Here is a 52,575-nt window from a genome sequence, read left to right as displayed (position 1 = left end):
CGAACCGTCCGCTACGCGCTGAACCGACTCGAAGAGGTCGGCGTCGTCGACTCTCGGTTCTCCTTTGCCGACGCGCGAAAGCGAATCTACACCCTCAGCATCGAGTAAGCGTCTCGGCGGGTGAACGCGGCCGCCGAACGGCGGCCAAGTGGGGTAACGTTGATACCTCTGCCCACAGAGACGTTGCATATGAAAGTCGTCCTGATTGGGGTTGGTCAAGCCGGGGGGAAAGTCACGCAGTCCCTCGCCGAGTTCGACTACGACATGGGGTTCGACGCGGTCAAAGGCGCGTTAGCGGTCAATACGGCCAGGCCGGACCTCCAGAACCTCGACATCGACACGGTTCTCATCGGTCAAGACAGGGTGAAAGGCCACGGCGTCGGCGGTGACAACGAACTGGGCGCACAGGTGATGCAGGAGAACGCCACCGAGGTACTCGACAACTTAGACGGCCGTATCACGACCGAAGCGGAGGCCGTGATGGTCGTCGCGGGCCTCGGCGGCGGCACCGGGTCCGGCGGCGCGCCGATGCTCGCCCGCGAACTCAAACGCATCTACGACATCCCCGTCTACGTCCTCGGCATCCTCCCCGGAAAAGACGAGGGCGGCCTGTACCAGGCCAACGCGGGTCGCTCGCTCAAGACCGCCACTCGCGAAGCCGACTCCCTCCTCCTCGTCGACAACGACGCGTGGCGTGGCTCCGGCGACAGCGTCTCCGACGGCTACGACCGCATCAACGACGCTATCTCGCAGCGCATCGGCCTCTTGCTCGCCTCCGGCGAGGCCGTCGAAGGCGTCGGCGAGAGCGTCGTCGACTCCTCGGAAATCATCAACACGCTCCGCGGCGGCGGCATCTCCTCCATCGGCTACGCGAGCGCGGAGGCCAGCGAGGACGCCAACGAGAACGTCAACACCATCACGAGCGTCACCCGCAACGCCCTCCTCACCAGTATGAGCCTTCCCAACGCCACCACGGCGGAGTCTGCGCTCCTGGTCATCGCTGGCGACCCGGAACGCCTCTCCCGGAAGGGCGTCGAACGCGCCCGCCGCTGGGTCGAAGACGAGACGGGCAGTATGGAAGTCCGCGGCGGCGACTTCCCCCTCGGGTCCGAGAAAATCGCCTCACTGGTCCTTCTGTCGGGCGTCGAGCGCTCGGGCCGCGTCAACGAGTTCATGGAGCAAGCGAAGAAGGCGGCCAAATCGCAGGGCAACAGCGTCGACGTGGACGAGTTCACCAACAGCGAGTTGGACAACCTCTTATAAACACCACTACTTGTTACTTCGTCGGGGGTTACCGCAGCGCCTTCGGCGCGAGGAAACCCCCCGCAGTAACAAGTGGCTTTAGACGAGACTGCTACCGTCGAACTCGGTGCGGTCGTACTCCTCGTCCATCAGGTCGAGGATGGTGGGCGCGATGTCGTAGAGGTCGGCGTCGGCGATGCGGGCGTCGGCGTCGTCGACCAGCAGGGTCGCGTTGTCGAACGAGTGCATGCCGTTGCGCGGCCCCACGTCGAACACGTCCTCGCTCCCTTTGAACCCGGCTTTGAGGTCGAAGCCGTGGTTCGGGATGACGACGAGGTCCGGCGCGATGTCGTCGTGGTCGCCGCGGAACGCGTCTTCGCGGGTGACGACGCGGTCGGCGACCTTCTCGCCGTTCGGCCCTTCGAGGGCTTCGAGTTTCGACTTGAGGTCGGCGCGGACCGACTCGTACTCGTCTTCGGGGACGCCGCCGTTCGGTTCGCGGCCCTCCAGGTTGATGTAGAAGCGGCCGGGGATGAGCGAGTACGCCTTCGTGTCCTCGCTGATGTCGCCGAGTTCGGCGTGGTCGTCGTCCTCGAACTCCAGCCAGCCCTCCTGTTCGAGCCATTCGTTGAAGTGGACCTCGTGGTCCAGCGAGGTGAAGCCGTGGTCGGAGGCGACGACCATCGTCACGTCGTCGGCGAGTTGCTCGCGGAGGTTGCCGAGGTACTCGTCGACCTGCTTATAGAAGTCGAGGAACTCCTGCTGGTACTCCCCGTCCTGCTCGTAGTGTTTGAACAGGAAGTGATTGACCCGGTCGGTGGTCATGAACACGCCGAAAAAGAGGTCCCAGTCGTCCTCTTGCACGTAGTGTGAGAACGTCTCGTAGCGCTTTTCGAGCGTCTCGTGGGCGTCCTCCACGAAGTCGGACTTGTCCTCGTCGTGGCCGAGTTTGGCGTTGACGTCGATGCGGTAGTTCGTCTCCTCGAGTCGGGTGCGGAGTTCGTCGGGGTAGGCGGCCTTGTCGACGCCGGGCGAGAGGAACCCGGAGACCATGCGCTGGACGTTGCGCTGGGGCGGGAAGGTGACGGGGACGTTCAGCACCGTCGCGTCACGACCCGCGTCGGTGACGCGGTCCCAGAGGCGCGTCGCCTGCACGTCCCGACCCATCGGGACGTAGGTGTCGTAGGAGCCGACTTCGCGGTCCTGAAAACCGTAGACGCCGGTTTCGCCGGGGTTGACGCCCGTGGTCAGCGAGGGCCAGCAAGCGCTGGATTCGGGCGGCACGATGCTGTCGATTGGGGCACCGCTCCCCTCTCGCTTGAGGTCGGTGAGGTTGGGGAACACGTCAGGGTGCTCGTCGATGAGGCTGTACGGCACGCCGTCGATGCCGAAAAACGCCACGCGCGGCGCGTCGTCGCCTTTGAGGCGGTCGAATAATCCCATACGGCCCGTTAGAGTGGTCGGGGACAAGAAGCTTCTTTTCGAGTGGCTGTCAGGGAAAGCGGCAATCCGTTCGGCACCCGGTCGGTCACGACGAGCGGTCGGCGTTCTCGGGGACGACGGTGAGGTGTGCGATGACCGGTGGACTCGGCCGCTCTCCGTCGGGTCCGGTCGGTGGGTCGTCTATCGTCGCCTTCGGTTGGTCGGTCGCCATCGTGTGTAACACACGGGCGAGGCGAGTGAAAAGATTACCCATGCTCATAAAACATCGGCAAAGACCGCCGATATTATCGGCGAGCATACGTCGCCTGCCCGCGTGCCGACGGTTCACGGTCCGCGTAGACACGGAGCGGATACCGGTCGCTATCCAGTCGCGAACGGAAGAGTGAGAGAGAGCGCGGTTTAGTTGAACTGCTCGTCGTAGAGGTCCTGGGCGTGCTCGATGGCGTCCATCGCGGCCTGCTTGTCTTCCCACCCGAGCGTCTCGACTTCTTTGCCCGCTTCGAGGTTCTTGTACGTCTCGAAGAACTCGTCGATCTCGTCGAGTTGCTGCTGGGGGATGTCGTCTAAGTCCTCGATGTGGTCGAATCGCGGGTCCTCCGTCGGGACGGCGATGACCTTGTCGTCCTGTTCGCCGTCGTCGTCCATCTTCATCAGAGCGACGGGGCGAGCCTCGATGACGCAGCCGGGGAACGTCTGGTCCTCGACGAGGACGAGGACGTCGAAGGGGTCCTCGTCGTCGTAGTACGACTGCGGAATGAAGCCGTAGTCCGAGGGGTAGTGAACGTTGCTGTGGAGGACGCGGTCGAGGACGACGCCGGGGATGTCCTTGTCGTACTCGTACTTGTTGCGCTCGCCCTTGAGGCACTCGACGACGGCGTAAATCTCTTCGGGCGCGTTCGGTCCGGTTTCGAGGTCTTCCCAGAGGTTCGTCATCACTGACGACTGCGCCACCGCGGCAAAAATTACTTTCGTAATGACTCGCCGATACCGTCAGACAAAAAGTATTTATCGAATCATCGCTCAGTATTATCACGACAACACGTCGGGCACAGTCGCTTCGGTAAGATGCCCATATAACTGGTCACGCCGCTGTACATTCCAGGTAATGGTACAGTTATTATCGCCTGATATATCAAGCGCCGTCTATCGGTGATTGTGATATGAAGGCTAGATTTAACAAGTGTTAAATACCATGATGACATTTAGCTAACTATGTCAGAGGCACAATCCGTTACCGAAAGCCCAGGCATCGCGAAGGACCTCACGGCCTTCCAGCAGAACATCCTCGTCATCCTCGCAGAGGAACCCCGATACGGTCTCGCCATCAAGCGAGAACTCGAAGAATACTACAGCGACGAGGTGAACCACGGCCGACTGTACCCCAACCTCGACGATCTCGTCGAGATGGGCCTCGTCGAGAAGAGCGAACTCGACAAGCGGACCAACCAGTACTCGCTTACCGAAGACGGGAAGGAAGCGGTTCTCGACCAACTCGGCTGGGAATTCTCGAAGTTTGTCACCGGTGACAACCGCGCCGACGAACTGTACGACCTCGTCGAATCCCACGAGTAACCCTACTGGTCCGGTACTCGACCATCCGTTTTTTCGACGGCCAACTGAACAGAGTCTTCCAGTAGCGACCGCTGTTCGTCGGTCGGCCACGTGTTCCGCGGAAAGTACTCCTCACGGAACTCCGCGAGTTCGTCCGGCGTCGCCTCGGCGATAGGCTTCGCATAGTGATTCCCCATGAAATCCGCGAGGGCGTCAGCCGTCGCCCCGTGGACCTCGCCGTGTTCGTCTCGGACTTCGGCGACGATCCGTCGGTTGCGTTCCTCGACGGCGTCCCAGTCGTCGGCGTCGCCCGGGCCGGACAGGCGGACCTCGACGCCGCGGTCCGTGTCCTCGATTCGGTCGGGCCGGATGACGCCGTCTTCGACCCATTCTGCGGGGTGACAGACGAGCACGTCGCCCGTGTCCTCTTCGCGAATCCGACAGGTGTAGTGGTGCTTACCGAGGAGTTCGGCGCGGTCCTCGCGGTAGGCAGTTTCTTCGTCCTCGTCGGGCGCCTCGCGAGCGAGTCTGGTGAGCCGTTCGACTTCGTCGACCGCGTCGTCTGGGAGGTCAGTCATCGTCGAGTGCGTCGTTCGCGAGTTTGTCCGCGCGGTCGTTTATCTCTCGCGGAACGTGTTCGATGTGCCACTCGTCGAACTGCGTGAGGAGTTCGCGGACCCGCACGCGCTGTTCGCGCAGGTCGGGGTCGTTTGTGTTCCACTCGCCGCGGACCTGCTTGACGATGAGTTCCGAGTCGCCCCGGATGTGGGCCTCGTCGAAACCGTATTCGGTGGCGACTTCCAGTGCCGTCACGAGGGCGGCGTACTCCGCTTGATTGTTCGTCGCGCGGCCGATGGTCTTGTTCCCCTCGGTGACGATGCCGCCGTCGTCGACGAGGACGTAGCCGACGGCCGCCGGGCCGGGGTTCCCGCGAGAGGCCCCGTCGAAGTAGATGTGGACGCGCCCGCCGTCGTCGCCCCGCAACAGGGCTTCGAGGCGCGCGGTGTCCTCGCCCTGCACGACGACCTTCCCCTCGTAGGCGACGGCCGTCGCGCCGCCGTAGTCGGCGCGCCAGCGTTCGTGGTCGGTGTTGCCGCTCTCGACGGCGACGCCTGCGTCGACTAACTGCGCTCGGGCGACGGACTCGTCGCACTCGATAACCGGCATTGTTCGAGGGAGACTCGCCAGCCGCAAAAACGGTTGTGGTCCGGTAGTCCGTCAGTTCCCGGCGCGACTCGCGATGCGCTGTGCCCCAGTCTGTCGCCCTTCTGCGCCGCCGCGGATGCGGTCGACGCCCATGGCGACCCCGCCGACGGTGACGACGAGTCCGCCGAACAGCATCACCGAGAGGAACGGGTCAAACGGGTAGAGGAATATCGGCGACACCGTCAGAAGCAGTCCACAGAGCGTCCCGATAATGGCGGCGAGCGGAACCGCCTGCTTACCCGACGCCACGCGGTACGTGGAGTGGCCGATGGCGATAGCACCGATTTCGCCGACGAGGAGGTTCGTCAGCGCCTGCGGATGTGAAGTCGAGAGAACCGAAGGGAGGAAGACGATGACTATCGCTACCAGTGTCGCGGCCAACCCGGCCCACTTTGTTGTATTAACCATGATTTATTACACCCGTTGTTACTCAGTCCAGGTACGTAATAGTTGTTCTCGACAGGGACAGGTTCATGCCCGACAGGGGCCAACCCGACGGTGATGCGACTCGACGAGTTCATCGAGGGGTTCGAACGCGACGAGGCCGCCGAGAAGCGACGCCTCGCCGCCGAGAAGTCCTACGCCATCACGGACCACCTCGAAGACGTCGAGCGGCAGTTCCGCGAGACGGTGCAGGGCGACTCGCTGTTCGGGTCGACGGCCCCCGAAATCTTCGTCGGCCGGTCGGGCTATCCGAACGTCTCGACTGGCTTGCTCTCGCCCGTCGACCGGGACGCCGCCGCCGAGGGATTCGCCACGAGCAGCGAGTGGTACGACGCCGGACTGGGTATCGAGGACGTGCTTCAGCGGCGGACCGGGATGCTCAACTCCACGCGACAGACCGCCGTCGACAGCGTCAGCACCGGCCGGCGGGGAAACACCGGCAACGCCTACGACGTGTGGAACGGGTTCGTCGGCGTCCAGCGGGAAGTCGCCATCGCCGACCATCCCGTCGACGTGGAGGTCGGACTCGACGGGACGCCGGACCTGGACGTGCAGTTCGACGACGTTGGGACGCCGACGGGACCGCGCGCCCACGCCACCGGCGCGGACCTCGCGGAGAACCCTCACGTGCCGAGGCCCGTCGAGAAGACGCTCTCGGACGACGACTGGCAGGCCGAGGGCGCGATGACGTACCTCTACCGCCGCGGGTTCGACGTGTACGACATCAACACGATTCTGTCGGCGGGGGCGCTGGGACAGGCCAGCGAGCGGTCGCTCGTACCGACGCGGTGGTCCATCACCGCCGTCGACGACACCGTCGGCCAGTACCTCCGCGGCACGACGCGCAACAGCGACACCATCGACAAACCCGAAGTCTGGTACAACGAGTACATGGGCAACCGCTACTGGGTCCTGCTGTCGCCGGGTCGCTGGGAGTTCGAACTGGTCGAGATGAAAGCGCCGGAGAGCGTCTGGAACCCACGGCCGGACACCGGCTACTACATGTCCAGCGCCCACGAGGGGTACGAAGGCAGAACGGCCTACGTCGAGGAGACCGCTGGCGCGTACTATGCCGCCCGGTTGGGCGTCCTCGAACACCTCCAAGAGCGGGGGCGACAGGCGAAGTGTCTGGTCCTCCGCGAGATTACCGACGACTACTGGGCGCCGGTCGGCGTCTGGCAGGTCCGCGAGGGGGTCCGCAACGCCTTCGACGACGAACCGGGCGTCGGCCAGTCCTTCCGCGAGACGCTGTCTGCCGTCGTTGACCAACTGCCCGTCCCGATGGGCGCGCTCCGTCGGAAGTCCGAACTCGTCGCCGGACTCCAGTCACAGCTCTCGGATTTCTGAACCCGCCGACTGCGGCGGGGTTCGACCACTCGCCTATCCGTCAAATAGCCGCCGGACCGACAGACAGCAGTAGGCTCTCGCGTGTCGACCTTTGGACATCCGTTCGGCCGTCTAAGGCCCGCTGCGGGCCGAATCGACTGGCTTAACCGTGGGAATCCGTGAGGAGTCAGTGTGTCCCCCGAGCCAGCAGACACACGCACAGACGAACTGACCAGCGAGGCGTACCACATCACCGTCGACGGCGGCCGCGACTCGTTTTGCGCGCTGAGCATCGAACACGTCGACTCGGAGACGGCGTGGCTCATCTCCGATACGGTCTACTCGCTCGCGAACATGCGATAGTCACCAAAGCGGTTTGCCCCTCCGTCGCGTACGCCGGGGCATGTATCTGTTACTCCAAGGCCCCGGCGGCGGTATCGGCGTCGGCGGCTTCCTCGTCGTTCTCCTCCTCTTGGTCGCGATGGTGATTCCGGTGCTCGTCGTCCTCGGTATCGCGCTGTACGTCACCCGCGACGAGTGGGGCGACCGGAGTGACTTCGTCGGGACGGACGCCGACCCCGTCGTTCGGGAAGGCGAGGGAGAGAGGGAGAGGGAGAGGGAGACAGAGACAGAGACAGAACCGGATAGCGGGACGGAGACGGAAAAAACGCAGTCGGCCGAGGAATCGGCTTAGTCGTCGGTCGGGACCGGGCCGGTGCCGATGGCCTCGCGGACCGCCGCCTCGAACTCGTGGCGGTCGGCGAAGTACGGTTCGTCGACGTCTTCGAGGACGGCCGCCAGTTCCTGCGGGCCGTCCGGGGTCCGGATGACCGTCTCGCCCTCTCGGTCGACGATGGTGCTGTGTTCGATGCCCCACGTGAGACGTGCCGTGACACGGGCGAGCGGCGCGCCCGCCACGTCAGGTCCCTCGCCGAGTTCGACGGCTGGCGCCTCCTCTTCGCTCTCGTCGTCGCTCATATGCTGAGTGTCCCGGTCAGTCCGATTAGTGCTTTCGGAATGCGAGCGACCGTCGCGCGTGCCCGCGTCTTGCGCGTGTCTGACGGGTAGTTTTGAGGAACGGCCGCGTATCGGGCGCTATGACCAGTTTGACGGACGTTTACGAGGGGGAGGTCGGCCGCGTCGCGTCGCGCCGCCAGCAACTCGCCGGGTCCGCCCTGTTCCTCGGCGGGGTCGGGGGCCTCGTCGCCGCCATCGCGCTCGCGACGACGGACCTCGGCAGTTCGGTCGGGATGGGGGCGTACGCGGCGCGGGAACTCGCGGGCATCACCGCTGGCGTCGGCCTGCCCGCCGTCGTCCTCGGCGTCTTCGCCGTCCTGCCCGCCAGCCGACGGCTTCGGGCGACGGCGCTCCTCGGCGCGAGCGTTACGCTGCTGGGCGTGGCCGCGTTCCAGCACATCTATCCGTACGACTGGATGACCGGGGCTCCGCTGCTCGCACTCGGAACGAGCGTCGTCTACTTCGGGGGCGTGGTGACGACGTTCTGGTGTCTGTTCGCCTCGCTGGCGACGTTTCAGACCCGCAAAGCCCCTGGGGGCAACGCCCGCATGGAAGTCACCGAGGAAGGGACCATCAAACTCGTCGAGGAAGCGCGCTCGCTCCCGGGAATGGGCGGTATCGGCTTCTTCGGGACCGACCCCGACGGCGGGGTGGAGACGCAGACGAACCGCCGCGACGAGGGACGGGGGACGGTCAGCGACGGCGGCGACGGCAGTGAAGTGCTTCGCGAACCGTCGACGGGCAACGGACAGGCGGCGGGAGCGGAGACCGGAACCGCTCAGGGCCAGTCGAGTCAGACGACCCCAAGCGGCCCGACGGAGTACGACCTCGACCCAGCCATCGCGAACGCTGGACCGGAGGCCGCGCAGTCCACCGACGGCGGGACGACGACTGCACCCGGCGGCGACCCAGTCCCCGACCCAATCACCCAGACGGCGGTCCGGCAAGGCGAACCCGACAACTACTGCGGCAACTGTCGACACTTCCAGTACGTGATGGACGACGACGACATCGAGCCGTACTGCACCTTCCACGAGGAACTGCTGGACGACATGGACGCCTGTTCCGCGTGGGTCAGAAACGAGTAGACAGGGTGCGACTGGCGGATAGACGAACCCGGGCGTTTAAGACACACCAGCGGCTTACTGGGTGACAACAATGGAGTTTTGCGACGACTGCGGTTCGATGATGAAGACGGAGGGCGACTCGTGGGTCTGTAAGAGCTGTGGCTACGAGAAGCTTCGAAACGAGGAGGCCGAACAGGAGATGGCCGTCACGACGCAGGGCCAAGAGGAGTCCGAAGTGGTCGACACGTCCGAAGTCGACGCCGAGGACATGGGGCCGACGACGGGCGCGCGCTGTCCCGAATGTGGCAACGACCGCGCCTACTACGAGATGAAGCAGATTCGGGCCGCCGACGAGTCCGAGACGCGCTTTTTCACCTGCACCGAGTGCGAACACAAGTGGCGCGAGGACGACCACTGAGCGCATCGTGGCCGACGACGCGTCGTTCCCGGGCGTCCCCGCGGAACGCTTGAGCGAGGGCGGGTGGGACCTGACCGACGAGCGCGTCGAGACGGTGTTCCGACTGCCGACCGCCAGCGTCACCGGCGCGACCTGCGTGTACGACGACGTGCGGACCCGCGAGAAGGCCGTCGATGCCGCCGATATCGACCAACAGTGGCGCTTCTTCTTCGCGACGGCGCTGACGTTCAAGCCGCCGCTCGCGCCTGGCATCGGCCCGGCGATGATTCTCCCGACGGTGCGCTCTGAGGCTCTGAAGGCGTTCGCCGACGAACTCCGCGAACGCGGGTTCGAGGACGTAGAACGCGGCCGCCGGGAGCGAATCCGAACCGACAGCGGGGACCGGGCGCGCCTCCGGACGTACACCGCGTCGCTCCCGTTGGACGAAACCGACGAGACGCTCTCGATTACGGGATGGGTCGGCATCTGGCACGGGTCGGGGTTCCGAATCGCCGCCGGGGCCTACCCGAACCGCGCCGTGGGCGACATCCTCGGCCTGTCGGACCCGCCGGAACCACTGACCCGTCAGTCCCACGAATACCGCGAGGAACTGCTCGCGCTCATCCGCGCCGTCGAGTGACGGCCAGAACGACGCCGTCGGGGACGAGTTCGACCGGTCCGAGACCGAGACGCCGAGCGAGCGAACTCGGCGTGGCGTCGTCGCCGAGGCGCGCCACGGGAACACCGCGGACGCGGAGTTCCGCGGTCAGGCCGACCGACGCCAGCACCGCCGCGGCGTCCATCGGGTCGACCGGCAGGCGTCGCCAGAGCGAGAGCGCCGCCGGTAGCGACGGCACGTCGATGGCCACCACGTCGTCGTAGCCGACGACCGAGAGGGTCCGGCCGTCGACATCGACCCGGAGGTCGGCGTAGACGGCCAGTTCCGGCCGGTCGTCGAGTTCGTCCAGTAGCTCTGCGACCGTCTCTATCGGCGGCCGCGCCGTCCGGTCGGTGGTCGGAGTCACTCCTTCTCGCGAGTCTTGACGGTGAGGGTGCCGTCGATACGCCAGTGGGCGTACTCGGGGTCGTCACCCGTCTTGCTCGGGACGTCCACCGCCATGTCCTCGAACTCGTAGGTTATCTCGGCGTTTCGTCCGGTGAGTCGGTCGTACAGCCCGATTGCGAGTTCGGGCCACGTCGTCGTCTCGTCTGGAGCCTCGGCGTCGCTCATACGAGACGGTGTACGTGTCTGTGGGGCTTCAAACCACGGTCCCCACAGAGAGAGATGGGGGCACTAACCTGATTTATCAGGGCCGTCGCGCGAACGTGAGGTAGCCGGTGTGGCCGACGCCGCCCGTCGACGGCCGAGAGCCGCGGTCGTCGAAGTCCATCTCGCGCTGGATTGTGTCGAGCGTCTCGATGCCCGTCAGCCCCACCTCGCGGGCCGCCGCGACGGCCTCACGAGTGTTCTCGACGAACGGCGAGTACACGGCGAGCGACCCGCCCTGTCGGAGCAGCGTGGGCGTCCGTTCGACGACGGTCGGCGCGTCCGCGGTGTCCAGCGTGACCACGTCGAATCCCGAGAGCGTGTCGAGGTCGTCGGTCACGTCGCCGGTGCGTACCTCGACGCTGTCCGTGACGCCCGCGATAGCCATGTTCTCGCGGGCCACGTCGGCGAACTCGGGGTCGATTTCGTAGGTCACCACGTCCGCGCCCATCCGCCCCATGTACGCGCTGAGGATGCCCGTCCCGGTCCCCGCATCGAGGACGCGGTCACCGGCGGCGACGCCGGTCTTGCCGACGACGAGGCCCACGTCGCGGGGCATCATCGGCGCGCCGGTCCGTTCGAGGTGCGTGAACAGGTCCGGGCCGCGAAGGCGTCGAACCGTGAACGTCGTTCCGAGATGCGTCTCGACGACGTCACCGGGTGCAACGTCCTCTGGAACCTCGAGGATACCGAGGTCCGACTCGAAGCGCTCGCCCGGGTCCAGCAGGTACTCGCGGTCCTCGTGGACGAACAACAGCGCCACGTTACTCGAGTTCGTCGACGGCGTCCGCGAGGTCGCCGTCGTTGGCTTCGAGCGCCTCGCGGGCCGTCTCTTCGTCGACGCCGGTGCGCATCGAGACGAGTTCCACGTCGTCGGCGTCGACGACGCTGTCGTCGCCCGCGTCGGCGTCAGCCTCGTCGGCCTCGTCGGCGTCCGCCGTCGCGTCTCGCTCGCGCGATTCGGGTTCGCCGACGACCTGATACGTCTTCTGGCCCTGGGCCTCCATCAGTTGGACCTCGGCGTCGGTGAAGACGAGTTCCTCGTCGGGGGTCCGGATGATTACTTCCTCGGCATCGATGTCGTCCATGTTGATGCCCATCTGTTCCATCATCTGCTTCATCTTGCGAGGGTTCATGCCCCCGCCGCCTCCGCCAAACATACACCGGACTGCGCGTTCTGGATAAAAAAGGCTAGCGACCCACCCTCGAACGGACGGCAAGAACGAGACGAGATTCTCACTGGGCCGTCTTTCTGGGAAGGTCCCCGTACACCTCGCGGTTCATCAGGTCGGCGACGAACTGCCTGAGACGGTCCACTAACTCGTCCTCGTCGGCGTACCTGACGACGCGGGCGTCCCATCGCTGGCCGATGCTCCGAATCATCGCGCTGGCGACCGTCTCTTCGTGGGCGAACAGCACTCGCTGCCGGTCGGTGCCGTCCAGGTCTTCCAGCACCGACCCGACCTCCATCCCCACGCCCAGTTTATCCCCGAGTCCGGGGACGACGAACAGCGTCGCGTTGCTGGCGCGGGCGAACTGGATGCTCTGGCTGGCGGCGTCCATCTCCGAGAGCGGGATGTCCGGATCCACCGCGAGGAAGGCGTTGACCCCGGGGTCCTCCCGGAGGCGACCCTGCACGCGTCTGAGCGTCGCCATCATCTCGTCCAAGTCGTCCTCGTCGGCGCTCGCCGCCGGGAGCGACACGTCTGCGGGGTCGACGCCGTCGGGGACCATCGCGTCCACGTCGAAGGAGGTGTACGGCCCCATCAGGTAGACGAGGAAGTCGCCGTAGGCCACCTCGCCGAGCGCGGACTTGATACGGGCTCGCATACCGGGGGCACACGTGCATAGTACATAAAACACGGCATTACTCAACGGTGATTGACTCAACAATCGTTATGTCGGTCGAGCCACGAGTGTACGGTAGAGCGATGGGCATCAAGACACCGGAGGAGGGGACGGGGCCTGCCGACCCCGCGGACCTCCTGCCAGCGGAGAGCGTCCTCACGTTCGAGGAGTACATGGCGATGCAGCGAGCCGTCGGCAACGAGACGCGATTTCGCATCCTCTATCGGTTGAAACGTGACGGTTCGATGAGCGCCAAGGAACTTCGAGAAGCGCTGGACCTTCCCGGAAACACGCTGCATCACCACCTCGATACGCTGGTCGACGTGGGCCTCGTGGAGAACCGAAAGCGCAAGGCACCCGACAGCGAGGGACTGTACTCCTACTACCGGGCGACGGCCCTCGGCGAGAGCCTGCTGGACCACGGCGTCGAGGAACTGCTACGCCGCGAACAAGTGTTCGCGGACGCCTACCGGTAGTCACTCCTCCCAGTAGATGTCGATGCGGTCGGACATGACCGAGACGTAGTGGTTCGCGCCGGTTCTGACGGAGTAGCTCTCGATGTCGAGCGACAGCGTTCGACGGGGTCCGCCTTCGACTTCGACGACGAGTTCGTACCGCCCCGTCTCGCGGATTCCGGGGTCGTACTCTCTCGACGCTCCCGAATCGAGCGTGGCAGTCTCGTCGAGCAAGACGGTTTCAGCGTGGCTGAGTCGCAGGGAGACGGTCTTCTCTGACTCGGTTTCGTTGCTGAGGACGAACAGCACCGGGTCGTCGGGATTTGGGGTGACCATCGGCGTATCGGTGGCTGTCGAGGTGGGCGTGTCGGTGTCGGTGGCGGTGGCCGTATCGCCGGTGGTCGACCGGTCACCGGGTCCGGTCACGTCGCTGCATCCGGCGAGGGTGGGGAGGGCGAACGCGGCGGCCGAGAGGACCTGTCGGCGGCGCATATCCCGCGCTTGCGCCGACTGCGGTAAATGCTTTCTCTCGGACCGTCCGCCGGTCGACAGTCGACGGTCAGGCGTCGTCCGCGCCCTGCCGGACTTTCACGGCCATGCCCGTCTCGAAGTCGGTCATGCCGCCGCCGGGGAGTTCCGCCCGGCCGACGGCGAGCAAGTGCCCGTCCTCGTGGACGACCAGCGTCTCGTCGCCGGGCCGGAGTTCGGGGTCGGCAGACTGGACGAACTTCGCGAAGGCGTTGCGGCCCTCGCGGACGAACGGTTCGCTCTCGTCGCCGACGACGACGCGGTGGCGCGACCCGTCGAACGCCTCGGCCAAGCGGCGGCCCCCGGCGAGGCCGAGTCGATAGCGGCCGTCGGTCCCGTACGTCGCGATACGGCCGTCGTCGGCGTGGACCTGTCGCGGACGGCCGGAACTGGTGTGGGTTATCTCGACGGCTTCGGGCGCGGGAAAGAGTGCCGCGTCCGCGCCGCGGCCGAACTGGTAGACGGCGGCCCGACAGAGGCCGCGATACTCGCTGTCGCTCATTGGCGACCCTCGCCGCCGGGGCACTAACCCGTTTTCGGTCCACTCGCCGCTGAATTGTTCACTGTCGTCACTCGGCCACAGTTGTGTGAGATTGCCTAACGCACCCCCGTCGGGCGGTTTTGGGGAAATTTATACCGGATGACCCGTTAGAGGCAGATACGATGGCTACGGACAAACGAAAAGTGATGCTGGGCGCGCTCCTGCTGTTCGTCAGCACGGCGCTCATCCTCGGGACAGGACCGATAGACGTCGCGATTCCCGCCGCGGCCGCCGCCGTTGCGGCGCTCGGACTCGCGGCTGGCGCGTTGCTGGTCGGCACGTCCGAAGACGGGCGTCCGGTCTAAACCCGAACCCCTCGATTTCTGCGCGCGTCCGACCGTGAGCTACAGCAAGAATCGGTCGGCGTCCGCGCTCAGGTCGCGGAAGCCGTCGGTCGCCGCTTTCAGTTCCTCGGCCGACGACTCCTCGAAGCCCATCGCCTCGACGCGACAGCCTTCGTGTCGGAGGAAACGGCAGAGGCGAGCGAAGTCGCCGTCGCCCGTACAGAGGACGATGGCGTCGTTGTGGCTGGCGAGCGACACCGCATCGAGACTCATTCCCACGTCCCAGTCGGCCTTCTTCGACCCGTCCTGAAACGTCTTGATGTCCTTGATACGCGTCTCGAAACCGATGTCGACGAGTGCTTCGAAGAACGTCTCCTCGTCGGGCGAATCCGCACGGATGACGTACGCGATGGCGCGACTCAGATTCCGGCCGTCGACGGCCTCGTCCAGCAGTGCCGAATAGTCGATGTTGCGCGAGTAGAGACTCCGGGCCGTATGATAGAGGTTCTGCGCGTCGGCCAGTACGGCCACGCGCTGCCCCGGATGGGATACGGTCATAGCTGAGTTCTCGTTTCCGGGCGGATAGGTTTTCGGGGTTCGAGCGGAAGGCACAACTGATAAGTCCCTCACAGACGGTGTTCCCTGTATGCGACGGCGACTCGACGTGACGGGCCGACCGGCCGAGAGTGGCGTCGCCGCCGTCCCGAAACGCAAGCGCAAGCACAAGCGCACGCCGTAGTGCGTGGCTCGCGGCGGGCGTAGCACCCCCGTCCCGGGTCGTCTTCTACTCCGACTCACCGCAGAGAGTCATCCCGTACCGTCTCCAACCGGACCACATATCCCCACCCCACACGACACACCTCAGCAATGACAGACCTCGACTTCCACGGCGTCTACCCCGCGATGTGTACGCCGTTCAACGACGACGACGAACGCAGTATCGACTTCGAAACGCTCCGCCGCGACGCCCAGCGCCTCGAAGAAGCGGGCGTCGACGGCCTCGTCCCCGTCGGGTCGACGGGCGAGTCCGCGACGATGACCCACGACGAACACATCGACGTGGTCGAAGCCGTCATCGACGCCGTCGACGACGTGCCCGTCATCGCGGGCACGGGGTCGAACAACACCCGCGAGGCGCTCTCGCTGTCCCAGCGCGCGGCCGACGCCGGTGCGGACGCCCTGCTCCTCATCTCGCCGTACTACAACAAGCCCGAACAGCAGGGCCTCGTCGACCACTACACCGCCATCGCGGACGCCGTCGACTGCCCGCAAATCGTCTACAACGTCCCCTCGCGGACCGGGCGCAACATCGAACCGGACACCGCCGTCGAACTGGCGAGCCACGAGAACATCCGCGCGTTCAAGGCCGCCAGCGGCGACATGAACCAGATTTCCGAGATTATCGAGCGCACCCGCGACGAGGAGTTCGCGGTGCTGTCGGGCGACGACGGCATGACCCTGCCAATCCTCTCCGTCGGCGGTCACGGCTGTATCTCCGTCTCCGCGAACATCGAACCCGAACGGACCTGCGCGATGGTCGGCGCGGCGCTGGCCGAAGACTACGAGCGAGCGCGCGCCCTGCATCACGAACTCGGGCCACTGTTCCGCGCGCTGTTCGTCGAGACGAACCCCATCCCGGTCAAGGAAGCCATGCGCATCCGCGGATACAGCCCCGCATACGTCCGCTCGCCGCTGACACGGCTCTCGGAGGAACACACGGAGCATCTGCGTGACGTGCTGACGGTGCTGGAAAACGAGGACTTAGAGGACGAGTACGCGGAGGTCGAGCGATGACGCGGGTCGCCGTCAACGGCGTCACCGGACAGATGGGCGCGGCGGTGCTGTCGACGGCGACCGACCGCGACGTAGAGGTGGTAGTCGGGTTCGCCACGAGCGACGTGGAAACCGTCTCGGGCGTGCCGGTCGTCCACCCGGACGACGCCGCGGACGCGTTCGCGGAGTACGACGTGGACGCCGTCGTCGACTTCGCCGTTCCCGAGGGCGCGCTGACCGTCGTCGACGCCGCCGCCGAGGCGGGCGTCCCCGTCGTCGTCGGGACCACGGGCTTCGACGAAGACGGCGTGGCCCGCCTCCGTGAGGCCAGCGAACGGATTCCCGTGCTGAAGGCGACCAACTTCTCACAGGGGATTCAGGTCCTCCAGCGACTCGTCACCGAGGCCGTCGCCACGCTGGACGACTACGACCTCGAACTGATGGAGACCCACCACAACCGCAAGGTCGACGCGCCTTCGGGGACCGCGAACACCCTCCTCGAAACCGTCCAAGCGGTCCGGGACGTGGACCCCGTCTACGGCCGCGAGGGGCACGCGCCGCGCGAGGACGACGAAATCGGCGTCCTCGCCCGCCGAGCGGGAGACATCCGCGGCGAGCACGAACTCGTCGTCGCCGGGAACGACGAAGTGCTGTCGCTGTCTCACCGCGCGGAGGACCGCGGCGTCTTCGCGGCCGGGGCGCTCGACGCGGCGGTATGGCTCCTCGGACGGGACGCCGGGTGGTACGACTTCGGCGAGGTGGTCGACGCCTGAGACCGGGGCGCGCTCCGTCCGGACCCGAGCGCGCTTCGGGAGTGCTATACCGTCGGAGTCGGTACGCCCGGGTACGATGCTCGGACAAGACCTCGAAGAGAACATCGGCCACCTCTGGACGGCCTACGAACAGGGCTCGACGGTCGAGGACGTCGAACCCGCGCAACTTGACACACTCGACGACTTCCTCACCGCCTTGGAGAGCGGCGAGATTCGCGCCGCCGAGAAAGTCGACGGCGAGTGGCAGGTCAACGAGTGGGTCAAGCGCGGCATCCTGCTGAACTTCGCGTTCCGCGAGACGTACGCCCGCGAGTACGGCGACGTGCAGTACCACGACGTTCTGCCGCTCCGCGACACCGGTGACCTCGGGGAGCGCGGGACGCGGAACACGCCGGACGGCACGACCATCCGCCGCGGGGCGTACCTCGGCGAGGACTGTATCATGATGTCGCCGTCGTTCGTCAACATCGGTGCGCACGTCGGCGACGGGACGCTCATCGACTCCTGTGACACCGTCGGCTCCTGTGCCCAAATCGGCGAGAACGTGAAACTGGGCGCGAACACGCTCATCGGCGGCGTCCTCGAACCCGTCGAGAGCGCGCCGGTCATCGTCGAGGACGACGTGTCGCTGGGCGCTGGTTGTCGGGTGACCAGCGGGTTCATCGTCGGCGAGGGGAGCATCGTCGGCGAGAACACGCTCCTGACCCCCCGCATCCCCGTCTACGACCTCGTGGAGGACGAAGTGCTGTACGGCGAACTGCCGCCGGAACGCCGCGCCTTCCAGCGGTTCGTCGACTCCTCCGTCGGCGAGAACGACCTCATCCCCGGGGGCGCGTACAAGCCCGCTGTCGTCGCCACCGACGTGGAAGAGGAGACGCTCGAAGCCACCGAGCGCGAGGACGCGCTGCGGGACTGACACCGCCGCCCGACACCGCTTTTTCCCGTCGCTAAGCACGGATTACGGCGCTCCGCGGCGAGTGGACTATCTGTTGTATATTTGTTACCAATGCACGTACCCGCAGGTATGAGTCAATCACGCGTCACTGCGGCACTCCCCGGTTCGGTTCGGAACACGTGGACCGCCGGTCTCGCGGGTGGCCTCGTCGGCGGCGTCGGGATGGGCATCGTACTGCACGCCGGGGCGAACCTCATGTCGTTCGTCGGGGCGCTGTACGGGTGGCCGACGGTCGTCGGCGGGTGGGCCGTTCACCTGCTGAACAGCGTCCTCGCGGGCCTCCTGTTCGCGTTCCTCGTTTCGCGGCCGGTACTGCAACAGCAGACGACCACCGTGGCCGAGAGCGTCGCCGCGGGACTGGTGTACGCCGCCGCCGTCGGCCTCCTGTCGGCGGGTCTGCTGTTGCCCCTTTCGATGACTGCGCTCGGCGTCCAGTCGCTCCCAGAACCGTTGGTCCCGCTGCCGGGGATGCTCGGGAGTCTGCTCGTCGTCGTCTCCGTCGGCGTCGCACACGTCGTCTACGGCGTGTTGCTCGGCGCGACGTACGCCGTCGTGCAGGCGCGACCGCTGACGGCGACGGTGGCCGACATTATCGAGTGACCCTTCACGTCGCCGAGGTGTCACCGCCCGCCTCGTCCAGCGTCGTCTGTCTGCTACCGGGTACCTCCTCCCCGCTCCGGCCCCGGTAGGCGTCACGCAGGGCGAGCGCGAGCGCACCGAGTCCGAGCAGGAACGCGCCCAGTTCGAGCAAGCCGCCGAGGATGGGTATCGCGCCGAGGACGGCGAACCCGAGCAGTCCCACGGCGAGCGCGAGCCACCGGTTCTCTGTGTCGGCCAGCGAGAGCGCCCACGTGCCGACGGCGTACTGTCCGTAGACGACGGCGACCCACGCCGTGACGCCGAAGGCGACTGCGCCGACCAGCGACAGCGGGATGCCGACGATGGTGACGAGCAAGACGAGCAGGAGCAACGGAACGGCGATGAGCGTGAGGAGTCCGACGCCGCCGGACCGAAGCGGACTGTCGATGGCTCGGTCGACCACCCGCGTCGAGAAGGTGGGGAAGACGGCCAGTAGAACGACCCCCAGGAGGAGGTTCGCCAGCAGGCCGTACAGCGCGCCGACCCACGCCGGGAACGCGAACGCGTCGAAGTTCGGCCCGGCGTCGCCGCCGATGCTGTCGTCCTGCACGATGCCGCCGCCGACCGTCGCGTCCGGGTCGCGGGTGAACGTCGCGGCGTCGTAGCGGAACTCGCCGCCGACGTTAGCCGTCGGTCCCAGCACGATGGTCTCGGCCCCCGCGGCGACGTCGCCGTCTATCCGCCCGTCGATGGCGAGATAGCTCGACCCCGTTTCGAGCGACCCGCCGACGCGGGCCGTCTCGCCGATTTCGATGGTCCCGGCGGCGGCGCTCACGTCGCCCGCGACATTGCCGTCGATACGGACGGTTCCCGCGGCGACTTCGACGTTCCCGCCGACGGTCCCGCTCTCAGTGACGTGGACGGTTCCGGCGGCCCCCGAAACGTCGCCCGTGACGGTCCCGCGGACGAGTATCGTCCCGGCGACGCCCTCGACGCTGTCGTACGTCTCGTCCGGACCGACGACGACAGTGCTACCCGCTCCCTGAAACGACTGGGCGGCGGCAACGGACGACCCGACCGACAGTAAGAGGGCGAACGCGAGGGCGGCGGCGAGCGCTCGTCGCGCGCTTCGAGAGGACCTGGGGGTCATACGCCGATAGACGCCCGAGGCGCTAATAAGTATAAACTGGCAGTCACGTTGTGGCGGCGAGTAAGTCCCACTTGCAGACCCGTCTCGGTGGGTGGTTCGGCCGAAGCGGAACCCTTGTTAGCCGCCGTCGCCGTTGTTTCCCCAATGAGCCACGACTCGCCCCCGGTCCGCCGTCTCGCGGACTGGGACCACGACCTGCTGGGTCGACTCGCGGCCGACCACGGGACGCCGCTGTACGTGGTCGACTTGGACCGCGTCGCCGAGAACTACGAGCGGTTCGCGTCGGCGTTCCCCGACGCGCACGTGATGTACGCCGCGAAGGCCCACACCGGTCGCGCGGTGCTGTCGAAACTGCTGGAGACCGGCGCGGACATCGAGTGCGCCGCGTGGGGCGAACTCCAGCGAGCAATCGACGCGGGCGCGGACCCCGACACCCTCCAGTACACCGCCGTCAACCCGCCGGACCGTGACTTGGATTACGCCACCGACCTCGCCGCCGACCATCCCGGACTGACCATCACCGGCGGCGCGCGGGACACCTTCGACCGCCTCGAAGCGCGCGGCTACGACGGCCGCGTGGCCATCCGCGTCAACCCCGGCATCGGGACCGGCCATCACGAGAAAGTAGCGACGGGGAAAGACGCGAAGTTCGGGATTCCCTACGAGCAGGTCCCCGAGGTGGCCGCCGACGTGGCCGAGCGATTCGACCTCGTCGGCATCCACGCCCACGCCGGAAGCGGCGTCCTCCATGACGACTTGGACGACCACTGCCGCGCCATCGGAAAGGTCGCGGACATGGGCCGACAAATCGAGACGGACATCACGCCGCTGGAGTTCGTGGACTTCGGCGGCGGGTTCGGCGTCCCGTACCGCGAGGACGAGGAACCGCTCGACATGGGGGTCGTCGGCGAGAAGGTCCGCGACGCCGTCGGCGAACTGGACGCCCAGATAAAACTGGAACCGGGTCGCTACGTCGTCGCCGACTCCGAACTCATCCTCACCGAAGTGAACACCGTCAAGGAGACGCCCGCGGCCACCGTCGTCGGCGTCGACGCCTCGCTGGCGACGCTCATCCGCCCGGCCATGTTCGGGTCGTACCACCCGATTCGGAACGTCTCCGCGCCGGACCGCGAGGCAGACCCCGTCTCCGTCGGCGGCCCCTGCTGTACGAGCGCCGACGTGTTCTGTACGGACCGGCCGATTGCCCGGCCGGAGCGCGAGGACCTGCTGGCAATCGGGAACGCGGGCGCGTACGGCTACGAACTCGCCAACCAGTTCCACTCCCAGCCACGGCCCGCGGAAGTCGCCATCGAGGGCGGCGAGACGCGCGTCGTCCGCGAACGAGAGACCCTCGACGACGTGACCAGTCTGGAGCGATGACCGGCGGGTTCGACCTCGCGGCGTTCCACAAGCGCGCTGTCGAGACAGATTCGACCGAATCCGTCGACGAGATGCGCGACGTGCTGTTGGAGACGCTGGAGAGCGCTGGCGTCGCCCCGGCAGTGGACGAACTGGGCAACGTCGTCGCTACGGTCGGCGCACCCGACCACGCGGCCGCCGCGGCCGCAGACGGGGCCCACCTCCTGTTGAACACGCACATCGACACCGTGCCGCCGCACCTCCCCTACGAGCGCCGGACCGAGCGACCCGGAGACGAGCGAGTGGACGGGTCCGCAGACGCAGGAGAAGGGGACATCGTCTGCGGCCGCGGGGCCTGTGATGCAAAGGGACCGCTGGCCGCGTTGCTCGATGCGTTCCTCACCGTCGAACCCCACGACGGTGCGGTGACGCTGGCCGTCTCTATCGACGAGGAGACCACGCAGACCGGCGGCGCGCACCTCGCCGAGGTCATCGACGCCGACGGCTACATCGTCGGCGAACCGACGGGACTCGACGTGTGCACCGCCGCGAAGGGGCAGTTCGAGGGGACGGTCACCATCCGCGGCGAGAGTGCCCACGCCGCCGACCCGGAGAGCGGCCTGAACGCGATTCGCGCCGCGGCCCCGATTCTGCAGGCGATGGAGTCCTACGAGGAGACGAAGGGACCCGGCGACCACGAGACGCTGGGCCGACCCATCCTCACGCCGTCGATGGTGGAGGGCGGCGAGGCGACGAATCAGGTCCCCGCCGAGTGTACCATCACGTTCGACCGGCGGAGCGTCCCGCCGGAGACGAGCGACGAGTTCTGTGCGGATTTGGCGGACCACCTCCGAGAGTGGCTTCCCGCGTCGATGGGGCTGGACGTGTCGCTCATTCGGCCCGATACGCCCTTCCCCGAAGCGTTCGCGACGGACCCCGACGCCGAACTGGTGCGGACGCTACAGGACGCCTGCGGCGGCGCGGTCCGGCCGTTCGGCGCGGCCACGGAAGCCTCCTACTTCGCCCAACACGGCCCGACAGTCGTATTCGGCCCGGGCGTCCTCAGCGACGACGTGGGCGCGGTCGCGCACTCGAAACGCGAGTACGTCCGCCTCTCGGACGTGCGGACGGCCGCCCGCGCGGTGCGGGAGACGGTCCAGCGACTACTCCAGTAACGCCATCGCTTCCTCGTCGGTCACCTGCGAGAAGTCGCGGTAGAACTGCCCGACGGCGCTGAAGTTTACGGGTTCCTCGACGGTCACGACTCGCTCGGCCATCCGCTCCAGCGACCGGGCGGTGTCCGGCGAGGAGACGGGGACGGCGACGACGACGCTCGCGGCCCCGGCCTCCCTGACCCGTTCGACGCAGGCGCGCATCGTCGCGCCCGTCGCCAGGCCGTCGTCGACGACGAGGACGCGCTTGCCAGCGAGGGCTAGCGGCGGCCGGTCGCCCCGATACCGGTCGAACTTCTCCTGTGCGGCCCGCTGTTCGTGTTCGGTCTGGGTCTCCAGGTACTCCATCGTGAGGTCCAGCGAACCGATGAGCGAGTCGTTCCGCCACGTGGTCCCGTCGTCCGCGACGGCGGCGACGGCCAGTTCGGGATTGCCCGGCGCGCCGACTTTCCGCGCGACCACGACGTCGAGCGGTACGTCCAGTGCGTCCGCGACGGGGCGCGCGATTGGGAGGCCGCCCCGCGGAATGCCCAACACGATGTCGGCTTCGACGCCCTGCCGCCGGAGTTCGGCGGCGAGTCGCTCACCGGCGTCCGTGCGGTCCGTGAACATGTCAAAATCTACGACGGACGACGGCTTAATCCTGCGGGGTCAGTCCTGCGGGGTCAGTCCTGCGGGGCGGCCCCGGGTGCCCCTCCGTCGCCGGTCAGCGTCTCCTCGACTTGCCAGTACGTGAGCGCGAGGGCGAGTACCGCGAGGACAGCGCCGACGGAGAAGGGCGTGCTGAATCCGCCGAGGTTGTAGAGGACGCCCGAAGCGAGGGGGCCGACGGCGACGCCCAGGCCGAACGCCATCGTCAGCACCGAGAGCGTCGTCCCGGACCCGCGCGTCGCGGCGAGGTCACCCGCCAGCGCGAGCGACGGCGCGAACACGAGGGCGACGGCGATGCCCTGCACGAACCGGGCGGCCAGCATCAGCATGGGGTCGGTGACGATGCCCTGCGCGTAGACGGCGGGCGCGAGGACGACGAACCCGGCGACGACGAACGGGCGGCGGCCGATGCGGTCGCTCGCCCGGCCGATGGGGACCTGCAGGAGGATGTTGGCGATGACGACGGCCGCGAACTGGACGCTGAACATGAACGTCGACTCGTCGAGGCGCGCCCGAATCGGGCCTTCGAGCGTGGCGAACAGCGCGATGGTCGTCGCCATCATGAACGTGCCGACGCCGAGGACGAACACCGAGTCGAGGCCGTCGCCCTCGGGGTCGAAGACGGCGAGCGAGAGGTCCTTGCTCGCGGCCTCCGCGGACACCGGCGGGTCCTCGATGAGTAGCGCGACGAGGGCGAAACTGACGATGGCCCCGAGGACGGCGACGGCGAAGGCGGCAGTGAACCCCGAGAACGTCAGACCGCCGAGCACGTAGGAGACGACGCCCTCCGCGCCGAGGCCGCCGGTGATGACGACGCCCGCGACGATGGGACCGAACCCGAAGCCGATGAGACGGAACGTGTTGAACACGCCGAAGTTCCCGCCTCGTTCGCTGTCGCTCTCGGCGTAGTCGTTGACCAGCGCGATGGTCGCGGGGATGGTGAAGGCCGCGCCGAGGCCCTGAAACGCCCGGGCCGCGAGCACCGACCAGTACGAGGTGAGGAACGGGTAGGCGGCGCTCCCGATGGCGAACAGCACCAGTCCGGTGAGGACGAACGCGCGCCGCCGCCCGGTCCGGTCGGAGAACCGGCCCGTTATCGGCTGGCCGAAGGAGTTCAGCAGGCCGAACAGCGAGAGGACGAGGCCGATGAGCGTCTCCTCGCGCAGGACGAAGCCCAACACCTCCGTCCCGGCAATACCGGTGAGCGTCACCTGCCCGCTGGCGATGTACAGCGGCAGGACGATGATGAGAAAGGAGTTGCCCAGTGCGTCGGCCATCCGGGCGAACGCCAGCGTCAGAATACGGGAGTCAGTACCCAGAACCATCTGCTTGCTGTTCGGAACGCTCGACACCTGAGAGTTCCGCTTGCGGAGTGGTGACAACCACTAAAGATTCATACTTGGAGTCGGAAATCCGCCGTATGACCCCTGGCGAGCGATTGAGCGAGACCGTGGTCGAGGCGGTCGCGGCGGCGGAGGGCGTCGACCCGACGGACCTTTCAGAGACGCTGTATCCCGCCATCAACGCCGATGCGCTCGATGTACTCTTCGTCGAGTCGAGCGGGTCTGTCACGTTCGAGTACAACGGCTACGAGGTTACCGTCGCGAGCGACGGCGACGTTTCGGTCGAATCGCTCGACGCCGCGTAACCGCTGGTCGTCCCCTCAGGCCTCGTCGACGCTGTCGGCCAGCGCGGCGGCGATACCCGTGTACCCGGCGGGCGTCAGCGCGTCGAGTTCGGCGCGCACGTCCTCGCTCACGTCGAGGTCGGCGAACATCTCGCGGAAGTCCTCGATGGTGACCGACTGTCCGCGCGTCGCCTTCTTCACCTGTTCGTAGGCGTCGTCGACGCCCTCACGGCGGAGGATGGTCTGGACCGCCTCGCCGATTATCTCCGGCGTCGAATCGAGGTCGTCGCGCATCACCTGCTCGTTCGGGACGACCTTCGCGAGGCCGTTCTGGCACTTGCCGTAGCCGACGAGACAGTGGGCGAACGCCGCGCCCATGTTGCGCTTGATGGTCGAGTCCGAGAGGTCACGCTGGAGGCGGGAGTTGGTGACGTAGTCGCCGAGGAACACGAGGTCGGAGTTGGCCTTCGAGAGGTTCCCCTCGCTGTTCTCGAAGTCTATCGGATTGACCTTGTGGGGCATCGTCGAGGACCCCGTCTCGCCCGCGACCGTCTCCTGTCCGAGGTAGCGGTCCGAGACGTACAGCCACATGTCGAGGTCCATGTCCAGCAGGACGTTGTTCGCGCCGCGGACGGCGTCGAATAGGACTTCGAGGTCGTCACAGGGGTTGACCTGCGTCGTCAGCGGTTCGTGCTCCAGGCCGAGGGAGGCGACGAAGGACTCGGCGAAGGCGGGCCAGTCCACCTCGGGATAGGCGGCGTGGTGGGCGGCGTAGGTCCCGGACGCCCCGGCGAGTTTCCCCGAGAGGTCGTCGGCCGCGCGGTCGATGCGCGCGATAGCCTGCCCCAGACGGGAGGCGTAGACGGCCATCTCCTTGCCGAACGTCGTCGGCGTCGCCGGTTGCCCGTGAGTTCGGGCCAGCATCGGCACGTCACCGTAGTCGTGTGCCATCTCGACGAGCGTGTCCCGAATCTCGCGGAGTTCGGGGACGAGGACTTCCTCGGCGGCCGGTTTCACGAGCAGTCGGTGCGCGAGGTTGTTCACGTCCTCGCTGGTCAGGCCGAAGTGTATCCAGTTATCCGCGTCCAACCCATCGGGCGCACCCAGACGGATGAAGTACTCGATGGCCTTCACGTCGTGGTTCGTGGCGGCGTACTCCCCGTAACCGGTCGTCTCCAGTTGCTTGACCACATCGGCGTCCGCGTCGTCGAACTCCGCGTACAGCGCGCGCAGTTCGTCGCGCTGGTCGGCGTCAATTGCCAGCGGCGTGGCGTCCAAATCGGCCAGCGCCAGCAGGTACTCGACTTCGACTTCGACGCGGGCGCGCATCAGCGCCCGCTCGCTCGCGTACGGGACGAGCGGTTCGGTGTATCGAGCGTACCGCCCGTCGAGCGGTGATACGGCCGTCAGTGGCCCTCTCTCGGTCATGTCGGACAGTCCGCGAGAGGCCCGAAAAAGCGTGTCGTTACGCGTCTGTCGACTCGGTCTCACCGGACGGCGTGCTGTCGACGTGTCCGCTGGCCTCAGTCCGGTGGTACAACCGCTTGTAGCGGGCGAGTTTCCGGTAGAGGAAGTAGCCGACGACACCGTCGAAGAGGACGACGAAGCCCACGAAGGTCACGACGTTCCACGGGACGAGTTGCGGGAGGTAGGTGACCGAGGTGTTGTACACGGCGTGGATGAACGCCGCGAGGAGGAGCCCTTTCACGACGATGGGGCCTTTGTTCTCGGGGTTGAACTTCGCCAGCCCGAGGTAGTAGCCAGCGAACGAGGAGTAGAGAACGTGACCCGGCCCGACGAAGGCCCGACTCGTCGCCGTCTGGACGGCCGCTATGAGCGGCGTCCCGTCCTGCATCGACATCGCCCGAGTGTACCCTTGGGCGATGTACAGCGCGTTCTCGATGGTCGCGAAGCCGAGGCCAGCGACGGCGCCGTAGACGACGCCGTCGACGACGGACTCGATTCTGCTGAAGGCACCGACGCGGATACCCAACCACTTGACCGTCTCCTCGATGGGGCCGACGACGACGAAGAAGAACAGCGCCATCCCGACGACGGGAACGAGTTGAAACAGCGGTTGGAGGACGGTGTTGACGAGCGCAGCGAAACTCGCAAAGAGGATAGACAGCACGAACACGACGGCCATCGTCTCCACTGGTTCCCGTATCGTGGGGTCACCGTACCAGAGATAGCCGACGATAGCGAGCGCCGGGACGGCCGAGAGTGCCGCGAGGATGCCCAACGACGGCTGTCTGATGACGAGCAGGCCAGCGAACGCGAGTTGGGCGACGAACAGGACGACACCCAGACCGACGAGGAGCCACTTCCGGGAGGCGTGCAACAGTGCGTGTACACGTATCGAGAGCCTGTCCAACGTCGAGCGCGGGTCCCACTCCGCCACGTCGTAGAGGTCTGTCGACCCCGACAGGGACGAGGCAACGGGGTCTGAGTTTTCGTCTGACACGCTCGGCATGACTCACCGCACACACCTGATAGTTTTCCCTAACCAATATCACCGCTCGCGTTCGCGGGCCGTACCTCTCGCGTACCCTACCGGCCGCACCGCCGTCTCCGCGGTTCCTGTCGGCCACCGGGTCGGTATCGAGACCCATCACTACGTTCGGGCTCTCGTCCTCGCTACTCAGCGGTCACTTCGTTCCCCGTTCCACCTTCAGAGACTCCGTCGTTCGTGGGGGCCCGCTACCCCGACCAGCCGTAATCACCGCGCGCGTCACCGAAGCGGCCGTCCGGCGGGTCGTAGCGGTAGAGGTCCTGGCCGAGCGCTATCCACGCCAGTCCGTAGGGGAGCGCCAGCCACGCCGACACCTCGAACCCGAGGAAAGCGACGGTTCCGACGGCGAGGAGGACGCCCAGCCACGGCGGTTGGACCGGGGTTCTGACGAGAGCGACGGCGGTGAGGAGCGACCCTCCGACCAGTGCGAGGACGCCGAGGCCGACCACGATTTCGCCGTTGCCGGTGACGATGCGGAGCGCCTGCCCGGCGGCGAAGACGAGGCCGCCGAGGATTCCCAGCCAAGTTCCGCCCGTCCCCGGCCGCTTTATCCGCGCGCCGTAGAAGCTCTCGACGGCGTACAGTCCCGCGACGACGCCGAGCGCCGACAGGACGACGGCGAGCAAGACGGGGTCGCTCTCGGTTCCGGTTACGCCCAGCGCGACGGCCCATCCGACCCACAGGAGGCCGCCGACGGCGGCGACGGCCCCGGCACGCTGACACCGTAGCTTCGACATGCCGAGCACTGACAGGCCTGACTACAAAGGTACGTCGACACGACGCGACGCCGTTAGGCGGACGCCGGGACAGGGCCCGTTTCGCAACTACTTTGCACCGGCCCGACAGCCACTCAGATATGAAACTCGCCGGTATGGCCAGCAACCGAGGCCGGAATCTGATGAACATCGCGGACCGCGCGCCGGGTGGGGCGGAGTTCGCCGTCGTCCTGACGAACGACGCCGACGCGCCCGTCTTGGAGGCCGCCTCCGAGCGCGGGATTCCCACAGAGGTCGTCGAGCGCGCGGAAGACGAAGCCCGCGAGGCCCACGAGGAACGCGTCCTCGAAGCCCTCTCTGAGTACGACTTCGACATCGTGACGCTGGACGGCTACATGCGCGTCCTCAGCAAGACGTTCTTGGATGGTGCGCCGACGACGCTGAACGTCCACCCCTCGCTGCTGCCGAACTTCCCCGGCATGGACACCCACGAACAGGTACTCGACGCTGGCGTGAAGGTCACCGGCTGTACCGTTCACGTCGTGGACGAGACGATCGACGGCGGCCCCATCGTCACCCAAGAGCCGATTCCGGTGTTCGACGGCGACGACGAGGCCGACCTGAAAGAGCGCGTCCTCTACGAGGGCGAGTTCACCGCGTACCCGCGCGTCGTGAAGTGGTTCGCCGAGGACCGCGTCGAGGTCGACCACGAGGACAATACCGTCGACGTGGAGGGCGACGAGGGCGGGGACTTCCCGGCCCGCCGCCTCGTCTCGGACGACCGCGCGGCCGACCTGCGCTACGGGGAGAACCCCCATCAGGACGCCGCGCTGTACGCCGACACCACGGTGTCGGAGGCCAGCGTCGTCCACGCCGACCAACTCAACGAGGGCGCGAAGGCCCTGTCGTACAACAACTACAACGACGCCGACGGCGCGCTGAACCTCATCAAGGAGTTCGAGGAACCCGCCGCCGCCGTCATCAAGCACACGAACCCCGCCGGGTGTGCGACGGCCGACACGCTGGCCGACGCCTACGCCGACGCGCTCTCGACGGACCCACAGAGCGCCTTCGGCGGCATCGTCGCCCTCAACCGGGAGTGCGACGCCGCCACCGCCGAGCAGATCATCGACTCGTTCAAGGAGATCGTCGTCGCGCCGGGCTACACCGACGCCGCGCTGGACGTGCTCTTCGAGAAAGAGAACCTCCGCGTGCTGGAGGTCAACGACAACTTCGAGGTCACCGACACGCTGACGGAGAAACCCCTCGTGGGGGGTCGTCTCGTCCAAGAGCGAGACACCCAACACCTCACGGCCGACGACCTGGAAGTCGTCACCGACCGTGAACCCACCGACGAGCAAATCGAGTCGATGCTGTTCGCGTGGCACACCCTGAAACACGTCAAGTCCAACGGCATCCTCTTCGCGAAGGGAACGGAGACGGTCGGTATCGGCATGGGGCAGGTCTCCCGCGTCGACGCCGTCCGACTGGCCGCCATGAAGGCCGACGAGCACGCCGAGGGCAAGGACGCCGACGGGGCCGTGATGGCCTCGGACGCCTTCTTCCCGTTCCCGGACGGCATCGAAGCGGCCGCCGAGGCCGGTATCGAGGCGGTCATCCAGCCCGGCGGGTCGAAGAACGACGACAGCGTCATCGAGGCCGCCGACGAACACGACATGGCGATGGTCTTCACCGGCCAGCGCAGTTTCCGGCACGACTGAGCACAGCGAGTGTGCCCGGTGGTGGGTCCGGCACGACCCACGGGACGTCGTCCTCGGCCGTCGTCACTCGAAAGAGGCTTGAACCGAATTCCCGAAGACGCCCCCAATGGGAGACGACACCGACCGAGAGAGGGCGGTTCGAGACGCGGTGGACAGAGCCCAGAGCGGTGCCCCGGCCGGCGGACGTACAATCCGCGACCGGTTCTCCGCCGACGAAATTTTCCAGCGCATCATCGTCGCCGCGGACCACGAGATAGCGTCGAGTACCCGTGAACTGCTGGCGAGCGCGCTCGCGGCCGGGTTCGCCATCACCGTCACCTTCCTGTTGTACGCGTCGCTGACCGCGTCTACCGGTGGGGACCCGATTCTGAGTGCGCTGTTGTACCCGCTGGGATTCGTCTTCATCATCCTCGGGGACTACCAGTTGTACACCGAGAACACGCTCCCGCCCGTGGCGCTGACCCTCGAACGACTCGCCAGCCTCCCCTCGCTGTTTCGCATCTGGGGGCTGGTCCTCGCGGGTAACCTCGTCGGCGGGGCGCTCGGGGCACTCGCGCTCTCCTCGACGGGCGTTCTCTCACCCGAGGCCGCGATGGCCGCCGAAGGGTTCGCCCGGAAAGCCATCGCGACGCCGTGGTGGACCCTGTTCGCCAAAGCCGTCTTCGCGGGTCTCATCGTCGCCGGGGTCGTCTGGGTCGACTTTTCACTGCGCGACAGCATCTCCCGTCTCGTCTTGGTGTACATCGCGTTCCTCGCGATTCCCTACGGCAACCTGTATCACATCGTCGTCTCGGCGACGGAGATGCTGTATCTGGTGTTCAACGGCGAACTCGCGCTGGTCGTCGGTGTCACGGAGTTTGCCCTCCCGGTACTGCTGGGCAACTCCATCGGCGGCGTGGTCCTCGTCACCGTCGTCAACTACTTCCAGACGACCGAGCGGCGACTCGAAACCGCCCGCGACGGTCGAATCCGGCAGTTGACTATCCGTGAGTGGGTCCTCGGCAGGTTCTCCGAGTCCGGGCAGTCGTACATCCCGGTCAACGGCGACCACGACTGACCCGCCGACGACCAAACCCATTTGTCCGGACGACGACTACTCAGCCTGTGAACTGGTTCAGCGAGAAGCGCCACTGGGTCCTGTTCGTCGGCGTGGTCCTCACGACGCTCGGTGCCGTGGGCGTCGCTGTCGTCGGTGTCGTCGCGACGCTGTCGACGCTGGTGACCGGTGGCCCGATACTCGGAACCGTCGCCGCGGCCGTCCTCGGAACCGCGCTGCTCGCGGGCCTCGACGTCGTCTTTACTGTCGCCCTCCTCGTAACCCTGGCCAAGCGGGCGTCGCTCCCGACGAGCCAACGGGCCGCGAACGCCTTCCACCGCGCCGAGGGGCTACTGCCGCCGCTCGCCGCGTTAGGGCTGGGCGACCGGTTCGAACCGTCCGTCGAGGAACGCCGCGCGGAACTCACCGAACGGTACGTCGCGGGCGACCTCTCGGAGCGCGAACTCGAAGCGGAGCTCCAGGAACTGCTGGGAGAGGACGCAGACGGGACGGGGGCCGACGTTCTCGTAGAGGAGGCCGCCGACGCCACGAGCGAGCGAGAAGTCGAGACGGAGACGAACTGACTCAGTCGTCGGCCGGTGCGTGGCCCCCGGCGATTGCATCCGACCGTCCGCCGAGGCGGACCGCCTGTTCTCGCGCACCCCACCACTGAACGTCGAACGTGACGCTGTCGCCGCGGCGGGTGTGTTCCTCGATGGCGACGAACCCCGTCTCTGCGCCGAAGCGCTGGCCGATGCCGCGAACGAGGCCGCGTTCGAGTGCGACCGGATACGGTGTCGAGCACGTGAGCCGACCGGTGCGCTCGCCCGTGGGCGTGAATTCGTAGCCGCCGACATCGCCGCCGCGGTGGCGGTCGCGGTGGACGGCGTCGAGTGCGTCCAGCGCGTCGCCGACGCCGTCGACCGCCCGGGGCCACGCGGCCGTCCGCGCCGTCTGGACGCCGATTCGCTCGACGATGTTGTGCCCGGTCGTCGAGAGCAGGTCCTCGTAGACGCCGCAGTAGCGCCCCAGCGGGTACCACTCGTCCGCCTTCGGTTCGGGGAGGCCGTTGTGCTCGAACAGCGAGAGCGTTCGCGCCTCGAACCCGCCGCAAGTGCGTGTGACGCCGTCGAGAACGCTTTGGAGTGCTCGACCGGATACCTCGGCCGCCTCGGTGGTGGGGGTCGTCGACATACCGTGAGAGACACACGAGACACCCATTGCAACACCCCCTAACGAGTTTGGGTGTCTCGGTCGTCGACGCGGCGACACACGGCTTTACGGTTCAGCCGTGCGACACTCCACGTATGCGCAAGTTCACCTTCCTCCGCGTCGACGTGGACGCCGACGCCGTCGAACGGCTACTCGGCCCGGTTCCGGGAGTCAGCGTCACGGGCGGCGAGTCCGAGTCCGAGGACGAGGGCGAGGCCGAGACAACGGTGACCGAGACGCCCGCCGAAGAACCAACGCCGCCCGCGGAATCCCCGGCGGCGATATCCGAGGCGGACAGCGACGGCGGCGGGTCGGCGTTGCGGGAGTGGGGACTGCTCGGCCTCGGCGTCTCGTTCGTCCTGTTGGGCATCGCGACCGTCGGCATCTGGTGGTATCGTCGTCGCAACGGCGGCGACGGCGAACCGGCCGCTGAGACGCCGCCGCCGACCGCCGCACCCGGGCGAACCGAAGGCCTGGCGACGCGGCCGACACCGGCCGATGAGCGCGCGACGGGCGACGAGACGCCCGCCGTGCGAACGGCCGAACGCGGCGAGCGCGGCGAGGCGGACGAACGCGAGCGCGAAGACGGAACGGAGCGCGAACGCGACAGTCCAGACGAGGGCGCCAGCGCGGAGACGCCCGCTCCCGACGACGAATCGGCAGTCGAGGAGACGGTTCTCGGGACCGCCGAGCGCCGACCCCGTGGCCGAACGGAGGACCGGAGCGATGTCGAGTGGGTCACGCGCGACACCGGCGCGGGAGCGGCGGAAGCCGACGATGAAGAATCGGCGGCGGAGAGAGAAATCGAGGCGGCGGAACCGCGAGCGTCGACGAGTGGCCTCGACGTGGCCCCGTTGTTGGGCGTCGCGTTCGTCGCCGTGACGGGCGCGCTCGTCCGCTGGCTTCGCGGTAATCGGGCGTGACGAGCGGTAGGTCCGACAGGCTAAAGCGCGCGGCTCCGATTACTCCGGGCATGGAGTTCCACGAGGCCGCGAACTTCCTCTTCGAGTTGCGCCGGTTCGCGTCGCGACCCGGCACCGACGCCACGCGGAGTCTGTTGTCCGCTCTCGACGACCCACACGAGGACCTCCGCTGTATCCAGATTGCGGGCTCCAACGGGAAGGGCTCGACCGCTCGAATGGTCGAGCGGACCCTCCGGGAGTCCGGACTGGACGTCGGCCTCTACACCTCGCCGCACTTGGACGACGTGCGCGAGCGAATCCGCGTCAACGGCCGGAAGGTGGCCGAGCGCTCGCTCGTGGAGTTCGTCGAGACGGCCGAACCGTACCTCACCGAACGGGGCGCGAGCGGCGACTCGCCGACGTTCTTCGAGACGCTGACCGCCTTCGCCCTCTGGGAGTTCGAGCGGCAGGACGTGGACGTAGCCGTTCTCGAAGTCGGCATCGGCGGTCGGTACGACGCCACCAGCGTCGTGGACCCCGTCGCCAGCGCCGTCACCTCCGTCACGCTCGAACACACCGACATCCTCGGGGACACCGTCGAGGAAATCGCCACCGACAAGGCCCACGTCGCCCCCGACGACGCGCCGCTGGTGACCGGAACGACCGGCGACGCACTCGCCGCCGTCCGGGAAGTCGCGGGCGACGTGCAGACCGTCGGCGACGGAAGCGAGGGACCGGTAGACGTGGCAGTCGCCTACGGCGGCCGCGACGGGTTGGAGGGGGCGGTCAGCATCGACGGGCCGGACTGGGCCGTCGAGACACACCTCCCGCTACTGGGCGAGCATCAGGCCCACAACGCCGGTATCGCCGCCGCACTCGTCCACCAAGCCGCCGATGTCGCGCAGGTCGACGTCGAACGCGGCCTGCGGAACGCCCACTGGCCCGGCCGGTTCGAGGTCATGGGCGAGGACCCACTCGTCGTGCTGGACGGCGCGCACAACCCCGGCGGCCTCGAACGGACGATGGAGACGCTGGAGGCCTTCGACTACGACGACCTGCACGTCGTCGTGGGCGCGATGGCCGACAAGGACCACGAAGGCATCGCGTCGGCGCTCGAACCGGCGGACCACGCTATCGCCTGCCGACCCAACGTCGACCGTGCGGAGGCCACCTCGGTCGTCGCCGAAGCGCTCCGCACGGCGACCGACGCCGAGGTGCAGACGCGCTCGGACGTGGCCGGTGCGCTCGGGACGGCACTGGACGCCGCTGACGAGGGCGACGCCGTCATCGTGACCGGGTCGCTCTACGCGGTTCGCGAGGCCCGCACGCGGTGGTCCCGAGGGATGGTGCCGAAACGCGTCGACTCGGTTCCCGAAGCGACGGAGACCATCGAGGCCGCCCACGTCACCGACGCGGGCGCGTGGCGGATGCGCGGCAAGGCCGTCCATCGCGTCCTCAAGACCCGCGTTCAGCCCCGACAGGCCCAGTATCTGAAGGAGGAACTGCTGTCGCTCGGCGGGGAGTGCGCCATCTCCGGGCTGAACGACCAAGACGAGGAGAACCTCGACGTGGTGTTGATGGCGACGATGGCCCAGTACCGACGCCTCGCCGAGAAACTCGACGGCCAACCGTACGGCCTCTCGACGTTCGCCGACGAACTTCGCGACGCCCTCGACATCCAACAGGCCGACGACTCGCGGGGCTATCCGTGGGAGGACGGGACCGCAGTGATGGGTATCCTGAACGTCACGCCCGACTCCTTTCACGACGGCGGCGAGTACAACGCAATCGACGCGGCGGTGGACCGCGCCGAGCAGATGGTCGCCGACGGCGCGGACATCCTCGACATCGGCGGCGAGTCCACCCGTCCGGGGGCCGACCCCGTTCCCGTCGAGGACGAAATCGACCGCGTCGTCCCGGTCATCGAAGCGCTCGCCGAGATGGACGTGGCGCTCTCCGTCGACACCCGCAAGGCCGCCGTCGCCCGCGCCGCCCTCGATGCCGGCGCGGACATCCTCAACGACGTGTCGGGACTGGAAGACCCCGAGATGCGACTGGTCGCCGCCGAGTACGACGTGCCGGTGGTCGTGATGCACTCCATCGAGGTGCCCGTCGACCCCGACAGCGACATCCACTACGACGACGTGGTCGAAGACTGCATCGAGCAGTTGACCGAGCGCGTCCTCTTGGCCGAGAAAGCTGGACTCGACCGCGAGCAGATTCTGGTCGACCCCGGTATCGGCTTCGGGAAGTCCGCCGCCGAGAGCTTCGAACTGCTCGACCGACTGGCGGAGTTCCGCGCGCTCGGGTGTCCGATACTGGTGGGCCACTCCCACAAGTCGCTGTTCGGCCTCGTCGGCGCTGAACCCGGGGACTGTCTGGAGGCCACGATTGCGGGAACCACGCTCGCGGCCGAACGCGGTGCGGACGTGATTCGCATCCACGACGTGGCCGAGAACGCCACGGCCGTCGACGTGGTGACGGCCGCCGAGGACCCCGAGCGATTCGAGTAGTCACAGCTCTCGTTCGAGCACGTAGCCGAACTGCGCCAATCCGTTCTCCTCGTAGAAGGACAGCGCGCGCTCGTTGTCGAGGACGTTGGCGAGGGCGACGTACTCGCACTCGCGCTCACGCGCCCAGTCTTCGATCCACGACAGCAGGTCCGCTCCGTGCCCCTCGCCGCGGTGCGCCTCGTCGACGACGAGGTCGTGAACCCACGCGTGGCGGCGGTGGTGAAGCACTCGTTGGACCGACAGGCCCGCAACGGCGACCAGTGGATTCCCCGGGTCGCCGTCGTGGCGTCGGCCCTGCCCGACAGGTGCGTAGTAGCCGTAGAGTTCGTACTCGTCTTCCTCGCGCCATCCCCGAACGAACGACTCCTCGGCATCGGTCCACAGTTGTCTGAGAATCGGAACGGCGGCATCCCACGCGTCGTCCGTCGTCAGCGGCGCTACCGTCGGCATGGCGAAGCACAATCTCGGGTATCGAAAAACCCTTGCGGCGGGGTGAGACAGCGACACATTCCCTCGCAGTTCGCCCCTAACTGACGCTCACGACGAGATTGCAGTTCGCGCAGTGCCAGAGGGTGACCGTCCTGTCCGGGTCGAGTGCCACGCCGCCGTCCCCCTCGACGGTGACAAAGTGGACCCGCCGACCGACGCCGAAGTCGGTGCTGTCTTCGATTTCTGAACCGCAGTCGGGACAGATCAGCTCCGGCGGCATAACTTGAATTGTACCTTCATATATAAATTTACACCCCCTACCAGCGGCAGGTCGCGTCGGCGCTCGACCGACAGAACTCAGTCGTCGCCGACCGGGTCGACGGCTTCGGCCTCCGTCTCGTTCACGCGGATGCCCTTCGAGGCGAGGTGGCGCATCTGTCGGCGGACGAAGTCCTCCTCGGTGGTTCCGCGCGTGGCGAGGACGACCATCCGCGCGTCGCCCGCGGGCCGCATCGTCCGTCCGGCCCGCTGTGCCCCCTGCCGTCGGGACCCGCCCAGACCGGAGGCGACGATGGCGAGTTCGGCGTCTGGCAGGTCGATGCCCTCGTCGCCGACGCGTGAGACGACCAGCGTGTCCCGTTCACTCCGTCGGAACTCCCCGAACAGACGTTCGCGCTCGGCGTGAGGCGTCTCGCCGCTGATGAACGGCGCGTCGATGGCTTCGCTGATGGCCTTCCCTTGGTCCAGATACTCCACGAAGACGAGCGCCTTCGCGGCGGGGTGTTCGGCCAGCGTGTAGCGAATCTCGTCGAGTTTCCCCGTGTTGCTCGCGGCGGCCTGCCGCCGGTCGTGGCCGGACGTGGCGGCGTACTCGGTTTGCTCGTCGTCCTCGCCCCACGGGACGAGGCGAATCTCGACTTCGGGTTCGGCGACGTACCCCTCGTCGAACAGTTTCCCCCAGTCCGTGCCGATGGGCGGGCCGACGAGCGTGAATATCTCCTCCTCGTCGTCGCTCTCGCGGGTCGGCGTCGCCGTGAGTCCGAGTCGGTGTTTCGTCTGGAGGTCCGCGCTCCGGCGGTGGATGGGGCTGGGGACGTGGTGCACCTCGTCGTAGACGATGAGGCCCCACTTGCGCTGGTCGAACAGTTTCCGGTGGCGGTCCATCCCCGCCGTGCGGTAGGTGGCGATGGTGACCGGGCGAATCGACTTCTCGCCGCCGTGGTACTCGCCGATGTCCGCGTCGTCGAGCGAGGTGTGGCGGACCAACTCGTCGTGCCACTGGGTCGCGAGTTCGCGCGAGGGGACCAGAATCAGCGTCTCACCGCCGATAGCCGCCATCGTCCCCATCGCCGCCACCGTCTTCCCGGACCCCGGCGGGCCGACGAACACGCCGGACCCCTGCTCGGTGAACCGCTCGACCCAGTCGGCCTGATAGTCCCGCAGGCGGAGCAGGAGGTCCATCTCCAGGGCGTCGCCCGTCTCCAGTTCCCGGTCGTCACGGACCGGGTAGCCAGCCTCGTACAGCGTCCGCTTTATCTCGGCGGTCCGGTCCTCGTTGACCCACGACTCGGAGTCCGAGATGGGCGCGCGCAGGAACTCGTCGTCGAGTTTCTGCCGGGCGACGTTGCCCATCAGGTCGTCGTTCTCGGCCGCGAGGACGACGTAGCCGTCCTCGTGGGTGTACAGTCGGAACTTCCGGGCGCGCTCCCACTGACTCGTCACCCACTCTTCGAGGTGAGGCGAGCGCTCGCCGAGCACGTCCCGCATCGTCCCCAGCAAGTCGTCGAGCGATTCGTGCGGGGCCGCCCAGATGTCCTCTTCGCGAATCTCGTAGACGTACCCGCCCGAGCGATTCGAGTCCTGCAACCGGGCGAACTGCGAGAGTTGGGCGCGGGTGAACTGGTCGGGGTGTTCGACCACGATTTCCCGGCGGTCCGGAAAGAGGACGACGCGCTCTCGGTCGGTCACCTCGGCCACGTCGGTGGGGTACCAGATAGACTCCACGTCGGTCACGTCTTGGCGCTGAATCTCCCCGTCGGCGGCCAGCGCTTCGAGGGCGTCGCGGGCCGCGTCGGGCGTCAGGTCGGTCTTTCGGGAGAGTTCCGTCGCGGTCAGGTGCGGGCGGCCGACGGCGTCGATGGCGTCGTACACCGCGTCGAGTTCGATGGCTGGGTCGGCGTCCTCGTCCGTCGTTGCAGACGCCGCTGGCTCCTCGTCAGTCACTACCGGATGGTCGGGACCGACGGTCAAACGGGTTTCGTCTCCCGCTCAGAACCAGCCGCGTTCGTCCGCGAGGCGGTCGTACAGCGCCTCGTACTCCGCTCGCACGGCCGCGTGGTCGAACTCGGCAAACGACTCGTCGACGGTCAACCGTTCCATGCTGGCCGACTCGACGATTTTGTCGGCTATCTCCTGGGGGTTGGTCACCCGGAACGCCCGGTCGCGCTGTTCGACCAGTTCGTGGGCGCTGGACCCCGCCTGATACTCCACGATGCCGATACAGCCACAGGCCAGCGCCCACAGCAGGTCCGCCGCGAAGTACTCCCTGAACGCCGTCTGGACGAACACGTGCGCGCCCTTGTAGATGGAGACGCGCCGTTCGCGGTCACAGGCCCCGACGAACTCCACCCGGTCGTCGATGCGGAGGTCTGCGGCCTCCTGTTCGTAGGTGTCACGCTCGGGGCCGTCGCCGATTATCGTCGCCGACCAGCCTTTCTGCCGGAGTTCCGCGAGGCCGAGGAACAGCGACTCGACGTTGGCGCTCTCGTCCAGCGGATGGGCGTACACCACGTCCACCTCGTCGGCCGGGTCCGTCTCGCGGACGAGGTTCATGTCGATGCTCTCGGGGAGGATGGTCGTCCGGTCGTCCGGCGCGCCCGCCTCCCAGAGGCGGGTCTGGACGAGTTCCGAGGGCGTGACGAATCGGTCGGGCGCACGGAGTGCGCGGTCGGTGCGGCGGGTGTCCTCCAGGGGGTCGTCGCCGAACCACTCGGCGATGAGGGGTGCGCGTGCGAGTTTCGCGCCCGCGCTGGCCGCGAGGGTGACCGACGGGGGGTCCAACAAGGTGTGGACCACGTCGGGTCGGTAGTTGGCGAGGAGCGCAGGCAGGCGCGTACAGAACGAGGGGACCGTCGGCGAGACGGTGACCGCTCGGTAGGTGACCTCGGTCGGTGCGAAGCGCTTGTCGTATCCGCCCCACCACTGCGAACAGAACACCGACACCTCGTGGCCCGCCGCCGCGAGGTTCTCCGCGACCCGTTCGAGGCGTCTGCGGCCGTCGGTGTCCCGGTAGTGACTCGTCTCCATGGCGACGACCGCGACACGCATACCCAACACTGAACGGGGGGTAGGAAAAATCCTCCCGTTCGCCGCAAAACGTTTTGCCCGCGCCACGCCTTCGGAGAGGCGTGTACGACTACGACCTCGAACGCTATCTCAACGTCCGGAGCGCGTACGGCGCCTCGTTCTCGCCGGACGGGTCGCTCGCCTTCCTGATGGACACCACCGGCGTCGGGCAGGTCTGGACGCTCGACGGCCCCAGTAGGTGGCCCGACCAGCGGACCTTCTACGACGAACCCGTGAGCTTCGTCGACTACTCTCCCGCTCGACCGGAACTCGTCTTCGGGATGGACGAGGGCGGCAACGAGCGCGCGCAACTGTACCGCCTCGCCGCCGACGGGACGATTACCGAACTCACCGACAAGCCCGCCGCCAAGCACCGGTGGGGCGGGTGGCGGCCCGACGGCGAGGCGTTCGCCTTCGCCTCGAACCGCCGCGACCAGGCCGTCTTTGACGTGTACGTCCAGGACCGCGACGCCACCGGCGACGACGCCGAACTCGTCTACGAGGGCGACGGGTGGTTCACCGTCTCGGGGTGGTCCCCCGACGGAACCCACCTCGCCATCAGCGAGGCCCACTCCAGTTTCGACCAAGACGTGTACGCCCTCGATGTCGAGTCGGGCGAGGTGACTCACCTCACGCCCCACGAGGGCAACGTGCGCTACACCAGTGTCTCGTGGGGGCCGGAGGGCGACGCACTGTATCTGGTCACCGACGAGGGGCGAGATACGCTGGCGCTGGCCCGCCTTTCGCTCGACGGAGACATCGAGTACGTCCGCGAAGACGACGCGTGGAACATCGACGGCGTGTCGATTCACCAGCGGACCGGGCGACTGGCCTACTCGAAGAACGTCGAGGGGTACAACGAGATTACGGTCGGCGAGTTCGACGGTCCCACGACGATTTCAGAGTTCCCGACACCGGACCTTCCGGGCGGCATCGCGGGCGGCGTCGCGTGGGACCCCGAGGCCGAGCGCTTCGCCATCAGCGTCACCGGCCGCACGGTGAACACGAACGTCTTCGTCGTGGAGACGGCGAGCGGCGAGAGCGAACGCTGGACCTACGCCTCCACGGCGGGCATCCCGCAGGACTCCTTCGTCGAACCCGAGGTGGTCCGCTTCGAGAGCTTCGACGGACGGGAGATTCCCGCGCTGTTCTCCCTGCCGCCGGACGCGCCGCCGAAGAAGACGCCGGTCATCGTCGACATCCACGGCGGCCCCGAGAGCCAGCGGCGGCCCTCCTTCGCCGGACTGACCCAGTACTTCCTCTCGCGGGGCTACGCCGTCTTCGAACCGAACGTCCGCGGGTCGACTGGGTACGGAAAGGCCTACACGCACCTGGACGACGTCGAAAAGCGGATGGATTCGGTGAAGGACATCCGCGCGGGCGTCGACTGGTTGCACGACCACCCGAGCGTCGACCCCAACCGCGTCGTCGCCATGGGTGGCTCCTACGGCGGATTCATGGTGTTGGCGTCGCTCACGGAGTACCCCGACCTCTGGGCGGCGGGCGTCGACGTGGTCGGTATCGCGAACTTCGTCACGTTCTTAGAGAATACGGGGGACTGGCGGCGCGAACTGCGAGAGGCCGAGTACGGGTCGCTGGCCGACGACAGGGAGTTCCTTCGCTCTATCTCGCCTATCAACAATGTCGACCGCATCACCGCACCGCTGTTCGTCCTCCACGGCGCGAACGACCCCCGCGTCCCCGTCGGCGAGGCCGAGCAGATTGCCGACGAAGTCGCCGACCACGGCGTCCCCGTCGAGAAACTCGTCTTCGACGACGAGGGCCACGGCATCAGCAAGCGCGAGAACCGCATCGAGGCCTACACACAGGTGGTCGAGTTCCTCGACGAGCACGTCACCGCCGAGTAGTATATAAAAGCACGAAAATCCGGCGTTCGAGAACCGCGCGACTGCGGCGCTGTCGGATTTCCGATTCGGCCGCAGTATGGCGGTTTCTCCAAATTCAATCGGTGAGAACGATTGACCGTCTTTATACGCGTCCGGGACCACTGACGCTCCATGGATGTCTCCGACCGCTCGCGGGCCCGAGTCGAAGAGCGGCTGACACGCCTCGAGGAGGAGTTCGGGTCCCCAGCGGTCACCCAGACCACGTTCGAAGTGGACGGAGAGAGTTACCGGCGCGCCGTCGAACACTCGCGCGACGGGCAACTGGATGTCCACGCCATCGTCCGCGACGACGACGGCGCGGTCCTCCTCAGCGAGGACGACGAGGAGTGGATTATCCCGCGGGGGCAGACCCGCCCCGGCGAGTCGCTCGAAGCGGCCGCGAGGCGCATCGTCAAGGACCGAACGGGTCTCGACTGTTCGGTCGCCGAGGCCGTCAGAGCGAGCATCTCGGGCGTTCGAAACGGGGACGACGAGGATGACGCGGCGGTGTACCGACTCAGCGTGGTGTTTACAGCGGAACTGGCAGACTCGGAGACGACGACCACCGAGGCGACCGAAGCGGTCCGGTGGGACGCCGACCGCGACGCCGTCAGCGAACTCGTCTAGACGACGCCCGTGACCGTCGCGGCCTCGACGGCGGCTTCTTCGCTCATTCCGTCGCCCAGAATCGTATAGCGGTCGCGAATCTCGTGCGCCGTCGTCAGCGCCTCGATGACCGTCGTCTCGTCGATACCGAGGGCGGCCGCCGTCGTCGGCGCACCGATGGCTGCGAGGGCGTCGCGAACGTCACGCCAGCGCCCGTTCGGGCCGCTGTGGAGGTACTCGGTCATTATCGCACCGACGCCGACCTGATGGCCGTGGAGCGCCGGGTCGGGGGCGATACGGTCGAGTTGGTGGGAAAAGAGGTGTTCCGCGCCGCTGGCCGGGCGTGAGGAGTCGGCGATGGACATGGCGACGCCCGAGGAGACGAGCGCCTTCACCACGATCCACGACGACTCTTCGAGGTTGCGCTTGATGGAGTCCGCGCTCTCGACGAGCATCTCGGCGGTCATCTGCGAGAGCGCGCCCGCGTACTCCGAATAGGGGACGTTCTTCAGTCGGTGGGCCAGTTCCCAGTCCTGGACCGCCGTGTAGTTTGAGATGATGTCCGCACACCCCGCCGTCGTCAGTCGCCACGGGGCCTCGGCGAGCACTTCCGTATCGGCGACGACGGCGAGCGGCGGTTCCGCGGCGACGCTGTGACGGGTGTCGCCCTCGGGGACCGAACCGCGCCCGGAGACGATGCCGTCGTGACTCGCGGCCGTCGGCACCGAGACGAAGCCGATACCGATGTCGTCGGCCGCCATCTTCGTGATGTCGATGGCCTTCCCGCCGCCGACGCCGAGCATGAACCCCGCGTCCACGTCTTCGGCGTGGGAGATGACCCGCTGGACGGCGTCGAAACTCGCCTCCTCGATGACGATTTCCGCGGGGTCGTAGCCCGCCTCGGCGAACTGCGTGACGACGCGCTCACCGGCGACGGCGTGCGGCGTCGGACTGGAGACTACCAGTGGTCGGCCCGCGAGATGGAGTTCCTCGACGGCCTGCAACGTCTGGTCGAGGACGCCGTGCCCCACCACGACGTTCCGCGGCAGGCGAATCCACGTCGATTTGTCGAACATACCCCCATCTCGTCCCCCTGATGGGAAAATTGTTCGTGCTCGACCGTCGAACGGGTCGCTGTCCGAGTGCGACCGGTCCGCTTCGAACGAGGCGCGCGGAACGGCGGCCCCTCCACCAGGGGTGTGCGTAGTCGTCGCTCGCTCTCGTCGGTAATCTCGGATTACGTCGCGCCGCTGTGGTAGTTGCACACCCGGACGGCGAGCGTGGGTGTCGCTGTGCGTTTCCGACGGTAAGCGCGCTATCGGCGTGGTAATCACTGCCAAACTATGTGTCAATTAATAGTACACTATTGGTCGAGGCGGGCGGCTGGACACCCAGCACCGCCGAGACGGAGGACTCCATGGCAGAGACACACGTCGAATCGAGGACAGGAGCATCGTTATCGGGACCACTGACACCCGTCGACCTATCGCGGAGCGCGCCGTCTCCACCGAGACGCGCAGGGAGGGGACGATGATCGGAGCGGTACTGCAAGTACCCGTCTTGGGTATCGAGTATTCGACGCTCCTCATCCTCTTCATCGCGGCGTTCGCGGGCGGCGCGTTCGGGGCCGCACTCGGCGCGCTCCCGGCGTTCTGTTTCACCGGATTCATGGTCATCGCCGGGGAGGCCGCCGCATTCGCGCAGGCGGACCTGGCCGGGAACATCACCGGCCTCGTGGCGTTCGGTCCGGTGTTCGGTCCCCACATCTCCTTCGCCGGTGGCGCGGCCGCCGCGGCCTACGCCGCCCGCGAGAACGAGATGGGCGCGAACTTCGACTACCACAACGCGAAGGCGATTACCTACGCGCTGGGGACGAAACCGAGCCACCTCGTCGTCGGCGGCCTGTTCGGTATCGTGGGCATGCTCATCACCCAGTTCTCGGTCGCGTTATCACTCCCGTGGGACCCCATCGCGGTCAGCGTCACCCTCGGTGCCCTCTTACACCGGGTCGTGCTGGGGTACTCCATCATCGGCGTCGTCGCCGGCGACGGTATCTTCGACATGACTCCGTTCGAACGCGGCGAGAAACGCGCCGAGGGGTCCGTCCCGGGCGACGAGGACAAGACCGGGAAGGACCGATTGGCCGTCGAACCGTGGCTCCCCCACCAGTACAAGTGGTCGGGTGTCGCGCTCATCGGATTCATCGCGGGCGTCCTCGGCGGCTACATCTGGCTCCAAACGGGGAGTTACTTCCTCGGCTTCGGTATCTCCGCCGCGTCGCTCACCTTCCTCAACCTCGGCGTCGAGAAGATTCCGGTCACCCACCACATGTCGCTCCCGGCGTCGACGGCGGGCGCGGCCGTCGTCGCCAGCGACCCGAGCGCGGGCGGTGTGCTCGTCATCGTCGTGGCCGCCGTCTTCGGCGTCTACGGCGCGCTACTGGGCGAGGTGTGGCAGCGAATCTTCTACGCCCACGCCGACACCCACTGGGACCCGCCAGCGGCCGCCATCACGCTCGCGACGCTCACCATCGCGTTGCTGTACATCCTCGGCGTGTTCCCGGGGTCCGCGTGGGTTCCGGCCCTCGGTATCTGAGCGGCGGGGCACTCGTCCGCCGCATCTCCGACGGGGCGAGAAACCCCGTCACTCGGTCAGTCGGCCGATGACCGCTTCCTCGACTTCTCTGTCCGGGCCGTACTCGCGCCCGGTCCGCCCGTTTTCGCGATGTTCCGCGACGGTTCGCTGGAGGCCGACCCGCTGTGGCGTCGACGACCACCCGAGCGAACTGAGTTTCTCGGTCGTCAGCAGGTGTGGCGACCCGCGGTACATCGGGAAGTCCTGTGGCTCCAGTCCGTCCCGAGCGAGTTCGCGCGCCGACACGCCCACCGTCTCGACGCTCGTCTCGCACGTCTCGGTCAGGAGGTCTATCCACCCGCCGAGCATCGGCGCGTGTTCGTCACCGACGTTGTACGCCTCGCCAGCGATACCCTCCTCGGCGACGACGCGGAGCGCGCTCGCTACGTCCTCGACGTACGCCATCTGCCACAGACTCAGGCCGTCGCCGGGGACGAGGATGCGGTCTTCCACATCGACGCGGTCGACCCAGTAGGCGAACCGCTCGGTGTAGTCGTGCGGGCCGTAGACGACGGTCGGACGAACGCTCATCGCCCGGACCCCCTCCTCGGCGGCGTCGAACACCTCCCGGTCGCCCTCTGCTTTCCGCGGGCCGTACGTCGCGGCGCTGTCGGTGGTGGCCTGCTCGTCCGAACAGTCGGCCAGCGGCGTCTCGTCTTCCCGCTTCGGGACCCGTTCTTCGCCGTAGGCCGCACCGCTGGAGACGTAGACGTAGGCGTCCACCTCGGCGAACACGTCCGTCGCGACCCGAACGTCCTCGGGGAAGTACGCCACGCAGTCGACGACCACGTCCGGGTCGACGGCGTCGTAGGCCGCCACGAGGTCGTCGCGGTCCCGGCGGTTCCCCTCGACGCGCGTCACGTCCGGGTCGTCGGCGAAGGGGTTGGCGTGACTCCCGCGATTGAAGATGGTCACGTCGTAGTCGGCCTCGCGGAACTCCGAGACGGTGTGGCGGCCGATGAATCGCGTGCCGCCGATGATGAGAACGCGGTCCATAGCGACGTAAGGAGCGGCGGCGTCAAAACGAATTGGGTGGCCCCTGTCTCGGCGGCGGGTGACCGTGACGGCCGCCGACGCGCGTCGCAGGCGGACCGTTCCCGGAGTCCCGTTCCCTCGTTCTCGGCAAATCGTGCACGCATTTCGTACATCCGACGAGCGATATGAGCGAATTTGTTCATCCCGTTCAGAGGGAGAGGCGATACTCCCCGGACCATCGAAAATGCCCATACAGTGCGTTTTGGACAGTATTGGCCGCGTTTTGGTTGGGAGAACGAGTATGTTACGAGGTAATTCATCATGAGCGTGTCCGAACAATAATCCACATATTTTATTAACCATGCCCAAATTGTGTGCGTTTGTATGCAGGGAAAACCACAGCAAACCCGACGGCGGTTCATCAAAGGAGCAGGCGCACTCGGTACTGTTGCACTCGCAGGATGCGGCGGCAACTCCGATTCCAGTGGGCAGGACGGGACGGACGGGTCCGGTGAGACGACCGGGACCGGGACGGAGTCGATGGCCGACAGCATCGTGTTCTACAACGCTGGCAGTCTCAAGTACGACCCCGGAACGGAGGCCAACATCGAGCGCTTCGAGGAGGAAACGGGCATCTCCGTCGAGGTGAACGAAGTGCCGTGGAACAACCTCAAGACGAGCCTCACCACCATCTGGCGGAACGAGGACGCGACCGTCGACGCGTTCAACGGCCCGACCTGGTGGCTCGCCGACTTCGTCGCCTCCGACTGGCTCGAACCGCTCGAACTGAGCGACAGCCACATGTCGAACTTCCCGACGAACCTCCAGGACCTCGTCACGCTCGACGGGAAGACGTACATGGCCCCCGAGTTCGGCAAGTGGGGGACCTACCTCTACGACCAGACCCACTTCGATGAACAGGGCGTCAGTGAAGCCCCGCAGACGTGGGACGAAGTCATCTCGAAGGGCCAACAACTCAAAACGGAGAACACGACCCCGTTCGCGTTCACCTGGTCGAACAAGAGCGTCTTCACGTTCAAGCAGTTCCTCTATCAGGCGGGCGGACAACTGTTCGACGACAGCAACCGGCCCGTGTTCGTCGAAGAGGGCATGGACGTGATGAACTTCTTCACGGACCTGCGCGAGCAGGACCTGATTCCCGACGGCATCTCCAGCATGGGTGAGGGCGGTGCTGGCGACACGTTCATCGCGGGCCAACTCGCGTCCGTCGAGTCGTGGACGCCGCTCGGCGCTCGTGCGCTCGACGCCGACAACTGGGGCAGCGAACGTCTCGCCAGTGCGAAACCACCGAAGGGGCCGGACTCCCGGGCGACGTTCCAAGACACGAACGGCATCAGCGTCTCCGCGTTCTCCGAGAAGAAGCGGGCCGCAAAGAAGTTCGCCCAGTTCATGACGACCCCCGAGTCCTCGAAGACCAACATGAAGATAGAGGGGAACCCGGCCGTCATCCCCTCGGTGTACGACGCCGAGGAGATTCAGAGCCAGTACCCGTCGTGGCTCCTCGAAGACATGAAGTTCAACCTCGAAAACGCACGGAGCGAGACGTACCTCGCCCAACCGCAGGTCGACGACTACCTCGGCGAGCAGATTACTCCGGCACTGCTGGGCGATAAGGACCCGCAGGCAGCACTCGAAACGGCACAGAGCAACATCGAACGACTGTATCAGGACATCGGCCTGCTCTGAGACGACCCTAAGAATCGCCAGCTAACAGCACTGCGAACTACAACATGTCGACAGAAAAACAATCACTGCGACGAAAACTCGACCGCCTGTTCGTGCCCCTGACGGTCGGGCCGACGATGCTCTGGATAGCCGGTATCATCGTCTACCCGACCCTGAAGTTGCTCTGGAGCAGCGTCTTTTGGACGAACCCGATAACGAGTCAGAAGGAGTTCGTCGGCCTGCGGAACTTCGAGCGACTCATCTTCGCCGATGGCGGCGGAGGCGTCCTCGGACTGGCACCTGATTTCGTCTCGATAACGTGGCACACGATAGTGTACGTCGGCCTGAGCGTGAGCATCTCGTTCGCGCTGGGCCTCGGTATCGCGCTCCTTTTGAATAAGGACCTCAAGGGACGCGGCTGGTTCAGGACCGCCGTCATCGTCCCGTGGATTCTCCCGTACGTGATGAGCGGCCTGATGTGGCGCTGGATGTTCCAGTCGGAGTACGGCGCCATCAACGGCCTGCTGACCCAGTCGGGACTCCTGTCCGACAAAATCGCGTTCTTTTCGGACGGGACGCTGTCGATGATGGCGCTGGTCATCGCCGACATCTGGGTGTTCACGCCGTTCATCATCATCATCCTGCTCGCTGGCTTGCAGAACGTCCCCGAGCAGTTGTACGACGCCGCCGAAGTCGACGGCGCGGGACGGGTATCCCGATTCGTGAACGTCACCTACCCGTTCCTGAAGCCGTCCATCCTGGTCGCGCTGACCATCCGAATCATCTTCGACATCCGCGCGCTCGACCTCGTCTGGGTCATGACCCAAGGGGGCCCGGGGAAGTCGACGGAAGTCTGGGCCTCTTGGCTCTACCGCACCGCACAGGTATTCAACCGCCCCGGAGAGGGTGCAGCACTCGGCGTCGTCCTGCTCGCGGTCACGTTCCTCATCGTGGCAGTGCTGTACAGAGTCTTCGGTGAGTCACCCTACTAACAATGAGCACGAAACAATCCACCCTCGGTCAACTGATTGCGGCACTGGGACTGGACACCGAGAACGAGTGGTCCCACGTCGTCCGTGAACGCCTCGTCGCCTACGGCCTGTTGGGCCTGTACGTCTTCGTCATCTGGTTCCCCATCTACTTCATCTTCATCACGAGTATCAAACCGACCTCGGCGGTGCTGGACATCCCGATTTCGTTCTTCCCGACCCAGCCGACGGTCAGTAACTACGTCGAAATCTTCCAGAACAGACCGTTCGAACTGTACACGCTCAACAGCCTCATCGTCGCGAGCACCACCACCATCATCTGTGTCACGCTCGGGACGGTCACGGGATACTCGTTCTCCCGATACGACTTCATCGGCAACAAGGCGCTGTTGCTCTCTATCGTCGGCGCGCGGATGATTCCCCCGATCGCGCTCATCGTGCCGTTCTTCAGCATCATGTCGAACCCGCCGCTCATCGGCTGGTTGACCGGGAGCCTGTACGACACGAGAATCGCGCTCATCCTCACGTACACGTTCTTCAACCTCCCGTTCGCCGTCTGGATAATGAAGAACTACTTCGACGGCGTCCCCGAGTCGCTCGACGAACAGGCCCGCATCGACGGCTGTTCGCGCTGGGAGGGCTTCGTCAAGATAATCCTCCCGATGGCGAAACCGGGCATCGCCGCCACGGCGATTCTCGCGTTCATCTTCTCGTGGAACGAGTTCGTCTTCGCGCTCGTTCTCACGTCGTCGGAGCAAGCACAGACCCTGCCCATCGCCGTCTCGCTGTTCGTCGCCGACGACTTCGTCGACTGGGCGCACCTCGCGGCGGGTGGGATGATTGCGGCACTGCCCGGCATCCTGTTCGGGCTGTTCTTCCAGCAGTACATCGTGAGCGGACTGACCCAAGGAGCTGTCAAGGAGTAATCAACAATGGCACACGTAGAACTCAACGACCTCGTAAAGGAATTCGACGACGTCACCGCAGTCGACGGCATCTCGCTGGACATCCCCGACGAGAGCTTCACCGTCTTCGTCGGCCCCTCGGGGTGTGGGAAGACGACCACGCTCCGACTCATCGCGGGCCTCGAACGCGCGACAGACGGCGAGATTCGCATCGGCGACGAAGTCGTCAACGACCGGCGCGCGTACGAACGTGACATCGCGATGGTGTTCCAGAACTACGCGCTGTACCCGCACAAGACCGTTCGCGAAAACATGCGTTTCGGGCTGGAACAGCACAACACGCCCGAAGACGTCATCACCGAACGCGTCACGGACGCCGCCGAGTTACTGCAGATTCACGACCTGCTCGGCCGCCGACCCGCGGAGCTGTCGGGCGGCCAGCAACAGCGCGTCGCGCTCGGCCGCGCCATCGTCCGTGACCCCGCGGTGTTCCTGATGGACGAACCGCTCTCGAACCTCGACGCGAAACTCCGCGTGCAGATGCGCGCCGAACTCAACAAGCTCCACGAGGAACTCTCGACGACGACGGTGTACGTCACCCACGACCAAGTCGAGGCGATGACGCTGGCCGACCAAATCGCAGTCATGGATGAGGGGCAGATACAGCAGGTCGGTGCGCCTACGCACGTCTACTCGAACCCGCGCAACATGTTCGTCGCCGGGTTCCTCGGGTCCCCCAGCATGAACTTCATCGAGGGGACTCTCGAGCGCGACTCCGCGGGGAAACTGCAGTTGGACCTCGGAACGGACACCCACGACGTCCCCGACGAGTTCGACGACCAGTTAGAGCCGTATCTCGGCGACCAGATCGTTCTCGGCATCCGCCCGGAGAACATCTCGCTCAATCAGGACGGTATCGCCGCGAACGTCCACCCCGCCACCGTTCAGGTCGTCGAACCGCAGGGCGAAAAGACCGTCCTCGAACTCGACCTCGACACCGGACAGACCATCAAGGCCGCCGTCGACCCCGACACGACGGTCGAAATGGGCGACGGGGTCAACCTCCGGTTCGACCGGGATTCGCTCCAGTACTTCGACCCGGAATCCGGTGAGTCACTGACCTACGAATCGACCACCGAGCAGAAAGTGACCGCTTGACGATGGGACCGAACACCGCCCGTGGTCCATCGCACGTCGCTGTCGGCGCGTTCGTCATCGCAGGGATACTGGCGGCTATCGCCGTGTACAACTACGCGACCGGTGTCCACGGCGGTGCAATCGTCACCAGTATCGGGACTGTCGTCGCGGCGCTCCTCGGCGCCCTGATCGAATAGACTATGTTGTGCATTTTTAACCTCAGGAAACGTAAAATAAACCATCCAGTATTGACACACGAATGCAGTTCTGAGTGGTGCACGAACAGTGACACCCGCCCGGACCGGTCGCCCCGCACACGGGGGTCTGTAAGTGTCGAAAATGAAAATAACAGACAGAGATATACACCTCGTGGCCGTACGTCAGTGTACGATACCGGTCCGTTCGATATGAAAGACCCGTGACTATGTTGCCTGACGAACGACGGAAAGAGATTGTTCGAAAAGTAAACAGTGCCGACAGGGTCACGGTCGAAGAACTCACCGACGAGTTCGGCGTCTCGGGGGCGACGATTCGGCGGGACCTCGCGTCCCTGGCGGAGGATGGCCTCATCGAGCGTTTTCACGGTGGCGCCCTCCCGGCCTCGGACGACGGCACTGCGGACGCGGGCGACGGTGACACCCTCAAAAACCCCAACGGGAAGCGCGCCATCGCCGGGCGTGCGGTCGAAGAGTTGGGCGACGGCGACGCCGTCTTCTTCGATACGGGACAGACGACCATGCAAGTCGCGAAGGAGATTCCCGACGGCGTCTCACTGCTCGTCGCGACGAACTCGCCGGAGAATGCGTTCGAACTCCGGGAGTCGTGTGGCGAAGTGAAGGTCGTCGGCGATTCGCTCCGGCCGACGTCCGACGCCCTCGTCGGTCCGAGCGGCGAGTCTTACCTCCGCAAGACGAACTTCGACATCGTCTTTCTCGAAACCGACGCGATACAGGAAGACGGGAGCCTCTCGGTGTCGAACGAGGACGAGGCCCGTATCAAGTCCCTACTCGTCGACAGCGGCCACCGCGTCGTCCTCGTCGCGGACGGTAGCAAACTGGGCCGACAGAGTTTCAGGGAGTTCGCAACCGTCGACGACATCGACGTGTTCATCACCGACGTGGCGCTGAGCGACGAGATGGCGGCCGTCTTCGAACGGGCCAGCGTCCGCGTCGTCGACAGCCAGTTGGTCGTGAGTTAGGACGGTCCCGGCGCTCGGCGACGAGCGTCGAACCGGACCAGCAAAGTTCTATTCTCAGCGCAAAAAACGAGCGCAGACGCCGCCTCAGTCGTCCGACGAGGCGACGAAGTCCGTCTCAGTCGCTTCGGCGGCGGGTTCCGCGGCGGCGGGCGGTTCGTTGCGCACGTCGTCGCGTTCGCGGTCGGAGATGACCTCGGCGTACGCGTCGGGCATCACCTTGGTGAAGTTGTCGAGTTCGGCGTCCCAGTCCTCGAGCAGTTCGCTCGCGCGCTCGGAGTTCGTGTACGCCGCGTGGTTCTCGACGAGGCGGGTAATCATCTGTCGGTCCTTGCCTTCGAGGGTCTTCTCGATGGAGACCATCCCGGTGTTGGCCTGTTCCTCGAAGGTCCCGTCGGGGTCGTAGACGTAGGCGACGCCGCCGGACATCCCGGCCGCGAAGTTCTTGCCCGTGTCGCCGAGGACGACGATAGCGCCGCCGGTCATGTACTCACAGCCGTGGTCGCCGACGCCCTCGACGACGCCCTTGACGCCGGAGTTGCGGACGGCGAAGCGCTCGCCGGCCATCCCGTTGATGTAGGCCTCGCCTTGGGTCGCGCCGTACAGCGCGACGTTGCCGACGACGATGTTCTCGTCGGCCGCGTAGGGCGCTTCCTCGGGCGTGTTGATGAGGAGTTTGCCGCCGGAGAGGCCCTTGCCGACGTAGTCGTTCGCGGTGCCGGTCAGGTCCATCGTCACGCCGCCCGCGAGGAACGCCCCGAACGACTGGCCCGCGGTGCCGTCGAGGCTGACGCGGACGGTGTCGTCCGGCAGGCCGTCGCCGCCGTAGGCCCGCGAGATGCGGTTCGACAGCGTCGCACCGACCGTGCGGTTGACGTTGTCGATTGTCGCGTCGATGGCGACCGGTTCGCCGTTCTCGATGGCGGGTTCGGCCGCGTCGATGAGGTCCCAGTCGAGTTGCTCGTCGACCTCGTGGTTCTGTTCGCGCTGTTTGTAGCGCCCGTCGTTGTCGACGGGTTCGGCGATGACCGACGAGAGGTCGATTTTCTTCGCCTTCGGTTGGGTCACGTCGTCGCGCTGTTCGAGGACGCCGACCTGCCCAATCATCTCGTCGACCGTCTCGAAACCGAGTTCGGCCATGATTTCGCGCAGTTCCTGCGCGACGAACGTCATGTAGTTGATGACGTGCTGGGGTTCGCCGGGGAATCGGCTTCGCAGGTTCTCGTTCTGGGTGGCGACGCCGACCGGACAGGTGTTCTCGTGGCACTGCCGGGCCATCACGCACCCGGACGTGACCATCGACGCGGTCCCGAAGGTGTACCCCTCCGCGCCCAGTAGCGCGGCGACGGCCACGTCGCGGCCGGTCTTCATGCCGCCGTCGGTGGTGACCTTGATGCGCGAGCGAAGCCCCGTCGCGCGGAGCATCTGGTTGGCCTCGGCGACGCCGAGTTCCCACGGGAGGCCCGCGTTCTTGATGGACGTTTTCGGCGACGCACCGGTCCCGCCGTCGTGGCCGGAGAT

Annotated in this window: 61 protein-coding genes (2 of these 61 running past the window's edge); 32 read left to right on the top strand and 29 right to left on the bottom strand. The window is 66.4% G+C overall.

The window, feature by feature from the left end; translation table 11 throughout:
• Both NJQ44_RS06305 and NJQ44_RS06300 read left to right on the top strand, forming a co-directional pair.
• Window positions 1–108, top strand: partial view of a MarR family transcriptional regulator gene (locus NJQ44_RS06305; protein ID WP_254273833.1) — the 3' portion only. The gene continues 159 nt to the left of window position 1, outside the view; 108 of the gene's 267 nt are visible here — the last part of the coding sequence; its start codon lies off the left edge, out of view; the stop codon is at window positions 106–108.
• Between the two features lie 81 nt (window positions 109–189).
• The gene (locus NJQ44_RS06300; RefSeq protein WP_254273832.1) at window positions 190–1,263 is read left to right on the top strand and encodes a tubulin/FtsZ family protein; all 1,074 of its coding nucleotides are present in this window, start codon (window positions 190–192) and stop codon (window positions 1,261–1,263) included.
• A gap of 78 nt (window positions 1,264–1,341) precedes the next feature.
• On the opposite strand, the gene NJQ44_RS06295 is transcribed toward NJQ44_RS06300, so the two are convergent.
• From NJQ44_RS06295 to NJQ44_RS06290, 3 genes are all read right to left on the bottom strand, one after another.
• Window positions 1,342–2,685 (bottom strand): alkaline phosphatase family protein, encoded by a 1,344-nt coding sequence (locus NJQ44_RS06295; RefSeq protein ID WP_254273831.1) that lies wholly within the window; start codon window positions 2,683–2,685, stop codon window positions 1,342–1,344.
• An 85-nt stretch (window positions 2,686–2,770) separates the two neighbouring features.
• Complete coding sequence (locus tag NJQ44_RS19455; protein WP_256557208.1) at window positions 2,771–2,896, bottom strand: hypothetical protein; 126 nt, start codon at window positions 2,894–2,896, stop codon at window positions 2,771–2,773.
• Between the two features lie 188 nt (window positions 2,897–3,084).
• Window positions 3,085–3,618 (bottom strand): inorganic diphosphatase, encoded by a 534-nt coding sequence (locus NJQ44_RS06290; protein ID WP_254273830.1) that lies wholly within the window; start codon window positions 3,616–3,618, stop codon window positions 3,085–3,087.
• Between the two features lie 279 nt (window positions 3,619–3,897).
• On the opposite strand from NJQ44_RS06290, the gene NJQ44_RS06285 reads away from it, so the two are divergent.
• Window positions 3,898–4,257: a PadR family transcriptional regulator gene (locus tag NJQ44_RS06285; RefSeq protein ID WP_254273829.1), complete on the top strand. Its 360-nt coding sequence runs from the start codon at window positions 3,898–3,900 to the stop codon at window positions 4,255–4,257.
• Window positions 4,258–4,259: 2 nt separating this feature from the next.
• Here NJQ44_RS06285 and NJQ44_RS06280 read toward each other — a convergent pair whose 3' ends face one another.
• The 3 genes from NJQ44_RS06280 to NJQ44_RS06270 are packed head-to-tail and all read right to left on the bottom strand — an operon-like array spanning window position 4,260 to window position 5,850.
• Entirely contained in the window at window positions 4,260–4,814 is a 555-nt protein-coding gene (locus NJQ44_RS06280) for a DUF7108 family protein (protein WP_254273828.1), read from the bottom strand.
• Window positions 4,807–5,403, bottom strand: coding sequence for a ribonuclease HI (rnhA, locus tag NJQ44_RS06275; protein ID WP_254273827.1), 597 nt, complete (start codon window positions 5,401–5,403; stop codon window positions 4,807–4,809). Before rnhA ends, NJQ44_RS06280 begins: the two co-directional genes overlap by 8 nt.
• Before the next feature lie 51 nt (window positions 5,404–5,454).
• Window positions 5,455–5,850 (bottom strand): hypothetical protein, encoded by a 396-nt coding sequence (locus tag NJQ44_RS06270; protein WP_254273826.1) that lies wholly within the window; start codon window positions 5,848–5,850, stop codon window positions 5,455–5,457.
• A gap of 93 nt (window positions 5,851–5,943) precedes the next feature.
• Between NJQ44_RS06270 and nreA the strand changes: the two genes are divergently transcribed.
• The 3 genes from nreA to NJQ44_RS06255 all read left to right on the top strand — a co-directional run bounded on the left by nreA (window position 5,944) and on the right by NJQ44_RS06255 (window position 7,906).
• Window positions 5,944–7,233 (top strand): DNA repair protein NreA, encoded by a 1,290-nt coding sequence (nreA, locus tag NJQ44_RS06265; RefSeq protein ID WP_254273825.1) that lies wholly within the window; start codon window positions 5,944–5,946, stop codon window positions 7,231–7,233.
• Between the two features lie 171 nt (window positions 7,234–7,404).
• Entirely contained in the window at window positions 7,405–7,575 is a 171-nt protein-coding gene (locus NJQ44_RS06260) for a hypothetical protein (protein WP_254273824.1), read from the top strand.
• Window positions 7,576–7,615: 40 nt separating this feature from the next.
• Window positions 7,616–7,906: a hypothetical protein gene (locus NJQ44_RS06255; protein ID WP_254273823.1), complete on the top strand. Its 291-nt coding sequence runs from the start codon at window positions 7,616–7,618 to the stop codon at window positions 7,904–7,906.
• On the opposite strand, the gene NJQ44_RS06250 is transcribed toward NJQ44_RS06255, so the two are convergent.
• On the bottom strand, window positions 7,903–8,190 hold the full coding sequence (locus NJQ44_RS06250) for a DUF5789 family protein (RefSeq protein ID WP_254273822.1): 288 nt from the start codon (window positions 8,188–8,190) through the stop codon (window positions 7,903–7,905). The genes NJQ44_RS06255 and NJQ44_RS06250 overlap by 4 nt on opposite strands.
• Before the next feature lie 119 nt (window positions 8,191–8,309).
• On the opposite strand from NJQ44_RS06250, the gene NJQ44_RS06245 reads away from it, so the two are divergent.
• The 3 genes from NJQ44_RS06245 (at window position 8,310) to NJQ44_RS06235 (ending at window position 10,333) form a co-directional block, all read left to right on the top strand.
• Entirely contained in the window at window positions 8,310–9,317 is a 1,008-nt protein-coding gene (locus NJQ44_RS06245) for a cell division protein CdpA domain-containing protein (RefSeq protein ID WP_254273821.1), read from the top strand.
• Window positions 9,318–9,387: 70 nt separating this feature from the next.
• A complete protein-coding gene (locus NJQ44_RS06240) occupies window positions 9,388–9,714 on the top strand; it encodes a transcription factor S (protein WP_254273820.1) in 327 nt (108 codons plus the stop codon).
• A gap of 7 nt (window positions 9,715–9,721) precedes the next feature.
• Window positions 9,722–10,333 (top strand): DUF6517 family protein, encoded by a 612-nt coding sequence (locus NJQ44_RS06235; protein ID WP_254273819.1) that lies wholly within the window; start codon window positions 9,722–9,724, stop codon window positions 10,331–10,333.
• Here the strand turns inward: NJQ44_RS06235 and NJQ44_RS06230 are convergent.
• From NJQ44_RS06230 to NJQ44_RS06210, 5 genes are all read right to left on the bottom strand, one after another.
• Complete coding sequence (locus NJQ44_RS06230; protein ID WP_254273818.1) at window positions 10,314–10,718, bottom strand: hypothetical protein; 405 nt, start codon at window positions 10,716–10,718, stop codon at window positions 10,314–10,316. The genes NJQ44_RS06235 and NJQ44_RS06230 overlap by 20 nt on opposite strands.
• Window positions 10,715–10,924: a hypothetical protein gene (locus NJQ44_RS06225; RefSeq protein ID WP_254273817.1), complete on the bottom strand. Its 210-nt coding sequence runs from the start codon at window positions 10,922–10,924 to the stop codon at window positions 10,715–10,717. The genes NJQ44_RS06230 and NJQ44_RS06225 overlap by 4 nt, the downstream gene beginning before the upstream one ends.
• A 76-nt stretch (window positions 10,925–11,000) precedes the next feature.
• A complete protein-coding gene (locus NJQ44_RS06220) occupies window positions 11,001–11,723 on the bottom strand; it encodes a methyltransferase domain-containing protein (RefSeq protein WP_254273816.1) in 723 nt (240 codons plus the stop codon).
• Between the two features lies 1 nt (window position 11,724).
• Window positions 11,725–12,120: a nascent polypeptide-associated complex protein gene (locus tag NJQ44_RS06215; RefSeq protein WP_254273815.1), complete on the bottom strand. Its 396-nt coding sequence runs from the start codon at window positions 12,118–12,120 to the stop codon at window positions 11,725–11,727.
• A gap of 76 nt (window positions 12,121–12,196) precedes the next feature.
• The gene (locus NJQ44_RS06210; protein WP_254273814.1) at window positions 12,197–12,790 is read right to left on the bottom strand and encodes a DUF7509 family protein; all 594 of its coding nucleotides are present in this window, start codon (window positions 12,788–12,790) and stop codon (window positions 12,197–12,199) included.
• Between the two features lie 101 nt (window positions 12,791–12,891).
• Between NJQ44_RS06210 and NJQ44_RS06205 the strand changes: the two genes are divergently transcribed.
• Window positions 12,892–13,284: an ArsR/SmtB family transcription factor gene (locus NJQ44_RS06205; RefSeq protein WP_254273813.1), complete on the top strand. Its 393-nt coding sequence runs from the start codon at window positions 12,892–12,894 to the stop codon at window positions 13,282–13,284.
• Here the strand turns inward: NJQ44_RS06205 and NJQ44_RS06200 are convergent, their stop codons facing one another.
• Window positions 13,285–13,755, bottom strand: a complete 471-nt coding sequence (locus tag NJQ44_RS06200; protein WP_254273812.1) for a hypothetical protein — start codon at window positions 13,753–13,755, stop codon at window positions 13,285–13,287.
• 67 nt (window positions 13,756–13,822) lie between these two features.
• Window positions 13,823–14,293 (bottom strand): PUA domain-containing protein, encoded by a 471-nt coding sequence (locus tag NJQ44_RS06195; RefSeq protein WP_254273811.1) that lies wholly within the window; start codon window positions 14,291–14,293, stop codon window positions 13,823–13,825.
• A gap of 161 nt (window positions 14,294–14,454) precedes the next feature.
• On the opposite strand from NJQ44_RS06195, the gene NJQ44_RS06190 reads away from it, so the two are divergent.
• Complete coding sequence (locus NJQ44_RS06190) at window positions 14,455–14,637, top strand: DUF8178 family membrane protein (protein ID WP_254273810.1); 183 nt, start codon at window positions 14,455–14,457, stop codon at window positions 14,635–14,637.
• A 39-nt stretch (window positions 14,638–14,676) separates the two neighbouring features.
• On the opposite strand, the gene NJQ44_RS06185 is transcribed toward NJQ44_RS06190, so the two are convergent.
• Entirely contained in the window at window positions 14,677–15,174 is a 498-nt protein-coding gene (locus NJQ44_RS06185) for a LabA-like NYN domain-containing protein (protein ID WP_254273809.1), read from the bottom strand.
• A 309-nt stretch (window positions 15,175–15,483) separates the two neighbouring features.
• On the opposite strand from NJQ44_RS06185, the gene dapA reads away from it, so the two are divergent.
• The 4 genes from dapA to NJQ44_RS06165 all read left to right on the top strand — a co-directional run bounded on the left by dapA (window position 15,484) and on the right by NJQ44_RS06165 (window position 18,717).
• Window positions 15,484–16,410 carry a 4-hydroxy-tetrahydrodipicolinate synthase gene (dapA, locus tag NJQ44_RS06180; protein WP_254273808.1) on the top strand — a complete coding sequence of 309 codons (927 nt, stop codon included), beginning with the start codon at window positions 15,484–15,486 and terminating at the stop codon, window positions 16,408–16,410.
• Window positions 16,407–17,162 (top strand): 4-hydroxy-tetrahydrodipicolinate reductase, encoded by a 756-nt coding sequence (gene dapB, locus NJQ44_RS06175; RefSeq protein ID WP_254273807.1) that lies wholly within the window; start codon window positions 16,407–16,409, stop codon window positions 17,160–17,162. The genes dapA and dapB overlap by 4 nt, the downstream gene beginning before the upstream one ends.
• Window positions 17,163–17,238: 76 nt before the next feature.
• Complete coding sequence (locus NJQ44_RS06170; RefSeq protein WP_254273806.1) at window positions 17,239–18,078, top strand: 2,3,4,5-tetrahydropyridine-2,6-dicarboxylate N-succinyltransferase; 840 nt, start codon at window positions 17,239–17,241, stop codon at window positions 18,076–18,078.
• 108 nt (window positions 18,079–18,186) lie between these two features.
• Window positions 18,187–18,717 carry a hypothetical protein gene (locus NJQ44_RS06165; RefSeq protein ID WP_254273805.1) on the top strand — a complete coding sequence of 177 codons (531 nt, stop codon included), beginning with the start codon at window positions 18,187–18,189 and terminating at the stop codon, window positions 18,715–18,717.
• 4 nt (window positions 18,718–18,721) lie between these two features.
• Here the strand turns inward: NJQ44_RS06165 and NJQ44_RS06160 are convergent, their stop codons facing one another.
• Complete coding sequence (locus NJQ44_RS06160; protein ID WP_254273804.1) at window positions 18,722–19,846, bottom strand: bactofilin family protein; 1,125 nt, start codon at window positions 19,844–19,846, stop codon at window positions 18,722–18,724.
• Between the two features lie 144 nt (window positions 19,847–19,990).
• Here NJQ44_RS06160 and lysA point away from each other — a divergent pair, with 144 nt between their 5' ends.
• Together lysA and NJQ44_RS06150 are read left to right on the top strand one after the other, a co-directional pair.
• Window positions 19,991–21,226 (top strand): diaminopimelate decarboxylase, encoded by a 1,236-nt coding sequence (gene lysA, locus NJQ44_RS06155; protein WP_254273803.1) that lies wholly within the window; start codon window positions 19,991–19,993, stop codon window positions 21,224–21,226.
• Window positions 21,223–22,380, top strand: coding sequence for a M20 family metallopeptidase (locus NJQ44_RS06150; RefSeq protein WP_254273802.1), 1,158 nt, complete (start codon window positions 21,223–21,225; stop codon window positions 22,378–22,380). The genes lysA and NJQ44_RS06150 overlap by 4 nt, the downstream gene beginning before the upstream one ends.
• Here NJQ44_RS06150 and NJQ44_RS06145 read toward each other — a convergent pair.
• Both NJQ44_RS06145 and NJQ44_RS06140 read right to left on the bottom strand, forming a co-directional pair.
• Window positions 22,369–22,989, bottom strand: a complete 621-nt coding sequence (locus tag NJQ44_RS06145; protein WP_254273801.1) for a phosphoribosyltransferase — start codon at window positions 22,987–22,989, stop codon at window positions 22,369–22,371. The genes NJQ44_RS06150 and NJQ44_RS06145 overlap by 12 nt on opposite strands.
• Window positions 22,990–23,042: 53 nt before the next feature.
• Window positions 23,043–24,353, bottom strand: coding sequence for an MFS transporter (locus NJQ44_RS06140; protein ID WP_254273800.1), 1,311 nt, complete (start codon window positions 24,351–24,353; stop codon window positions 23,043–23,045).
• 95 nt (window positions 24,354–24,448) lie between these two features.
• Between NJQ44_RS06140 and NJQ44_RS06135 the strand changes: the two genes are divergently transcribed.
• A complete protein-coding gene (locus NJQ44_RS06135; protein ID WP_254273799.1) occupies window positions 24,449–24,676 on the top strand; it encodes a HalOD1 output domain-containing protein in 228 nt (75 codons plus the stop codon).
• Window positions 24,677–24,691: 15 nt separating this feature from the next.
• On the opposite strand, the gene purB is transcribed toward NJQ44_RS06135, so the two are convergent.
• The 3 genes from purB to NJQ44_RS06120 form a co-directional block, all read right to left on the bottom strand.
• Window positions 24,692–26,083 (bottom strand): adenylosuccinate lyase, encoded by a 1,392-nt coding sequence (gene purB / locus NJQ44_RS06130; protein ID WP_254273798.1) that lies wholly within the window; start codon window positions 26,081–26,083, stop codon window positions 24,692–24,694.
• A 37-nt stretch (window positions 26,084–26,120) separates the two neighbouring features.
• Window positions 26,121–27,119, bottom strand: a complete 999-nt coding sequence (locus NJQ44_RS06125) for a PrsW family intramembrane metalloprotease (protein ID WP_254273797.1) — start codon at window positions 27,117–27,119, stop codon at window positions 26,121–26,123.
• 236 nt (window positions 27,120–27,355) lie between these two features.
• Complete coding sequence (locus tag NJQ44_RS06120) at window positions 27,356–27,904, bottom strand: hypothetical protein (RefSeq protein WP_254273796.1); 549 nt, start codon at window positions 27,902–27,904, stop codon at window positions 27,356–27,358.
• A 119-nt stretch (window positions 27,905–28,023) separates the two neighbouring features.
• On the opposite strand from NJQ44_RS06120, the gene purH reads away from it, so the two are divergent.
• The 3 genes from purH to NJQ44_RS06105 all read left to right on the top strand — a co-directional run bounded on the left by purH (window position 28,024) and on the right by NJQ44_RS06105 (window position 31,224).
• Window positions 28,024–29,604: a bifunctional phosphoribosylaminoimidazolecarboxamide formyltransferase/IMP cyclohydrolase gene (gene purH, locus NJQ44_RS06115; RefSeq protein WP_254273795.1), complete on the top strand. Its 1,581-nt coding sequence runs from the start codon at window positions 28,024–28,026 to the stop codon at window positions 29,602–29,604.
• Window positions 29,605–29,710: 106 nt separating this feature from the next.
• Window positions 29,711–30,661, top strand: a complete 951-nt coding sequence (locus NJQ44_RS06110; protein ID WP_254273794.1) for a formate/nitrite transporter family protein — start codon at window positions 29,711–29,713, stop codon at window positions 30,659–30,661.
• A gap of 47 nt (window positions 30,662–30,708) precedes the next feature.
• On the top strand, window positions 30,709–31,224 hold the full coding sequence (locus tag NJQ44_RS06105) for a hypothetical protein (RefSeq protein WP_254273793.1): 516 nt from the start codon (window positions 30,709–30,711) through the stop codon (window positions 31,222–31,224).
• A 1-nt stretch (window position 31,225) separates the two neighbouring features.
• Here the strand turns inward: NJQ44_RS06105 and NJQ44_RS06100 are convergent, their stop codons facing one another.
• Entirely contained in the window at window positions 31,226–31,834 is a 609-nt protein-coding gene (locus NJQ44_RS06100) for a hypothetical protein (protein ID WP_254273792.1), read from the bottom strand.
• A 113-nt stretch (window positions 31,835–31,947) separates the two neighbouring features.
• Between NJQ44_RS06100 and NJQ44_RS06095 the strand changes: the two genes are divergently transcribed.
• Window positions 31,948–32,775 carry a hypothetical protein gene (locus NJQ44_RS06095; RefSeq protein ID WP_254273791.1) on the top strand — a complete coding sequence of 276 codons (828 nt, stop codon included), beginning with the start codon at window positions 31,948–31,950 and terminating at the stop codon, window positions 32,773–32,775.
• 50 nt (window positions 32,776–32,825) lie between these two features.
• Entirely contained in the window at window positions 32,826–35,267 is a 2,442-nt protein-coding gene (folP, locus tag NJQ44_RS06090) for a dihydropteroate synthase (RefSeq protein WP_254273790.1), read from the top strand.
• Here folP and NJQ44_RS06085 read toward each other — a convergent pair whose 3' ends face one another.
• The 4 genes from NJQ44_RS06085 to NJQ44_RS06070 all read right to left on the bottom strand — a co-directional run bounded on the left by NJQ44_RS06085 (window position 35,268) and on the right by NJQ44_RS06070 (window position 39,023).
• A complete protein-coding gene (locus NJQ44_RS06085) occupies window positions 35,268–35,717 on the bottom strand; it encodes a GNAT family N-acetyltransferase (RefSeq protein WP_254273789.1) in 450 nt (149 codons plus the stop codon).
• Window positions 35,718–35,793: 76 nt separating this feature from the next.
• Complete coding sequence (locus NJQ44_RS06080) at window positions 35,794–35,976, bottom strand: hypothetical protein (RefSeq protein ID WP_254273788.1); 183 nt, start codon at window positions 35,974–35,976, stop codon at window positions 35,794–35,796.
• Between the two features lie 77 nt (window positions 35,977–36,053).
• Window positions 36,054–37,919, bottom strand: a complete 1,866-nt coding sequence (locus NJQ44_RS06075) for a DEAD/DEAH box helicase (RefSeq protein WP_254273787.1) — start codon at window positions 37,917–37,919, stop codon at window positions 36,054–36,056.
• A 45-nt stretch (window positions 37,920–37,964) separates the two neighbouring features.
• Window positions 37,965–39,023, bottom strand: a complete 1,059-nt coding sequence (locus NJQ44_RS06070) for a glycosyltransferase family 4 protein (protein ID WP_254273786.1) — start codon at window positions 39,021–39,023, stop codon at window positions 37,965–37,967.
• 80 nt (window positions 39,024–39,103) lie between these two features.
• Here NJQ44_RS06070 and NJQ44_RS06065 point away from each other — a divergent pair, with 80 nt between their 5' ends.
• Window positions 39,104–40,909 (top strand): S9 family peptidase, encoded by a 1,806-nt coding sequence (locus NJQ44_RS06065; protein ID WP_254273785.1) that lies wholly within the window; start codon window positions 39,104–39,106, stop codon window positions 40,907–40,909.
• A 150-nt stretch (window positions 40,910–41,059) separates the two neighbouring features.
• On the top strand, window positions 41,060–41,554 hold the full coding sequence (locus NJQ44_RS06060; protein ID WP_254273784.1) for an NUDIX hydrolase: 495 nt from the start codon (window positions 41,060–41,062) through the stop codon (window positions 41,552–41,554).
• Here the strand turns inward: NJQ44_RS06060 and NJQ44_RS06055 are convergent.
• Window positions 41,551–42,609, bottom strand: coding sequence for an NAD(P)-dependent glycerol-1-phosphate dehydrogenase (locus NJQ44_RS06055; protein ID WP_254273783.1), 1,059 nt, complete (start codon window positions 42,607–42,609; stop codon window positions 41,551–41,553). The two genes, NJQ44_RS06060 and NJQ44_RS06055, sit on opposite strands and share 4 nt — an antisense overlap.
• A gap of 454 nt (window positions 42,610–43,063) precedes the next feature.
• Between NJQ44_RS06055 and NJQ44_RS06050 the strand changes: the two genes are divergently transcribed.
• Window positions 43,064–44,128 (top strand): DUF7973 family transport facilitator, encoded by a 1,065-nt coding sequence (locus NJQ44_RS06050; RefSeq protein WP_254273782.1) that lies wholly within the window; start codon window positions 43,064–43,066, stop codon window positions 44,126–44,128.
• Between the two features lie 48 nt (window positions 44,129–44,176).
• Here the strand turns inward: NJQ44_RS06050 and NJQ44_RS06045 are convergent, their stop codons facing one another.
• Window positions 44,177–45,163: an NAD-dependent epimerase/dehydratase family protein gene (locus NJQ44_RS06045; protein WP_254273781.1), complete on the bottom strand. Its 987-nt coding sequence runs from the start codon at window positions 45,161–45,163 to the stop codon at window positions 44,177–44,179.
• 363 nt (window positions 45,164–45,526) lie between these two features.
• Here NJQ44_RS06045 and NJQ44_RS06040 point away from each other — a divergent pair, with 363 nt between their 5' ends.
• The 6 genes from NJQ44_RS06040 to glpR all read left to right on the top strand — a co-directional run bounded on the left by NJQ44_RS06040 (window position 45,527) and on the right by glpR (window position 51,057).
• Complete coding sequence (locus NJQ44_RS06040; RefSeq protein ID WP_254273780.1) at window positions 45,527–46,849, top strand: sugar ABC transporter substrate-binding protein; 1,323 nt, start codon at window positions 45,527–45,529, stop codon at window positions 46,847–46,849.
• A gap of 44 nt (window positions 46,850–46,893) precedes the next feature.
• On the top strand, window positions 46,894–47,820 hold the full coding sequence (locus NJQ44_RS06035) for a carbohydrate ABC transporter permease (RefSeq protein WP_254273779.1): 927 nt from the start codon (window positions 46,894–46,896) through the stop codon (window positions 47,818–47,820).
• Between the two features lie 2 nt (window positions 47,821–47,822).
• Complete coding sequence (locus NJQ44_RS06030; RefSeq protein ID WP_254273778.1) at window positions 47,823–48,743, top strand: carbohydrate ABC transporter permease; 921 nt, start codon at window positions 47,823–47,825, stop codon at window positions 48,741–48,743.
• Between the two features lie 6 nt (window positions 48,744–48,749).
• Window positions 48,750–49,880: an ABC transporter ATP-binding protein gene (locus NJQ44_RS06025; RefSeq protein WP_254273777.1), complete on the top strand. Its 1,131-nt coding sequence runs from the start codon at window positions 48,750–48,752 to the stop codon at window positions 49,878–49,880.
• Window positions 49,881–49,882: 2 nt separating this feature from the next.
• The gene (locus NJQ44_RS06020; RefSeq protein ID WP_254273776.1) at window positions 49,883–50,056 is read left to right on the top strand and encodes a hypothetical protein; all 174 of its coding nucleotides are present in this window, start codon (window positions 49,883–49,885) and stop codon (window positions 50,054–50,056) included.
• A 227-nt stretch (window positions 50,057–50,283) separates the two neighbouring features.
• Window positions 50,284–51,057 carry an HTH-type transcriptional regulator GlpR gene (gene glpR / locus NJQ44_RS06015; protein ID WP_254273775.1) on the top strand — a complete coding sequence of 258 codons (774 nt, stop codon included), beginning with the start codon at window positions 50,284–50,286 and terminating at the stop codon, window positions 51,055–51,057.
• An 84-nt stretch (window positions 51,058–51,141) separates the two neighbouring features.
• On the opposite strand, the gene gltB is transcribed toward glpR, so the two are convergent.
• Window positions 51,142–52,575, bottom strand: the 3' portion of a protein-coding gene (gene gltB / locus NJQ44_RS06010; RefSeq protein WP_254273774.1) for a glutamate synthase large subunit. Its footprint extends 3,117 nt past the window's final position; 1,434 of the gene's 4,551 nt are visible here — the last part of the coding sequence; its start codon lies off the right edge, out of view; the stop codon is at window positions 51,142–51,144.

It is taken from the genome of Haloarcula marina (assembly GCF_024218775.1).
Lineage (GTDB): Archaea > Halobacteriota > Halobacteria > Halobacteriales > Haloarculaceae > Haloarcula > Haloarcula marina.
This window is presented reverse-complemented; position numbering and strand designations above follow the sequence as displayed.

What these genes read in the sequence shown, in the direction of transcription:
- NJQ44_RS06190 (WP_254273810.1), top strand. Translation starts at nt 14,455, where the DNA reads ATGGCTACGGACAAACGAAAAGTGATGCTGGGCGCGCTCCTGCTGTTC.
- NJQ44_RS06250 (WP_254273822.1), bottom strand. Translation starts at nt 8,190, where the DNA reads ATGAGCGACGACGAGAGCGAAGAGGAGGCGCCAGCCGTCGAACTCGGC.
- NJQ44_RS06020 (WP_254273776.1), top strand. Translation starts at nt 49,883, where the DNA reads ATGGGACCGAACACCGCCCGTGGTCCATCGCACGTCGCTGTCGGCGCG.
- nreA (WP_254273825.1), top strand. Translation starts at nt 5,944, where the DNA reads ATGCGACTCGACGAGTTCATCGAGGGGTTCGAACGCGACGAGGCCGCC.
- NJQ44_RS06060 (WP_254273784.1), top strand. Translation starts at nt 41,060, where the DNA reads ATGGATGTCTCCGACCGCTCGCGGGCCCGAGTCGAAGAGCGGCTGACA.
- NJQ44_RS06300 (WP_254273832.1), top strand. Translation starts at nt 190, where the DNA reads ATGAAAGTCGTCCTGATTGGGGTTGGTCAAGCCGGGGGGAAAGTCACG.
- NJQ44_RS06200 (WP_254273812.1), bottom strand. Translation starts at nt 13,755, where the DNA reads ATGCGCCGCCGACAGGTCCTCTCGGCCGCCGCGTTCGCCCTCCCCACC.
- glpR (WP_254273775.1), top strand. Translation starts at nt 50,284, where the DNA reads ATGTTGCCTGACGAACGACGGAAAGAGATTGTTCGAAAAGTAAACAGT.
- purB (WP_254273798.1), bottom strand. Translation starts at nt 26,083, where the DNA reads ATGACCGAGAGAGGGCCACTGACGGCCGTATCACCGCTCGACGGGCGG.
- NJQ44_RS06185 (WP_254273809.1), bottom strand. Translation starts at nt 15,174, where the DNA reads ATGACCGTATCCCATCCGGGGCAGCGCGTGGCCGTACTGGCCGACGCG.
- NJQ44_RS19455 (WP_256557208.1), bottom strand. Translation starts at nt 2,896, where the DNA reads ATGGCGACCGACCAACCGAAGGCGACGATAGACGACCCACCGACCGGA.
- NJQ44_RS06070 (WP_254273786.1), bottom strand. Translation starts at nt 39,023, where the DNA reads ATGCGTGTCGCGGTCGTCGCCATGGAGACGAGTCACTACCGGGACACC.
- NJQ44_RS06055 (WP_254273783.1), bottom strand. Translation starts at nt 42,609, where the DNA reads ATGTTCGACAAATCGACGTGGATTCGCCTGCCGCGGAACGTCGTGGTG.
- NJQ44_RS06035 (WP_254273779.1), top strand. Translation starts at nt 46,894, where the DNA reads ATGTCGACAGAAAAACAATCACTGCGACGAAAACTCGACCGCCTGTTC.
- dapA (WP_254273808.1), top strand. Translation starts at nt 15,484, where the DNA reads ATGACAGACCTCGACTTCCACGGCGTCTACCCCGCGATGTGTACGCCG.
- rnhA (WP_254273827.1), bottom strand. Translation starts at nt 5,403, where the DNA reads ATGCCGGTTATCGAGTGCGACGAGTCCGTCGCCCGAGCGCAGTTAGTC.
- NJQ44_RS06295 (WP_254273831.1), bottom strand. Translation starts at nt 2,685, where the DNA reads ATGGGATTATTCGACCGCCTCAAAGGCGACGACGCGCCGCGCGTGGCG.
- NJQ44_RS06160 (WP_254273804.1), bottom strand. Translation starts at nt 19,846, where the DNA reads ATGACCCCCAGGTCCTCTCGAAGCGCGCGACGAGCGCTCGCCGCCGCC.
- NJQ44_RS06205 (WP_254273813.1), top strand. Translation starts at nt 12,892, where the DNA reads ATGGGCATCAAGACACCGGAGGAGGGGACGGGGCCTGCCGACCCCGCG.
- NJQ44_RS06290 (WP_254273830.1), bottom strand. Translation starts at nt 3,618, where the DNA reads ATGACGAACCTCTGGGAAGACCTCGAAACCGGACCGAACGCGCCCGAA.
- NJQ44_RS06045 (WP_254273781.1), bottom strand. Translation starts at nt 45,163, where the DNA reads ATGGACCGCGTTCTCATCATCGGCGGCACGCGATTCATCGGCCGCCAC.
- NJQ44_RS06255 (WP_254273823.1), top strand. Translation starts at nt 7,616, where the DNA reads ATGTATCTGTTACTCCAAGGCCCCGGCGGCGGTATCGGCGTCGGCGGC.
- NJQ44_RS06140 (WP_254273800.1), bottom strand. Translation starts at nt 24,353, where the DNA reads ATGGTTCTGGGTACTGACTCCCGTATTCTGACGCTGGCGTTCGCCCGG.
- NJQ44_RS06215 (WP_254273815.1), bottom strand. Translation starts at nt 12,120, where the DNA reads ATGTTTGGCGGAGGCGGCGGGGGCATGAACCCTCGCAAGATGAAGCAG.
- NJQ44_RS06135 (WP_254273799.1), top strand. Translation starts at nt 24,449, where the DNA reads ATGACCCCTGGCGAGCGATTGAGCGAGACCGTGGTCGAGGCGGTCGCG.
- NJQ44_RS06120 (WP_254273796.1), bottom strand. Translation starts at nt 27,904, where the DNA reads ATGTCGAAGCTACGGTGTCAGCGTGCCGGGGCCGTCGCCGCCGTCGGC.
- NJQ44_RS06210 (WP_254273814.1), bottom strand. Translation starts at nt 12,790, where the DNA reads ATGCGAGCCCGTATCAAGTCCGCGCTCGGCGAGGTGGCCTACGGCGAC.
- dapB (WP_254273807.1), top strand. Translation starts at nt 16,407, where the DNA reads ATGACGCGGGTCGCCGTCAACGGCGTCACCGGACAGATGGGCGCGGCG.
- NJQ44_RS06285 (WP_254273829.1), top strand. Translation starts at nt 3,898, where the DNA reads ATGTCAGAGGCACAATCCGTTACCGAAAGCCCAGGCATCGCGAAGGAC.
- NJQ44_RS06195 (WP_254273811.1), bottom strand. Translation starts at nt 14,293, where the DNA reads ATGAGCGACAGCGAGTATCGCGGCCTCTGTCGGGCCGCCGTCTACCAG.
- NJQ44_RS06025 (WP_254273777.1), top strand. Translation starts at nt 48,750, where the DNA reads ATGGCACACGTAGAACTCAACGACCTCGTAAAGGAATTCGACGACGTC.
- NJQ44_RS06040 (WP_254273780.1), top strand. Translation starts at nt 45,527, where the DNA reads ATGCAGGGAAAACCACAGCAAACCCGACGGCGGTTCATCAAAGGAGCA.
- NJQ44_RS06245 (WP_254273821.1), top strand. Translation starts at nt 8,310, where the DNA reads ATGACCAGTTTGACGGACGTTTACGAGGGGGAGGTCGGCCGCGTCGCG.
- NJQ44_RS06165 (WP_254273805.1), top strand. Translation starts at nt 18,187, where the DNA reads ATGAGTCAATCACGCGTCACTGCGGCACTCCCCGGTTCGGTTCGGAAC.
- NJQ44_RS06145 (WP_254273801.1), bottom strand. Translation starts at nt 22,989, where the DNA reads ATGTTCACGGACCGCACGGACGCCGGTGAGCGACTCGCCGCCGAACTC.
- NJQ44_RS06280 (WP_254273828.1), bottom strand. Translation starts at nt 4,814, where the DNA reads ATGACTGACCTCCCAGACGACGCGGTCGACGAAGTCGAACGGCTCACC.
- NJQ44_RS06100 (WP_254273792.1), bottom strand. Translation starts at nt 31,834, where the DNA reads ATGTCGACGACCCCCACCACCGAGGCGGCCGAGGTATCCGGTCGAGCA.
- NJQ44_RS06085 (WP_254273789.1), bottom strand. Translation starts at nt 35,717, where the DNA reads ATGCCGACGGTAGCGCCGCTGACGACGGACGACGCGTGGGATGCCGCC.
- lysA (WP_254273803.1), top strand. Translation starts at nt 19,991, where the DNA reads ATGAGCCACGACTCGCCCCCGGTCCGCCGTCTCGCGGACTGGGACCAC.
- NJQ44_RS06050 (WP_254273782.1), top strand. Translation starts at nt 43,064, where the DNA reads ATGATCGGAGCGGTACTGCAAGTACCCGTCTTGGGTATCGAGTATTCG.
- NJQ44_RS06030 (WP_254273778.1), top strand. Translation starts at nt 47,823, where the DNA reads ATGAGCACGAAACAATCCACCCTCGGTCAACTGATTGCGGCACTGGGA.
- NJQ44_RS06150 (WP_254273802.1), top strand. Translation starts at nt 21,223, where the DNA reads ATGACCGGCGGGTTCGACCTCGCGGCGTTCCACAAGCGCGCTGTCGAG.
- folP (WP_254273790.1), top strand. Translation starts at nt 32,826, where the DNA reads ATGGAGTTCCACGAGGCCGCGAACTTCCTCTTCGAGTTGCGCCGGTTC.
- NJQ44_RS06110 (WP_254273794.1), top strand. Translation starts at nt 29,711, where the DNA reads ATGGGAGACGACACCGACCGAGAGAGGGCGGTTCGAGACGCGGTGGAC.
- NJQ44_RS06270 (WP_254273826.1), bottom strand. Translation starts at nt 5,850, where the DNA reads ATGGTTAATACAACAAAGTGGGCCGGGTTGGCCGCGACACTGGTAGCG.
- NJQ44_RS06240 (WP_254273820.1), top strand. Translation starts at nt 9,388, where the DNA reads ATGGAGTTTTGCGACGACTGCGGTTCGATGATGAAGACGGAGGGCGAC.
- NJQ44_RS06095 (WP_254273791.1), top strand. Translation starts at nt 31,948, where the DNA reads ATGCGCAAGTTCACCTTCCTCCGCGTCGACGTGGACGCCGACGCCGTC.
- NJQ44_RS06170 (WP_254273806.1), top strand. Translation starts at nt 17,239, where the DNA reads ATGCTCGGACAAGACCTCGAAGAGAACATCGGCCACCTCTGGACGGCC.
- purH (WP_254273795.1), top strand. Translation starts at nt 28,024, where the DNA reads ATGAAACTCGCCGGTATGGCCAGCAACCGAGGCCGGAATCTGATGAAC.
- NJQ44_RS06225 (WP_254273817.1), bottom strand. Translation starts at nt 10,924, where the DNA reads ATGAGCGACGCCGAGGCTCCAGACGAGACGACGACGTGGCCCGAACTC.
- NJQ44_RS06080 (WP_254273788.1), bottom strand. Translation starts at nt 35,976, where the DNA reads ATGCCGCCGGAGCTGATCTGTCCCGACTGCGGTTCAGAAATCGAAGAC.